Below are 57,671 nucleotides of genomic sequence, written 5' to 3' on the forward strand. Positions count from 1 at the left end.
GCCCGTTCGTCTATCGGTTAGGACGCCAGGTTTTCAACCTGGAAAGAGGGGTTCGATTCCCCTACGGGCTACCACTTCCCTGACTTACACCCCAAATTTTTCGCGGCAAAGATCCTGAATCTGTCCCCACAGCGATTTGAATTCCGGTGTATTTTCTGCAGCATAATGGAAATTCTTCATCAAACCGGTAAGCTGTGTAAAGACTTGACGGACTTCACCCTTATCCGCAAATTCCGCGGTCGATTGCGTGACATCGTAGACCAGTTTGAACGTCATCTTCTGACGCTCCAGCGGAACGGTGGCATCCACTTTGTCGAATGCGTCCTGCTGCAGATAGACCATGTCCACGAACAGGCCCTTTTGCTGGATCACGAAATCCTCGATCGTGACGCCCTCTTCACCAGTGACCTGCATCATCTGATCGACCTGCTCGCCTTTTTCGATCAGCGCCAGCAGATCGCCCACCTTGCCTGTCCAACCAGCCTCGGCGTTCTTGTCATACCAATCCGAGAGTTGTTCAGTATAGCGCGACCAACTGAGCAAGGGATCGACGGCGGGATAGAACCGTTTGTAGGCTCGTTCCGAGGACAGCCCAAGAAAGCACTTCACCGTTGACAGCGTGGACTGCGTCACTGGTTCGTCAAAATTGCCTCCCGCTGGTGACACAGTGCCGATCAACGTCAGGCTACCCAGGTCGCCATCGTTTGTTTTCAGCGCCCCAGCACGCTCGTACAGGCCCTTGATCGAACTCTCCAGGTAGGCAGGAAAACCCTCTTCACCCGGAATTTCCTCCAGCTTGCCGGAAGTCTCGCGCATGGCCTGCGCCCAGCGACTGGTACTGTCCGCGATCAGCAGAACATCATACCCCATCTGACGGTAGTATTCGCCCAGCGTGATTCCGGTGAAAATCGACGCCTCGCGAGCCGCAACGGGCATGGAAGAGGTGTTGCAAATGATGATCGTCCGATCCATCAGACTTCCGCCCGACATCGGATCGGTCATCTTGGGGAATTCGTGGATCGTTTCAACAACCTCGCCCGCGCGTTCACCACAGGCAACGACGATCACGATATCCACTTTGGAGTTCCGCGCGATAAGGTTTTGAAGCACAGTCTTACCCGCCCCGAACGGGCCGGGAATACAGGCCGTACCACCACGCGCGATGGGAAAGAACGTATCAATCAAGCGTTGCGAGGTCAGCACAGGTTCAGTCGGGTACAAGCGTTCGGACAGGGCACGTTTCAGAACCGTTTCAGGCAAGGGCCGCCGAACTGGCCACTTCTGACACAGCGTCAAAGTGTGCTCACCCCCCTGCTCGTCTTCAAGTCGGGCAACAATCTCATGGATTGACGCGGCCCCTTTCTGAACCCAAACGACCTTGTATTCGCCAACCCAATTGAAGGGCAGCATAATTTTATGGGTGAACCGGCCTTCCGGAACAGTTCCGATGCTGTCGCCTGCCGTGACTGTATCTCCAACCTTAACCGAGGGCGTGAAGGACCATTTCGCCTGATCGTCCAACGGTGCTACATCGGCCCCCCGCGGCAAGAAGGTTCCAAATTCGGAAGCAACTTTGGGCAAAGGCGATTGCAGGCCGTCAAAGACCTGACCCAACAGCCCCGGCCCCAGTTCTACAGACAGCAACTGACCCGATTGTTCCACCGGATCGCCAACGGCCACGCCGTCTGTGCTTTCATACACCTGTACATCAGCTGTGTCCCCGCGCACGCGCAGCACCTCGGCTTTGAGCCGTTCCTGACGCCCGCCCGGTCCAGCACGGGTCGGCAGGATGAACACCACCTCGTTTTTGACCAATTGGCCCGGAACTCCGGCGGCATCTTGGTTGGCCTGAATCTGCACCAGCCCTTCCTGGACCGAGACGACACGGGCGGTTGCGGTTTGAACTGGAGGTGTTTGGGCAGTCATGCGCTTACTCTCTCAAAATCGAATTCTGCGACATTGGCCATGGCCTGCTGGGCCAGTTTCTCAAATCTTGTGGCTGCGTCCTGAGCGTTGCTTTGCGCCCATCGATCAAAAATGTTCCAGATCAGGACGTATATTGCCACGGCCTCAAAATCGAAGAGGTGGCGGGCGGCGTACCGTTTCAGTTGCTTATGGCTGACCGACAACAACAGTCGCTCCAGCCCCAAAGGGTCCTCGGCTTCTAACAGCTGACGCGCGTCCTTGATCCACGGCATCGGCACCAAAAGTCGGAAATCCGGGTCCCCCCAGTTGGCTGGAATATGGCGGCTCCAACGTCCAATGCCGTACGCTCCCGAGAGCGGATTGCCTCCACGCGCGCGCAGGCGCAGTGCAGCAACTACAGTGCGCAAGTCCATCCGCTCAAGGAACAGTCTACGCAAGGTTGGTTGCGGAATTTTGCCCAACGCCTGATTGCATCGCTGTACTGCCTGCGCATCCGTGACATCCATGTCATATGCACTCCAGTTCAGCGCCTGCTCCAACGCTTTCAGAACACGCGCATCCTCAGATGCAAGCGCGGTCAGGCGACGATCCAACCGCAGCCGTGACAGCGGTGGCTGCTTGGCCACAAACAGCCGTTCAGATCCCGGCAGGCTGCTGATCAGCGCGATATAGGCGTCAGGGTCTGACATCTCAGCGGATCACACCTTCCAGCACGGCACGGAACCGCGGCTGAAGATGCTCCATCAGCAGTGAGGCGACCGCCTTGTCCGTCAGGTCCAGCACAACGCCCTGATCTTCGGCCCGAACGCGGATACCATCTTGGTTATCGTCCGATGCATGCAGCTCAACCTGTTCTCGCAACATGTCGGCCGTCAGCCCAAGAACATACTTGGTCAGCTTGCCAGACTGGATGTCATCCGCGTTCTGCTTAATGTCTTCCTGCGTTGCGACTTTGGCAGGCAGAATGACCTGGACCTTGCCATCCAGATTGACGCCATCAGCCTCTTGACCGACGACCTCCAAAATCATCTGTTTCAGCAATTTCGGGTCAGCCATTTCCTTGGTCACCAGACGTTCGACATCTTCACGAAACCGGTCGGTCAATCCACCTTTCATGGTCAGAACTGCATCACGCATGGCGGTATTCAACGCCTCTTCCCCCGCCGCGCGGTATTTGTCGGAATCGCTGCGCGCCTTTTTCTGATAGTCGTCCGCTTCGCGTTTCGCGTCAGCCAAGATTTTGGCGGCTTCGGCCTTGGCCTCTGTCCGCAGTTTTTCAGCGTCAGCCTGACCAGCCGCCACGCCATCATTTCGCAGCTTATCGATCAGGGCATCCACGCCGTGTGAAATCATGCCATCCTGCGCCATCAGCTGATCCCCGCGCTGATCACCAGAGCAAAGACAAAGGCAAAGACGCCGAACCCTTCGATGATCGCCGCCGGAGCCAGCGCAAGGCCAAAGATCTCGGGCTTTTCCTTGGTGGCGTTGATCGCTGCAGCACAGGCCCGACCCTGCCAGATCCCGCAATACATCAATGCGATGCCTGACAGGATACCTATCCCGAACAAGCCGCCCGCGTTTTCGGGTGTCACATCTCGGTTCAAGGTAAACATGATGACGATGCCGTAAATCACCATGGTCGACGGAAAGGCTGATACGCCAACAAAGCGCCCATAGCCGCCTTCAGTTTCTGTCATGGCGCCAATACTGGCCATGCCGGCGATGGAGCACCCGATCGCGCTGGAGGCCGCGCCCAACGCCATAGGCGCGTAAATGCCCAGCCAACCCAATGTCAAAACAAGCTCATTCATTCCTGAACCTCCTTGCGGGCGAACGGGCGAAAGACAACGCCTTCGTCCGGCAGACCCCATTTAAAGAATTCGATGTAATTGAGACGTAATCCGTGGACGACGCCGCTCATCATGGCGAGGGCGAAGTTGAGAATGTGGCCAGTGATCAGGATCAGCAGCGCAAAAAGAACGCCCAGCCCTTTGAGCGAATGCATGACTGAAACCGCCAGATCGTTGAAGGTGATCGCCAATGAGGCTGAGGCCAGACCTAACGCAAACAGGCGCATGTAGCTTAGCACGTCTCCGAACGCCCCCATGGCCCCGGCAAGGCTTTGCAGCCCTTCGATCAGGCGCCAAACCCAGTCGGTTGGTTTCTTGATGACCCGCTCGCTTGAGAACCAGACGATGGCCAGAACCCCGATCCCCATCAAGGCCGCACCCGGCACCGGAGAATTGCCCTTCATGTAGCTAAGCCACAAAATGAATCCTCCAATCAGCGCCGCGATCCAGCCCAGATTGGCAATGGCGTTTCGGTGCCCCCAAGCCGCGCGGGCGGCAAGCGCATTGGCCAGCACCAGATGCAATACGCCAACGACAATCGAAACCATCATCATCGCGCCGAAATTGTTCAGGTCGAGCAGTTTGAGCTTGGACCAGAACGACCCCTCAGTTGGCGATACGCCGAAATAGCTGCCGACCAATATGCCGTACAGGATCGTCGCCCCCGAGATGATCACGCCAAAGCGTCGCCAGGAACGCTCATGTGGTGTGCGATCAAGGCGTTTCCAAAACAACAAGAGCCCCGCCAAGATAATTGCCCCGTACCCGGCATCGGCCACGATCATCGCAAAGAAGATCGCGAACGAAACGGCGACGATGACGCTAGGGTCCCAATCCTTGTAACCCGGCACTTGATAAAACAGTGCCAAGTCTACAGCAGCACTGCGCTTTTCTGGTTGTTCTAACAAGGTGGGCGGGCTGTCTTCGGGGCCGGGTTCTTCGATCAGCACAGCGGCATCCTTGGCGTTTGCCATGTCCAGAACCGCATCTATACGATCCTCGGGCACCCAGCCCTGAAGGGCAAACATCGCCTCTTCGTCGCGCACCTTTTGGGTAGCATGGGCCAGCTCAGCCGCACTTTCGGCAACCGACAGGTTCCGGCGCATCAGTGTCAGGTATCGGGTCTGCGCGACGCGCTCAGCCTCAAGCGCTTCGATGGCGATCTCAGCCTCTTCCAGTTGCGCCTCAAGCTCGTGAATGGGCAGCGATCCTGTGTGCGTGCGCGGGACTGGAAGGATATCGTCATCCGGCTCATCCGGGTCGATCAGCACGGCATAGATGAACCTATGGTCCTGCTCGAGTATAGCCCAGGGCATATCCAGGGCTTCCAACGCATCGCGATGCTTGAGCGGCAGTTGATAGAACCACAATCGGTTCCCTGCTAATACATCGTCGGGTGGAAAATCCAGGTCACCCCAAGGGCGAACCTGCGCGATCCGGTTGGCCAGAAAATCCCTTTGGTCCGTCATGTCACGGGTCCGTTGCATCAGGTCCAGCACATCCTTGACGAACTGCTCCATGTCAAAACCGGGGTCGCGCTGGATTTGTCGGCGCGGTTCGGACACGTCATGCAGGAACCGCAGCGCCTTATAGGCGTCCCGCGCACCACGCTCGCTGATCTTTTCCGGTTCAGAGGGCGGCGGGACCAGCGGCAGGACGTGCATGCATCCCAATTCCTGCAGCGCCTCAAGCGTTTCGGTCTTTTGATTTGATCGCCCGACCAGTGACAGTTTCTTGAGGCGCGCGACACTCATGACACCGCCTCCTGCGCATGTTTGCGCTTTGAGATTTTCGACCGGACCACGGCCTGCATCTGTTCATCACTCAGATAAATGCGGATTTTCTTTATGTTCGCTTTGGCGCGCGGGATCAGAACCTTTTCGAACAGATTGACACGCTGGGTGATGGTGGCCACAGCCCTATTGAATATCTTCACCCGCTCTTCGGCCACTTTGACCCGTAGACGCGCCTCGATCATATCGTGCAGCAACCGGGCCGCCGCATCGACCCAATGAGGTTTGGCCAGATAGGAATACAGACGCACCGCGACCTCGATCCGGTCTAGCGCAGGCATCTTTACGCCCACGACGTTGACCTCTTTGACTTTGTAGTCTTTCAGCGCGACCAACCCGTCCAGATCAACGCCTTGCTGCGCCAGCATCGGCAGTTTTTCTCCAACCTTTTGCGCCAGTTCCTGCACCTCATCCTGAAGGCGCTGCACATCTTCGCGCGCCTTCGCGCGCTCGGCCATCAATTGCTGACGCTTAAGGTCCAGCGATGGCAAGAACCGCTCATAGCTTTTCAGCTGCGTCTGCTCGCGCGCGAGCGACGATTTATTCAGCTGCAACCGCGCCATCGGCATCCTTTGGGAAATACTTTTCGATCAGGGCCTGTTTCATCAGTAGCTGCTCAGGTGCGAAACACTCGGCCAGAGTTTTCCACCCCAAATCCAGCGCATCTTCCAGCGAGATTGAAACGTTGATGTCCATGAACCGGGTCTTGAACAGGTCACCAAACTTCAACAACTGATGGTCGTAATCCGAAAGGTCGAACGCCATTGCCTGTTTCTGCGCGGCGTCGCGACTTTCGGAATAGAACCGGATCATCGTGTTCATGATCTGCCCGTGATCCTCGCGCGTCGTCTTGCCGATCACGTTCTGCTTGAGCCGCGAGAGGCTGCCGAACGGGTCAATCACTCCCGAGTGCAAATAGATCTGCCCCTCGGTGATATAGCCCGTGTTGTCGGGCACCGGATGGGTCACGTCATTGCCGGGCATCGTCGTAACGGTGAGCACAGTGACCGATCCGCCCTTGGCATAGTCGCAGGCTTTTTCGTATCGGCGGGCCAGCTGGGAATAGAGGTCGCCCATATAGCCACGCTGCGACGGTACGCGCTCTTGGCTGATACCAACTTCCTTCATCGCGTCGGCATAAGCGGTCATATCAGTCAGTAGAACCAGCACGCGTTTGCCCTCTTCCACCGCGAATTTTTCGGCCACGGCCAGCGCCATATCGGGTACCAGCAGCCGTTCGACCAGCGGGTCCATCGCCTGGTTGACGAACATCACTGTCCGGGAAAATACGCCCGCATCCTCGAAGGACGTCCTGAAAGTAAAGTAGTCGTCAAAGATCAGCCCCAGCCCGCCAAACACCACGATATCCGCATCCGCCTGAATACCAATTCTGCTGAGGAACGCGTTGAACGGCTCACCCGAGACCGAAAAAATCGGGATTTTCTGACTTTCGACCAACGTGTTGAACACGTCGATCATCGGCACATCCGTTCGGATCATCTTGTTGGGAACGGCGCGTTCCGCAGGGTTCACGGTCGGCCCGCCAATATCCACGCGCGGTTCGGATGACAGGTCGGGTCCGCCATCGATTGAAACGCCCGCGCCATCAAAAACGCGGCCCAGAATGTTCTGCGAATACGGCGTCTGCATCGGGTGGCCCAGAAACGTCGCCGTCGCCTCGGTCGAGATGCCCTTGGTGCCGGAAAACACCTGCAGGGTGACAACATCTCGGTCAATGAAAATCGCCTGCGCAAGTGTCTTGTGGCCGTCCACGGTTTCGATCACGGCCAGATCGTTGAAACGCACCGCTGCGTCGGTCGATCCGCCCAGAGGCACCCTGACTTTGATCGTGTCTCCAACAATCTCAAGAACACGCGTGTACTTCAAAAGACTTCCGGACATTGCTCATCCTCGGTCGTTAAAGGTGTTTTTTGAAGTCAACGCCCCGAAATAACTTGGCGTTTTTTGCAATCATAAGCTCAGCTTACAACGAATTCATAAATTGGCAAACGAGGATGTCTTCGTTGCGACAAAGGAGACGAAAACCGCCCCTGGTGACCAAAACCGTTGGTATTCAAACGCGCTGGGAGGGCTCACCACCCCCTTCGCCCGAACAGGGATTGCAGCCGGCTTTGCCCGGCAAAAGGATCGACCTCTGATGGCGCAGTCAGGCCCGAGACAACGCGGCGCACCATTACCCAGCAGATTGCAGCAAATATCACACCGCCCAGCGCCTGCCCCAACAACACTCCCGGAGCGCCTGCGAAATAGGCTCCGGCCACTGCAAATGGCCACGTGCCCAGCGTATGTCGCCCCCAGTTAACCCACGTGGAGTAAATGGGATAGCCAAGGTTGTTGAAGCTGGCATTCGCAACAAAGATCACCCCGTTGAAGAAGGACGCAAGGGCCAGCGGCCCGCAAAACAGATAGATCAGCGCCCGCGTCTCGCCCTGGGCCTGAAACAAGTTGGCGATGGGGGCACGCAGTATGAACAACACCGCCGCCATCAGAACCACATAGACGGCAGTAAATTTCACGCCCGCCAGGAATGCGCCCTTCACCCTGTCATACTGCCCTGCCCCAAAGTTCTGCCCGACAATCGGGCCTATGGCCCCGGACAGTGCAAACACGACGGAAAAGGCGACAGGCATCAACCGCCCTATTACCGCCATGCCAGCCACGGCGTCTGTTCCAAACTGTGCAACCTCACGGATCACGATGGCGTTGCCGACCGGCGTGGCGACATTGGTCAGAACTGCCGGTATTGCAATCGCCCGAACCGGTTGGAGGTCATCCATCACTTGCCTCAGCGACGGTCGCGCAAATCCATGGTGCACGCGCACTGCGGGCCGGACCGCCGCTATCAGCATACAGATACGTGCAATAACCGAGGCAATCGCCGCCCCGTCCAGGCCAAGACCGACAGCGAAAATCAGGATCGGATCCAAAATCGCGTTGGCCAGCCCGCCGTAAATCGTGGCCTGCATGGACCGGCGCGCATCGCCATGCGCACGCAGCACGGCCATACCCGTCATTGCCACTGCCATAACCCACATGGTTGGCAGAATGATGCTGACATACCGTGCGGCCAGTTGCAGAACTTCGCCCTGCGCGCCCAGCAAGGACAGAAAAAACTTTATATTGATCATGACGATAGCAGACACAATCAACCCAATCAGAATCCCAAGAAGGGCAACGCTGGTCCCGAATTGCCGGGCTTTTTCGGGCCGCCCGGCCCCCAACTCGCGGGCGACTAGAGCCCCGGCTGCGATGGACAGCCCCACATTGATCGAGTTGGTGAAAAACAAAAGCGTGCCCGCATAGCCGACCGCTGCGGCCAAGGCGTCATTGCCCAGCATCGAGATGAACACCATGTCCACGAAATCCACGGCAAAGATTGCCATAAGACCAATGCTGGTGGTCAGCGACATTCGGGTCACATGCCGCATCAGACTGCCGGTCAAAAAGACAGCCATGCCCGTGGATTGTTGTGTCATTGGCTGGTCCGTCCCTTTGTCCTGGAAATCAATCTGCCCGCGATGGGCACCAGTCAGCAACCTCAAACTTGTGCCGTGCGCGCCGATTACAGCCCTACCTTTTTTGGCAATCCGCATTTTGCGCCGCTACGATGATGTTGCAGTACGAAAATCCTTACCGCTTTGGATATCGGCGTCCGCCGCTGCGTCCACTGGCGCCTCGCATCCAGCATTCTAAGTCAACGGATTTTGCCGGGAATGCCTGATCGACGGGAAGGTTGCCGTTCTCAACGAACAGGACAAACTCACCCATCCCGGCGCGTACTACCTTTTCGGCGCATACGTTCGCGCAGTGTATGTCGAGGGCGGGCACGCATGTGGCCGCCGTGCGAAACGGTCGATGGCGGTGAGGTACTCTGACCGCGGGTACCGCCACGCGGGGCACGAGCCTGCACTGGACGAGGTCTAAAGGTAGAAAAATCAGTACCAAAACTCGCGCAATACATTATAAGAAATGAATATACTGAATTTACGATATTCGATTAGCGCGAAGACCTGGGGAGGATTCAATGCTTCGACTTACAACCTGTTTGATCTCTTTGCTGACACTACCAGCGCTTGTTTGGGCAGACGCGGTCCCCAGCAAAGAGGCTGCCGAGGGCACCTTTGCAGACCGCCCTTATTCGCCCTACGCCAACCGATCGTTCCCCGAACGGCCGCTTTGGGGTGATACACACCTACACACCGGATTGTCGCTGGATGCGGGCGCGTTCGGGAACACTTTGTTGCCCGACGAAGCATGGCGGTTTGCAAAGGGGGAACAGGTTATTTCGTCGACCGGCCAACCCGTCCGGCTGGCGCGCCCCTTGGACTGGATGGTATTGACGGATCACACAGACCTCATGGGGTTTGCACCCGATCTGCAGGCTGGAAAACCCGGTGTTTTATCAGACCCCAAAGGTCTGGAATGGTACGAGGGGTACAAAGCAGGTGGTGAAGACGCGGCCAAAGCGGCCTTTGACATCATCACCAACTTTTCGCAGATGACCCTGCCCGAGATTTTGCTGGAATCCTACAGCCCCGGCGCGGATGCTTTTGCGTTCACATGGGAACAGATCGTGCTGGCCGCCGAGCGCCATAATGACCCTGGCAACTTTACCGCATTCATCGGGTTCGAATGGACCTCGGTCCCAAAGGGGTTCAACCTGCACCGCAACGTCATGCTGCGCGACGGCCCAATTCGCGCACTGCAGGTCGTGCCACCTGTGACCCAACCTCCTTATGGCGACACGGACCCCAAGGCGCTGTACACGTGGCTTGAGGAATACGAAGCAAAAACTGGCGGTCGCGCAGTAGCGTTCGCCCATAACGGAAACCTCTCCAACGGCTGGATGTTCCCGACCGAGGACACCTATCACGGCGGCAAGGTCGACGAAGAATATGTTCAGAAGCGCGCCAAATGGGAGCCACACTACGAGGTCACCCAAATCAAGGGCGACGGCGAAGCGCACCCCTACCTCAGCCCGAATGATCCCTTCGCGGATTACGAGAACTGGGATGTCGGCAATCTAGACATCACTGAGCTCAAGACCGATGACATGCTGGCGGGTGAATATGCGCGCGAGGCACTGAAACGTGGTTTGGCGTTAGAGGAAAAATTCGGCGTTAATCCCTATAAGTTCGGCATGGGGGGCGCGACAGACAGCCATACATCGCTGGCCACAGCGGAAGAGGACAATTATTTCGGCAAATCCGTGAGTGCCGAACCCTCACCCACCCGCGTCCTGCATCCGTTTGTTGAAAGCGATCTGGGCGCCTTCGAAGGGCACACGCTGGTCGCGTCCGGCTACACGGCGGTCTGGGCGACGGATAACACCCGGTCGGCCATTTTCGATGCGTTCAAACGGCGTGAGACCTATGCCACCACTGGTCCGCGGATCGGTTTGCGGTTCTTTGGCGGCTGGGACTTTCAGGATGACGACTTGCTGACGCGGCTTGTTGCGGATGTGGGCTATACCAAGGGAGTCCCAATGGGCGGTGACCTGCGCCCACGCGAGGGGGACGGCGCGCCTTCGTTTCTGATCGGCGCGCTGCGCGACCCGGTCGGTGCCAATCTGGACCGTGTTCAGGTCGTGAAAGGCTGGCTGGATGCAGAGGGCGAGTTGCAGGAAAAAGTGTTCAACGTTGCTTGGTCTGATGACCGCGCGCTGGACGCGGATGGCAACCTGCCCGAAGTCGGCAACACCGTTGATCTGGAAACCGCAAGCTGGAGCAACACGATCGGTGCGTCCGAGTTGGTAACCATCTGGACCGACCCGGAATTTGATCCCGGCCAGCGGGCCTTCTACTACGTTCGCGTGCTGGAAATTCCGACACCGCGCTGGGTTTTGTACGACAAACTGCGGTTTGGTTTGGACCTGCCAGAAGAAGCGCAACTGGTACATCAGGAGCGCGCATACTCCTCGCCGATCTGGTACACTCCTAGCGAGTAACCGAACAATACACTAAAGACATTGCCGGGCGGTCAACTCCGCCCGGCAATATTGCGACACGACATTGAGAACCCGCATGCAAATTCTAAAACAACCTTTAGTCCACTTCATTTTGATCGGGGTTGCCATTTTCGGTTGGTTTGCATGGATTTCCCCGCAACAGGACATCGTTGAAGAAACCGACACGATCACAGTTGATGGTAACGATGTCGCCCTTCTGAAAACACGTTTCCAAAACAGCTGGAACCGCCCACCGACGGAAGACGAGTTACAGGCCCTGATTGACGGGGCGATCCGCGAAGAAGTTCTTGTGCGTGAAGCACGCAAGCTGGGCCTGGATCAAGGTGATCAGGTCATCCGTGCTCGCCTGGCGCAGAAGATGGATTTTCTGACTGACGCAATCGCGGCTTCGATCGAACCCGAGCCCGAAGTGTTGCAGACCTTTCTGAACGAAAACCCGGAACGGTTTACCAAACCGGCACAGATTGCTTTTGATCAGATCTACCTGAACGAGAACGCTGAGCTGGATGCCATCGAAAGCGCGATTGAGGCTGCAAACACTCAGCAGGACTGGAGCAGAATCGGATCGACAACTTTGCTTCCAAAGTCGATGCCTCTGACAGTAGTGCGCGTGGTGGACGCAAACTTTGGCACTGGCTTTTCGGCGGCCCTGAGATCGTTGGAGCCAGGCAACTGGTCCGGCCCAGTCCGATCCGCATATGGCATCCACGTCGTTCGCGTTACAGACAAACAAGACCCCATATTGCCAAAGCTGGAAGATATCCGCGATACCGTTTTACTGGAATGGCGCCGCGAAGCCGGGTCGGACCTGGCGCAGGCGCAATATGAAAGCCTGGCATCGAATTACCAGGTCGAAACACCCGACATGGACAAGGCGGTCGAATGAAGCGGCTCTTTTGCCTGTTATTCTCGGGCTGGCTGATGTTCGCTGCACAAGCGGGACATGCACATGCACTTGACCCCGGTTATTTGGACCTGCGGCAATTGGCGAGCAACACCTGGCAAGTGCTATGGCGCAAGCCTGATGTGAATGGCCGCCCCATGGGTATCGATGCCATATTGCCCGCTCACTGTGCCCAAAACCGAGGACCCGAGCCACGGTCCGACGGAACGGCTTGGATCGCGACCTGGGTTCTTGAATGCGAGGACGATATCGCCGGTCACACCATCACCATTGAAGGGCTGGAGCAACAACGAAACGACGTTCTGCTGCGCATCCAACCCATCTCGTCGGAACCATCCACTTTGCGGTTCACGCCCGAGACGCCTGCTTTGATCATACCAGAACAGCCAACGACCTGGTCGGTTCTGAGCAGTTACTTCCGCCTTGGGTTCGAACATATTCTGGAAGGTTGGGATCACCTTCTGTTTGTTTTTGCCTTGTTTGTGCTGGTGCGCGATCCATGGCGGTTGGTCGGGGCGGTGACCGCCTTTACCGTCGCGCATTCCATTACGCTGGCGCTTGCCACTCTGGGCGTGCTGAACGTGCCCGGCCCTCCGGTCGAAGCCGTGATCGCCTTGTCAATCGTGTTCCTCGCTCTGGAAATCCTCAACCGAAAAGATGGTGAGCTGCGCCTGTCCGAACAATATCCCTGGATCGTCTGCTTTTGCTTCGGGCTGTTGCACGGGCTGGGATTTGCCGGCGCGCTGGCCGATATTGGAGTTCCAACTGAGGATATCTTCGCCGCACTGCTGGCCTTCAACATCGGGGTCGAGGCCGGGCAACTTTTGTTTATTGCCGGACTGTCGGCCCTGATCTTGGTGTGGCGCCTTACGCTGCCCACAATTTCCCAAAGGGCTGGCGTAGTCGCCGTACCCGTCACAGGATATGCCATCGGCTGCGTGTCGATGTACTGGTTGGTTGAACGCGTCAGCGGGTTTTGATTGGCGTGTCCGCTATTTCGCGGCCTCTTGCAGCTGCAGTAAACACGCCTGAACCCGGTCCGCTTCGACCTGCGCCAAGCCTTCGTTTGTTAGTTTCTGGTGCTGGCGCGCCTCGATCAACACCTGCTGGGCGCCCTCGGGATCACCGGCCTTAAAAAATCAGCTTGGCGATCAAAATCAACGGGTACGGTTTGTAGTTCCCTGCACCACTGTCCCACCAGGCCTCGGCCGTCTGACGCACCCCACTGATGTTGTTAAAGGTCGGCGCATCATAAACAGTCGCCTATTTGCGCCCGGAAAATCGCAATTTCTGGTCCTGTTACCGGCGTCACCTACTGAGTTTGTCACAATCAAGGACGACACCAAAGATTAGGTCAAGTGCAACGACAAGGGCAGGCCGACGGGCGCATTTGGCCGGAACCTACGCGACGGAATGGTGGTAACCAAAGCCGATACGCTCTTAACTCGGACGAAATCCGGAGAGAAACGGGAGGGGGCCGGTACGACCGGTTCGAAAATCGATTGATCATCAAAGCGCTGAAAATCATCGCAGGCACGCTTATTCTGGGTGTCGTCGCAATTGTGGGCTATCTGCTGATCGCCCCGCCTGACCTCTTGAAGGTTGGGACGAACTATTCGGCCAAGATCGTCTGTTCCAACGTCTTCATAGCCGGGCGCGACCCGGAAGAGGTTTTGACCGTCGATGTTCAGGCCCCGGGGCATCCACTGCTTAGGCAGATCTCGATCGACGTGGACGCCGAAGCCCAAACCGTGACGGCACGTATTTTCCGGTTCTTTGCCCCCGCGACCTCGCAATATCGCGAGGGGCTTGGCTGCACCAATGTCCATGACGCGACGCTCAGCGACGCGACCCTGACCGCGATTGAGCCCTTGCCCACTGGAATCTGGCCCGTCGGTAACGAAGTTCAACTGTCACAAGATCCTGAAGTTGCGCGTATCCTGGCAGATAGCACCCTTCTGGGCGAAGGATACCGCGCCGTGGTTGTCGTGCGGGGTGGGCGTATCGTTGGCGAGACCTATGCGGAGGGGTTTGACGAAAACACGCCTTTGCTTGGGTGGTCGATGACCAAGACGGTTACTGCGGGCTTGATCGGTACCCTGATCAAATCCGGCCAGATGTCGCTGGAGGATACGCTGACCGACAGTTATCCGGACTGGGCACAGGACGGACGCAAAAACATCACCCTTAAGGACATGCTGGCCATGTCCAGCGGTCTGCAATGGAATGAGGAATATGGCGACGTCTCGGACGTGACCAAGATGCTGTATCTTAATGATGACATGGCAGGTTTTGTCTCGGGCCGTCCGGCGGAAAGTGAGGTTGGGGCGGACTTCAACTACTCATCGGGGACGACCACAGCCTTGTCGCGCGTCTGGCAGAACAAGCTGACCGATGGCAGCCTAACCTATCCGCAAGAGGCTCTGTTCGAACCATTGGGCATGACATCCGTCGTGCTCGAGACCGACGCGGCGGACACATTTGTCGGGTCCAGCTATATGTATGCCACTGCGCGTGACTGGGCGCGTTTTGGGCAACTGCTATTGCAGAAAGGCGAATGGAACGACCAACAAATCCTGCCCGAGGGCTTTACGGACTGGATGTTTGAGCCGGTTGCCGCATCTGACGGGATGTATGCCAAAGGTCATCTGTGGCTGGACTCTCCGGGAGGGTTGCCGCCCTATGAGGACGCCGTCTGGCTTCAGGGGCATGACGGGCAGTTCATCGGTGTATTCCCATCCCAAGACATGGTCGTTGTGCGGTTGGGTTTGACGCCCTCCCGGCACGGATATTCCTCGTTACCGCTGGCCGAGGCGCTCATCTCTGCCTTGCAGAATTGATAAGAACGGCCCGCTGGTCCGGCCTTTGCTCTATTCCAGAATTTGCGTTGCAATACCGGTGCTTGCCAGCTCATCTTCTACAAGGGCCTAGATCTGATCCGGCGGCGTGTTCAGAGAATAAAGCATCAAAGCAGGATCGACGCCCAATTCGATCAGTTGCTGCATTGCTTCGCCTTGCCCCTTTTGGATGCTTTCAACGGCAAAGACCACGGGGATCAGGCGTGGTTGGTCTTAGTAATGCTGATGAAGTCCGACAATGCCTTGCAATGACACGATACGCGCGACCCCATCGGCCAGAACATATGGACAGGCGGACGTGCAGACCGCGCCCGGCTGTACAGCCGATGACAACCCGGTCTCGCGAATCTGCGCGCCGATCAACAAAGCTTCGGACACGTGGCCGCCCGGGCTGAGCAGCGCGACCATGTCGGGTTGTTCTTGCATCTCGGACAAATAAGTTTCGAACCTTTCGGCATCGCCCGTTTCGATCTGACCACTCATCAGAAGGACACGCCGCAGATCACCGGCTTACTCCAGCTCAGCCAGATCTTCGAAGCTTTGACGCGCGCGCTCGACCTCTTGCCCCAGCGCCTGACCGCTAAGTGCAATGTCATGCGCTTGCTCAAGCGCTGCCTGGTAGTCGCGCACGGTGTTTTCCAAGTGCTGTTCGACCGCTGCGGCACCAGCCAGTGCAGTGGCGTTAAGCCAGCTGGACATGGCTATAATTGCAACGGATCCAACGATCGTCGACAACGTCAGGCCAACGAACCGCTGGCCGTGCAAATCGACGGAAGTAACCGCAGCATATGGCTCCAGAACAAAAAGATGCCGACGGACACCGCGATCGAGTATGCGACCGCTGCGAAAAAGATTACCGCGCCATTGTCTTCCAACAGTAACGAAACACCAAGGTAAGTGTAGATTCCCTAAGCGATCGCCAAAACACCCAAAGCGGCTGGCGTGAACGTGTCCAACCAGGCCAGATGCGCCTCAAGCTCTTTGGCCGTCCGCAGCCCCCTCGCCTCCTCCGCGGTCAGGCGGTCCCTTTTCTCTGTCATGTCACCCCACGCTCCCAATCGATAAACTTGGATAATCACTAGATAATAACGCATGCGACCATTTGATTTGGTCCCATGCGTAACTTCAAGTTGAGCGGGTTGGGGCGAAGTGTTGTGATCGTTCCAAGATTACCGCGACGGGTTCAAAACACCGGCGAGCCCAGCATGACAGAACTGCAACAGGTTCCCGATTGCGCCCTCGGCGTCGCGTTTTTGGTCAGGGCCGGAAAGTGCCCCAATCCGCCACTCCGACGTGCACAACGCCAGCATGGACGACACTGAAAAGACCAACGCCCCGGCAACGTTCGCCGGGTCGGCCTTGGGATATTTTGTGCACAGCTTGTGAACGACCAGCGAAGCGACGGGATCAAAATGGGTTTTGGCCAGCGCATGCCAGCGCGCATCAGCGGAAACAATCGCCACAATGCGCGCGTACGCCAGCCACTGCGGGTCATTACTGAATGCGCGGGTCAACAGCGGCCGCATGAAGGCTGACATCAGGTCCGCGGCGTCCCAATCGCCGCGATCCTCCAATCGGCTGATGGCTTCACGACGCTCTTGCGATAGCTCGCTGGCGCGGCGTGCCACGATGCGTTCAAAAAGCTCATCCTTTGGACCACCGTGAAAGTTCACGTTGGCCTTCTGAACCTGCGCCCGTTCGGCGATGTCGCGAATCGAGGCACCGTCGAATCCCTGCTCGGCAAAGACAAGTTCCGCAGCGTCAAGAATACGTTCTCGTGCCGCAATGGATCGCTGCGAGGGCGCCCTTTTTCTTTCTTTTACAGCGTGTTGTGCCATTTCAAAAACTAATTTGCCTTATTTCGAACGATCGTTCAAGATAAATAATGTCGCAGGAGGAGAGACGGATGGAACAGGTGCAAGTCGGAGCGGGCCAGCCGGTCACGGTGAAGGCCCGCCCGGAAGAGTGTTTTGCTCTGATCGGAGCTGGGCCCATGGGTCTGGCGATGGCCAAGACACTTGTCGAGCAGGGAGTGCCATTTCAAGGATTTGAATTGGCTGATGATGTGGGTGGTCTGTGGAACATCGATGCCCCTCGGTCTACGATGTACGAGACCGCCCACCTCATATCGTCTAAGAAAATGACCGAATTCACCGACTTCCCTATGCAGGAAGAAACGGCGGAGTATCCATCACATCGCGAGCTCAAGACGTATTTCCACGACTTCGCGAACGCATTTGACCTGTACCAGCACTATCATTTTGGTGCCGAGGTCCTGAGTACCACACCGCTGGACGCAGGCGGATGGGAGGTGAAGTGGCGCGACAAGGCAGGCACTGAGCACTGCCAGATCTTTGCGGGTGTTCTGATCGCCAACGGCACCTTGTCCGAACCCAATCTACCCAAGTTTGAGGGAGAATTTACCGGCGAGTTGATCCACGCTTCGGATTACCGTTATCCGACGCGATTCACAGGTAAGAGGGTTCTGGTTATCGGGGCCGGAAACTCGGGCTGCGACATCGCGGTTGACGCCATTCACCACGGGCAGTCTTGTGACATCTCGATGCGCCGGGGGTACTATTTTGTACCCAAATACGTCTTCGGTGTTCCGGCTGACACGATGGGCGGGAAGATCAAATTGCCCATGTGGCTGAAACGTAAAGTGGACGGGGCAATTCTGAAATGGTTCGTGGGTGATCCGCAGAAATATGGCTTTCCCAAACCGGATTACGCCCTCTACGAGTCCCATCCCGTCGTCAATTCGCTGATCCTATTCCACGCCGGGCATGGCGATTTGAAGGTGCGCCCTGACGTTGAACGTTTCGACGGCAAGACCGTCCATTTCCGTGATGGCACCAGTGCTGAATACGACATGATTCTGGCCGCGACCGGTTATAAACTGCACTACCCGTTTATCGACAAGTCGCACTTGAACTGGCAGGGCGACGCCCCGCACCTGTACTTGAACTGCATGCACCCAACCCGCGATGACCTTTTCGTCCTGGGTATGATCGAAGCATCCGGTCTGGGGTGGCAGGGACGGCATGAACAGGCCGAGATGGTGGCGCGCTATATCGCAGGGCTAAGATCCGGAAACTCTGCCGCAAAGGCCATTCACGCGACCAAATCCGAAAAATTCGAACGCGCGACTGGCGGCATGAACTATATCGACCTGCCCCGGATGGCCTATTATGTCGACAAAGCGACCTACCGCGGTGAAGTGACCCGACAGATCGCGGCGTTAAAAGCGGCCCAGTCATGAACGGGATCGACGATGTCGCGCTGAACTTCGATGCAGGCAACCTAAAGCTGCTGAACGTCATCCTTGCCGTCGTGATGTTCTCAATCGCGCTGGATCTTAGGATGGATGACTTTCGCCGGATCCTGCGCGGACCGAAACCGTTGCTTGTTGGGCTGGCGTCCCAGTTTTTGGTTCTACCCGCACTCACGTTTCTGATGCTGCTGGTGGTCAATCCACTACCGTCGGTCGCGATGGGGCTGATCCTTGTAGCGGCCTGCCCGGGAGGGAACATCTCGAATTTCATGACGCACCGTGCTGGCGGAAACGTGGCGCTTTCGGTGTCGATGACAGCTTTCGCAACCGTCGGCGCGATCATCATCACGCCCGCTAATGTTGCGTTGTGGGGGAATCTTTACGCCCCAACACGAGAAATCCTGCAAAGGACAGAAATCGACCCGGTCGCAGTGGCCATTACGGTCGGCTTCATGCTGATCCTACCGCTGATCCTTGGCATGCTGGTCAATGCGCGCTTCACAGCCGTCGCCGATAAAATCCGCCGCCCGATGCAGTGGCTCTCGATGGCGATCTTCATCACATTCATCATGGTTGCGCTCGCCGCGAACTGGGCAATTTTCCAGCATTTTGCGACCATGATCATCGGGATTGTTATTCTGCATAACGCGCTGGCTTTTATGGGCGGGTATCTGACCGCGACGGCAGCTAATCTGTCGGAACGCGACCGCCGGTCTGTCACAATCGAAACTGGGATTCAGAACTCGGGCCTTGGCCTCATCCTGATTTTCGCCTTTTTCGGAGGGCTTGGCGGCATGGCGGTGGCCGCCGCTCTTTGGGGCATCTGGCACGCAATCTCGGGGTTGGCTCTGGCCGCCTTCTTCGCAAGACGAGAGGTGCCCGAATGCGCCACATCCTGATCACCGGAGCTGCGGGCTCGGTGGGCACTGCCCTGCTGCATCGGTTGGGCGATCGTGCCGACATCACGATCACCGCAACCGATATTCAAGAACCCGCCAACTTGCCGAAAAATGCACGGTTCGTACGAATGGATGTCACCGGCAACGCGCCTCTCAACGTCATTCTGGCCGAAGAACCGGACACCATCGTTCATCTGGCGTCCATCGTGACCCCCGGTCCCAACTCGACCAGAGACCATGAATATCAGGTTGATGTCGAAGGTACCCGAAATGTGCTGAATGCGGCGATTGCCGCCGGGGTCAAGCGTCTGGTGGTTACCTCTTCGGGGGCCGCTTATGGGTATCATGCCGATAACCCGGTTCCCTTGCGCGAAACGGATACGATACGAGGCAATAAGGAGTTTGCCTATTCCTGGCACAAGCGGCTGGTCGAAGAAATGCTGGCCGAAGCCAGACAAAGCGCGCCCGACCTCGAACAGGTTGTTCTGCGCGTGGGCACAGTATTGGGGCCCAAGGTCGAAAACCAGATAACGGCTCTGTTCCACAAGCCCAGTCTGCTGGGCTTGAAAGGCTCCGACAGCCCTTTCGTGTTCATTTGGGACGAAGACTTGGCCGATATACTGGTTCGTGCGGCCACGGACGGGCCTGCCGGCGTTTTCAACGTTGCGGGTGACGGCGCGCTGACCATCTCACAGATCGCGTCACAAATGGGCAAATCGGTGCGTTGGCTGTCCCCTGCGGTGGTCAAGATCGCCCTGTCCATTGCCCGCCCGCTGGGTCTGTCGCGCTATGGGCCAGAACAAGTGCGTTTCCTTCTATACCGTCCCGTGTTGAACAATGCCGCGCTGAAAGGCGAATTCGGCTATCACCCCAAATTCACAAGTGCCGAGGCGTTTGATCGCTGGTGGGAGGCTGCCCAATGAAACCAACCGCTGTCATCACCGGAGGCGCTGGCGGTTTGGGCCGTGCGCTGTCCGCCGCGCTGAGGGCCGACGGCTGGCACACGGCGTTGATCGATTTACCGGGGCCAGAGCTTGACGCGCTTGCCAATCAGGATGACGTCAGCATCTATGCCTGTGATCTGACCGACGCTGATCAATGCAAAGACACCTGCACCCGGATCATTGCGGCAAGGGACTCCATAGATCTGGTGATCTACAATGCAGGCGTCTCGCAGATTTCCGCGTTTTCGGACAGCGATATGCGCTCGCACCGAAACTTGTTCGAAATCAACTATTTCGCTGCGGTTTCTTGCGCTCAGGATTTTCTGGACGCGGTCAGGAAGGCCAAGGGTACGCACCTCGCGATCTCTTCCGTTGCAGGTTTTGCACCCCTCATTCATCGAACCGCCTATGCAGCCAGCAAACACGCGATGGAGGGGTTCTTTAAGTCCCTTCGCGCCGAGGAATCCGCCCACGGGGTTCGTGTTTCCATCGCCGCGCCATCCTTTGTGGCGACCAATATCGGGCGACCGGAGGCCGCAGACGCTGGGTTCGTTCGTCCCGGCTCTGCCTCGGATGGTATCGACTACATGGAGCCGGAAGCGGCGGCGCAAGTAATCTTGCAAGGTTACCGGCGACGTAAAGACTACATCCCTGTCGGGCGGATCGCACAGATCGCCAATCTGCTGAACCGTCTGGCACCAAAGCTCTATTTCCGTCAGATGATGCGGACGGTAGGTAAGCGACGAACGCCCTGACCTGTCAACTGACCGAAGCCTCTAACACGGATTTTAGCTTTTGTGCATCAATCGGCTTTTGCAGCAAAAGGTAGCCTGCCGTTTTGCAAGAGGTCGCCAATTCGGTCGAACGATCAGCGGAAATGATGCAACCGGGCAGTTGCCCGAATTCGCGTGTCAGTTCGGCAATGGCTTCGGTACCGGCCTTTCCGCCGTCCAGTTGAAAATCGGCGACAATGACATCCGGTAAAATCCCGATCTCGTGCAGCAGGTTTGCCGCCTCATCTTTGCTGGCCGCTTCCAATACCTGAACGCCCCAGTTTTCCATCGTCATGCACAGCGCCCCGCGCAGGTTGTCATCGTTTTCAATCAGCAAGGCAACCGTCCTGTGCAGCACGTCCGAGCGCGATTGTATCGACGGCTCACCACTATTCAGCGCATCGCGTGCCTGGCCTGCTGATGGAACCGTGATTGAAAAAACGGTTCCGCGCCCCAGTTCGGACTGCAAATTTATCGGATGTTTCAGCAAACCACAGGCGCGTTCCACAATGGCAAGGCCCAAACCCATCCCTTCGGCCGCACTGGCGTCTGAATGAATACGTTTAAATTCTTGAAAAACAACGTCTCTTTGGTCAGGTGCGATCCCAATGCCGGTATCCCAGACCTGAATCGATATGGTTTTCCCCAGTCGTCTTACACCGACCAGAACCCTGCCCGTTTCCGTGTACCGGATCGCGTTCGACAAAAGGTTTTGCAGAATACGCCGCAAGTAACTGGCATCGCTTCTGACAACCGCATCGGTACCCACAAATCCCAATCCAAGCCCTTTTGCTTGCGCCATAGGCCGAAAGGCGTCCTCCATCTGGGAAAAAAGCTCTCCGACCGGGACGGAAGACAAGTGAACCGATGCCCGCCCGGAATCCAGTTTCGAGATATCCAGCAGCGCCTCAAGAATGTGTTCGACACTGTTAAGAGCGCTCTCTGCTTTCACCGCGACTGCGCGTGCGTCAGCCTTGTCCAATCCGCTGCCCAGTGTCGAGATGTAGAGTTTTGCAGCCGACAGAGGTTGCAGCAGATCATGGCTGGCCGCCGCAACAAAGCGCGATTTTGATGCGTTCGCGCGTTCTGCCTCGTTCAGCGCGTCCGCAAGCTCCATTGTTCGCGATGCAACACGCTGTTCCAACAGTTCCTTTGCTTCGACAAGAGCTTGCGCGGATTTTCTGTCTTCCGTCACATCAGTGAAAGAAATCACAAATCCCTGATCCGGCATTTCCTGCGCAAAGACTGACAAAATCTTGGCACGACCGCTGTGCATCTGGAATTGTAGCGGCGGACGTTCGGTCGAGCGGTTGACCCAGGCCAGAAGGTCAGCGTCGCTCACGCCGCTCTCAAAACTGATTGTCGCGCTTAACCGGTGAAACAACGTCTGGAACGGTGCCCCCTTCTGAAATTGCGCATTGGGAATGGCCAGAAGTTCGCTGGCGCGGTTGTTCCACCCGACCAGACGCAGCTTGCTGTCAAAGATACAGACCCCCTGATCGATATGTTCCAGTGTCGCGCGGATCAGGCGCGCTTTGTCATCAAGGATACGGTCCCGTTCCTGCCGCTCGAACCGCATGATGTCGGTCACATCCGTCTGCAGGATCACCGTGCCGCCATCCGGCGTCCGGTGTTCGGATACCTGCATCCAGCGGTTGCCGCTAAGGCGGATGTTAAAGACAACGTGATCTTCAGCATGGCGCGCCATGCGCCGCTGTACCCACTCCTTTGGGGAAACGACCCCGGGCAAGGACAGGAACCTGGACTGGCTGACCAACCCGACATAATCGGTGAACCGCAACCCCGGTGTCAGCTTGGTCTGAATGTCGGGCATATGCAGGCCAAAGCGGCTATTGCACAGGACCATTTCTTCATCCCGATTGAACAGCGCAAACCCTTCCTGTACCGCCTCGATCGCATTGGCGAGGTTTGCGCGGGCGGCTTCGGTTTCCTGATTGGCCTGCGCCAAGCGCGCGTTCGAGTCGTTGAGCAAGTCCAACGCCCGCTCAAGGTCATCTGTTCGGGCCCGCACTTCCTGTTCAAGCATGGCAGCCCGCTGAAACTGTGCGTAAGCCGCGCCCGAGGCGTCAGTGGATTCCTCGACCCGCCGCATCAGGGCCGCGACGATCTTCAGCAGCTTTTCATTCTGCCGATCAAGCGGATCATTGGGGTCGGTCAGGGATTCAATCATCGCCTACCCGTCTTCCGGAGGGTAAATCGCGACGCCGGTCAGCGTCTGATTCACATGGATCGAATTGAATTGCTCGCCATAGGTCGAAAACCCGACGACATGGTTCTCGGCCAGCAGGCGCGAAATTTCGCCCGTCTTTTGCTTTTCCTGTGCCTCCAGCCGGCGCAGGATGCAATCGCAGCCCAGGATCGTGTCCGGACGGGTGGTCTGTGTCAGCGCAGCGATTTCTTCCTCGAGATGCGAAACCATGTCGCGAGGTTCGGCCAGCGTCAGCACCAGCCCCTCATCAATCGCGGAAAAGAACACAAGATCACCATTGCCCGCGACGCGCTGAATGGCCCGCACATGATGCTGGCCGCCGATCTGCACAACCAGCGGGTGGGCCGCGAAGGTAAAGGTCGTCAGCTGTTCAGGGTCTTTTCCAAGTAGACGGGCATATTCGCGCGCGGCTGGCTCGGCGTTGATTTCCTGCACGATACGGTTTGCCGGATCGGCCTTGGTGACAACCATACGCCGCGCCGTTGGCACCAGGTGATCCGTCTTGAACACTTTGATCGGGCAGCGCGTGCGAACCTGCGTCAGGATCGCCGCGTTCTGCATGGCCTGACCGTCCATCAACACATAGGTCGCGCCGAAATGGGTTCCGTCCCCTGCGGACCCGCCGAACAAGGGCACCGGCCCCAGTCCAAAGGCGAGTTCCGACGTCAGCGCATCCTCTTTCGTCGACAACCCGTCGATCATCAAAAAGGAAAACTCGTGTTTCCAATCCGGTGCGGACGCCGCCATTTCGTTACGGTTGCGGATCATCTGGTCGATGATGTCCTGCGCCGAGAAATTCCCAAGGTCGGGCACCAGCAGAGTGCGCACCTCGAAATGCGAATACGGTAATCCGATGGCGACAATCTGATCTTCGCCATAGCCGCAATCTGCAAGCTCGCCCGCTGTGGTGCATCCGATTACCGGCGCTGGCGCAAAAGCATCGACTGCCTCGGAAATAACCGCCGCCGCATCCGCGCCGGAGCTCACGAACAGAATAACCAAGGACAAAAGATCATCGCCCAAGGATCCGGCGAGTTTTTCAATCGCCTGATCCGTTTCGCGATGTACAAAGCCCGTTTTGACGATACCTGGCGCACGGGCAGCAGCTGTCGCCCACCCGACTGCTTGGTTCATCCTGCCCTCCTCCCTGAAGCGCAACGTTTTCATATGATATGGCGCGAGGGCTTATTCTTGCAAGACGCTGGCAAGAGAAGCCTTCTTGGCAAGCAGAACGGCCTGCGTACGACTTTGCACCCCGAGTTTACGCATGATTGCAGTTACATGCGCCTTGACCGTGGTCTCGGCAATGGACAGATCAAACGCAATCTGCTTGTTCAGTTTGCCTTCACAAATAAGCTGCAGAATGCGCGATTGCTGATTGGTCAATGTGGCAAGCCGATTGGCGGCGTCGCTGTGTTCGGTATCTGCATCGTCGTCAATCAGTGCAAAACCGTCTGGCACGAAGACGTCCCCGGAATGAACTGTCTCGAAAGCTGTACGAAACACGTCTCGCTGGCTGTGCTTGGGGACATAGCCTGAGGCACCCGCACGGATCACCTGACTGATCACGCGGTTCTCTGAAATCGACGACACCACGATGACCGGTGCATCGGTGGCCGCTTTGACGCGCACCAAACCTTCAAGCCCGTCCACATCCGGCAGGTTGAGGTCCAGTATAACCGCATCTGGTCGCAACCCACCGGCAATCAGAGCAATCGCGTTTTCCAATCGATCTGCGGTGTGGATTTCACCGATACGAGTGACACTTTGCAGCGTCATCGACAAAGCATCACAAAACAATGGATGGTCATCGACGATCAGGACCTTGTCAAAATCAATCTGTCCGGCGGTTTTTGCAAACATGAAACTTGGCCTTCGCAATCTGTTTGTCCCAATCCTAGCAACCGTCGGGTGCCGCGCCTACTGGCGAAACGTCGTATAGCCGGAACCAAAGTTTGGCTATGCCTCGGGGCTTTGGGGCAAAATCGATTGACGTAAGATCGCTGTCACTTTGGCTCCGATCTGGGGGGCTTCACTTTCTCTGGGGCCAGCGATGTTCAATATCGTATTAGGGCTCGCCATGACCCATTGCTTTACTTGGCGCGCACACGCCTCAAGCCCCTGCCCTAGATCAACGACCAGATAAGGCTTTCCGATCTCTTGCGCAAAATCGATGGTCAACTGCGTTCCCGGACTGGTCGATCCATCCACAAACACCAGCAATGCGTCACAGGCCAAAACGTTCAGCTTTGTGCGTTCGGCGACATCCGCGGACTGTGTTTCATTCAAACCAGAGAAGCGATCCGGAATGCGGCCCGCCTCATTCAAGCAGCCTTTCGGAACCCAGCCGCCATAAGGAATGTCGTTTTCCAAAGCGAACTGGAAAGCCGCCATATCAACGCCTGTTTGTCCGCCGGTTATGATCTTCACAAGACGCTCCTTACCCTAAACCGGCGCCTTGCTAGCCCAACAGACCGATTTCATGCCCGTCAATGATAATCGCCAGATCCCAGTATTTTCTGATTTCTTCCTCAGCGGCCTGGGCCGCAGCGGCCTCTTCGGGCACGCGCTCGACCCGAAAGCCGAACCGTTCAAGACCGCAATAATCAACGCGGCTGAGAATGACGGGAAAAACCTCCCGCTCCATCGCGGCGGCGGCCAACAGCCTGGCGATTCGATACGGTATCTCTGGCGGTTCATGCACCCGCACGCCGATATGCACCGGACCACCGGGTTCGCGGTCCCACAGCATAAGCGACGGTGCCAGCCGCATGTTCGGAAAGACAACCTTGCCAAGCGGCTTGGCGCCGTGATCCTCATTGATCAGATCGTCCAGCGGCACGGGCCGATTTGGCGACGCTCGGCTGAGGATTTCGAACCATAGATCACTGGTCATATCCGGCCCCCAATTCGGTCAACAATTCGGCGGCCTTGACTGCCCCCGTTTTGGGCAGCTCAAAATCATTTAAAGCGGATCGGTATAATTCGGCTCCGTCATGATCCAACCAATCTGCGACCGTGCGTTCAAGCTTCATGAATTCGCGCTCGGTGATGGCGGCGCACAAGTCACGGTCGGCCATGGCTGTGGCGCGCCGTTCCTGATCGTCCAGATAGGGTGCTGACTGCGGAATAAATATCGCCGGGATGCGATGGTACAGCATCTCAAGGACCGAGTTGTAACCGGCTGCAGATATAACCACATCCGCGGCAAGACAAAGCTTGGTCGCCTCTAACGTCTGAACCACGTGGGTGTTTTTCCAACCAAATGTGGCAGGCTGAACCGTGCTTCCGGGCCACGTTACAACAAGGTGCAGGCAATCTTTGCGCGCCTCAAGCATGCCCGAGATCGCCTGCAATTGTGCAGACCTGTCCGAGGCAACCCCACCCCCTAACATGCTGACAACCAGTTGCTTGAAGTCGCGCCCGAAACGTTCCGCCAGCCGGGCCCTGAGCTGTTCTTTTTCCGCGGCGGATTGTTCCACCTGACGCACGATTGGCCCGACATAATGGACATGGTCACCATAGCTGTAGGCGTCGTTCAACTCGTCAAATGCCTCGGAAGGCACGATGACACGGTCAAACACGCTTTCGCGGCGCAGCATGGTCTGCCTGGACCGGCCTTCGGGCCACAACCCGCGCCGGATCCAAGCCGCCGACAACTTGCGTTCACGGATAACACGATAGACGGAGTCAAACACGTAGCCGCCGTCAAAAACCAGCGTGTCGTTTTCCTGAAGCACCCCACCAAGACGCCGATAAGTCAGCACGTCATTGCCATCTGAATTGGTCTTTGTATCGGTGCGCTGAACCAGAGGGATACAGCCGATACCCTCACGGCGAACAAGCGGGACACAGCTGGGAAAGGCCGCGAACATTTTTGTCATGGTGTCCGGCATTTCACGGGCAATGATACTGCACCGCTGCGCGTGGCCCAGCCCCACCCCGTTTGTCGGGAAAAACAGGGTTTTAGGCTTGTCCTGTTCCGTCTGACGCCGTTTCGGTTTCAGACCTGCAGCCGTTTCCAGACGAGAAATATCAACTGTGTGCAACCATTGCGATTTCGAGGCCTGTTCGACAATTTGCGGCACGTTCCCGATCACATTGCCGATCAGATACCCATCCAATGCGAAAGGAGTCTTGGGGCCCAGCAATGCAGGTGCGCCCGAGGACATCAGAACCTCATCGTCGGTACAGTCAATGGCAACGCCGCCCGTTGCAATCAGCTCAACCGCAAAAGCGGCCATGCGAACTCCGGCAATTCCATTACCGAACATCGCCAGAATATCCGTCGAAATTGCCAAAGTCAGCGGCGACAGTCCGGTATACAAGTAGGTCGGCAAATCGTGAAACGGCGACGCCTTGATCGCCTCGTTCTGTGCGCCGCTAACAATGAGTTTCAGGTTATAGCCACTCTGGCTGCTCATCCGGGAAAAACAAGACAGCGTCTCGGGGTTGTCCAACTCCATCGAACCCAGAACAACGGTCACGTTCGGCACCACCCGTTTGGACCGCCGCGATACTGGCCGAACATCCGCCACCAAAGGGCTGGAGGTAGATGGCAACACCGGTCGCGGTTGAAAATCTGTCAGGTCGATCACCTTGGCTTCGCGCCCAAGCGCATAGGCCAGCCGGGCCTTGGCCGCGATATAGCTTTGCTGAGTCATAAAGCGGCCCGTCGCAACAACCGGGACACTCGGGTCGAGCTGTTTGTTGCGCAACGACGCAAGAAGAAAATCATCGATCTCTTCTGCACCCAGTACGAATACACTCTGCGCCTTGTTCTCACCCGGGTCGACAAGGAACTTGGCTGCCTCGTAGATCCTGCCACGCCCTGCATCCTCGGGCAGATAATCGGCATCAATGCAAACATTGAAGCCACGTGCGGCAAGCTGCTCAGCAAAGATCAACTGCGTGTCAAACGACCGCAATGAGCGTGTGCCCACTTCGACATAGATCATTTGTTCACCCCGCTATCGGCGGACAAAACCCCCGACAGCATCGCCTTGAATTTCCCTGCAGAGTAGTTCTGCAGCGCCGATTGCGATCTGGCCACCTGATCATGATACTTCTGCGGTTGGGCGATCAGGTCGGCAATGATTGCGTCCACCTGTGATGGCTGGCAAGCCAAGACAGCATTTCCGAACGTAGCGCCAGTATCAGTGTTGGTTAGAACCACCTTACCCGCGGCAACCGCTTCGGCCACAACGCGACCAAAACTTTCCTGCCAGGTCGGCGCGGTGAAATATACAAAAAAGTCAATCATTCCAAAGAACTCTTGCACAGTTATGGCATCAAAGGGAAGCAAGGTCCAATGCGCGCGAAGAACACGGGCATTCAACAAAGCATCCGCCCCTAGAATTACATTGCACTGCGAATGGCTTGGAAAACAGCTGTCCAAATCAGCAACAACCGGGAACTTCTCGAATCCGGGTCGTGAATGACGCCCACGGCGGTCCTGTGGTGTTTCACATGGGGCGCTCATCTCAGTCTCGCAAATGTTGAACCAGTCAGAGCTCAAAACCTCCCACTGTCGCGCCACACGAGAGGTTGCCAACCAGTCGACTACGCCGCTTCGATTAAACGGTGATATCGGCGCGAGTGTTTTCCTCAGCGAAATTGTCGAGGCTTCGATCTGACTTAGACAGCTTGAAACATCAAACCCTTCCGCCCCGCCCGGACGCAGAAAATTCTCATGCGTGATCACGTACAGCTCGCGCGCAATGATCCTTGTGCCAAGCGTGTCCTGAAATTTCAAAAAAGACGGGTTGTGCAAAAACACGAAATCCGCGCTGATCCGGGGTGCATCCCAAATGATCGGAATGTTCAGCTCGTCCAGCACCTGCCGCAAAACCGGTGAAACGTGTTGGTTGGTGCCAAACGTCCTGGACGTGATCGCGTGCACGACCACCTGCCCGCATTCGGCGGCCACCGGCAATTCGGCCGCCACAGCCGCAGAAGTCCCGCCAGAGAACCGCGGCTCGATGACATAGGCGATCGTTGGTGTGTTCGATCGCCCGACGGCAAGCATTTCTGACATCCGACTCAGTGTTGCCGCGAGGCATCGAATGCCTCGTTAGCCGCACGGTTCTCGCTGCTGGCCGGTGCACTGGTGGCATAGCTGAAATCCAGATTGCCAACAGATGCGACCTCGTGAAAGCTCCGCAGCTCCAGCGACAGTTCATCTTCGCCGGTCAATAGCTCCGGGTTTTTGTCGAGGTAGGAATACAGTGCCTGAATGTCATTGGTGGACAGCATTTGGTCGATGGCCAGCAGATGCTCAAGCGTAATTTCGGCACGCGCGTTTTGGGTCGTCGATAAGAATAGCAGAGCAGTTACGATGCCGATAAGTCGTCTATCCGTCATTTTGGATACCTCGTCGGAAACAATTAACAGTACAAAATCTTGAATCAGCCTTTTCAGTATAGCTTAAAAATACAGTCATTGGGTCGTCGCTTTCTTAAGTTTGCTCAGGACCTGACTTTTCAGTTGATTGACGCGGTTAGGGGCTTGGGTTCTGGCCGTGCTGCGTGTGTTGGTTCGCTTGACACTGGCGACGCCAGAACCTTTTCCTGCCAACCATAACTCTACGATTCCACTAGGAGTTTTGTTGTTGGACCCTGTGAAATCCCGCAGCAATGCACCTGAGTCTCTGGCAAGGGTGGCGGCTCTTTCCTCGTCCTGCTTGTGATAGAAGCGAACGTTTGACTGGGTGATCATAAACCCCACGCGGGCTTGCCCGTTAAGCTCATGTCCGGTCGAAGTCAGGTTGGACACAACAGAATCCACAACGCTCTGCGGAACATTGGTCGGCGCATAGATCCGGAAGGTCACGGACATGTTTGCCGGGGCAGGCTCTGGTTCCGGGGGTGTGATTGCATCATTCAGCAGAGCCGGTGTCCGAGGCAAGACCGGTGATTCCAGCGGGCTTGGTGTCACCGAAAGGACCGGTGCCCGTAAAGCCAATGATGTCTCGTAAGCGGCCGGTGTGATCAATGGGGCCGGCGCGTCGATTGGCTTTGGTGCGATTGGCAATGCCGCAAATTCGACAGGCTCGGGCTGGGGTTCATATGGCAACGGTTGCGCAATCTCGGCAGCAAGACTTGTGCCCTCTGGCCGCACGGCAATGTCCGAACCATTTACTTCGCTTGTCTGAAGACCCTGTTCCGGCTGAGAACCAACCTCAGGCTCGGTCAAGAGGACATCCAAAGATACTTGCGTCACGGTATAGTCCAGTACAACGGGCTGGATCGGAACTACAGGCGGACGCATTGTTTTTGGGGTTGCAGCTACGTTTACGCCTTTCAAAAACTCTTCGGGCTTTACCACAGTCACAGTTGTTTCAAGCAAAGCGACAGAAGTGCTGAAAATTTCCGGCGTGGATTGAAGCCGGACAAAACCAAGATTCAACTCTTCCCGAGGTCGATAGCTTAGCAGGGTTATCGGCAGTGGTGGCTGGACAAGGGTCGGCACGAAAGACCGAACACTAGGTGCCAAGAGCGACAATTCTGGTTTGATACCGCCCGGTTGCTCGGACAAATCTGATAAGGGTAGCGACAACGAGGCCAAATCCTGTGACGCGGTTGTGTCACCGTCAGGCAAAATCGATTCAGATGGTATATCGAACACGGTTTCAGAAGTTACCGTCGGGCCCGCCGCATCACCTGTAATGTCGGACGGCGGCACCGATCGCTCGGCGAGTTCCGCGTCTGGTTGCATGATCGCGCCTGTTGCCGCGGTCTCTTGGCTCACCAAACCTGCATTTTCGGTTGGACCGGGGGCGTTCAACCCAGACAAAATCAAAAAAACCGACGACGACGCAACAACACCGATGCCGCATCCTGCCGCGACCAGTCCCAACCGCATCTTGAGACGCTTACGATTCTGATCGTCTGTTCTTTCCTGAAGGGTTCCGCGCAATCGATCCGCGAACCCTTCCTCGGGAAGCTTTTGACCTGATTTCGGGTCGGCTAGATCCTCTGGCGTGTTGTCGGGATGGATGCCCGGCGCGGGCCTGCCATCGGGCGGCACAGTGTGTGCTTCTCCTCGAGCATCGCGTGTCACGTTTTCAGTCGCGCGACTGTCATCATTGAAGGGTTGACTGTCAAATCGCCCTGCCGTCGCTTTTTGAACCGACTCACCAGATTGGTGAGAGCTGGTAGCTTGGGCAGACTTACCAAAGGCTCCCGACAGCCCCGCCGCTGCGTTTAGCGCGTTCGCTGGTTGCGCACCATCGGTTGAGTTCGTGGCTTTGGGTTGGTCTGGATCAGATGACTGTGAAGCAGCGGCTTTTGCCTTGCGAGTGGCGATGTTTATTTCTCGCTGTTTCCGAGCATTTTCAAGCATCTCCTGCCAGTCAGGAGATTGCACAAAGTCATAAACACCCGACACTGTATTAGCGTCATTTTTGGCAACTTCAGGGCGAGTTTTTGGATCGCTGGCCTTTGTCATCAATACCCCCGAACTGGCCGCCAGAACACGCTCTTTGCTGTCGCAACTCGGGCAAACCAAATACACTCGTGAACATCAAAAAATTCAAAAAAATGTACGAAGCAGTATAAAAAATTGACCGCTGGAACACAAGTAATCCGGTGTTCGTCGTGCAACTATTGCCGGTCTCGCAAGGGCAGAATGTGCCGTCGTTCGCCCCTTCTGTGCCCTGGCACCATTTGCGTCGGTGACGCGAATTCAGTAAAATTGGGTCCGTCAAATCATTGGTGATCAAGCTGATCAGGGCTGTTTCCGCAGATCAAAAATCTTGCCGTCGAACGGTTACAGGGACACAGGCGCGCAGCGCCACGCTGGGACGGTCAGCACACCGTTTCAGTCAGCCATTCGGAATCTGGTTAAACCCGCTTTACTGTCTCAGACCTCTAAATCCAGGACCAGAATTCCGTCGATGCCGCCCACGGCGTTTTCGACCAACTGCGCGCCCAGCGCTTTGTGCCTCTCGTTGCTTTGATAGCTTGCCAATGCGGCCCAATCATCGAAATCAATCACAAACCCATGCTTGTAACCGCGTTCGATCTGTTCAGGGCTTTCGCTGCGACCACCGGTAAACCCGCCTGCACCCGGCAGGGCGTCGGTTAGGTCCGACAGGCCCCTGTAAATCTTCCAGATGGTTTCGTCGGTCACGTCGGACCGGAATTTTGTCAGAACGATATGGCGGATCATAGTTAGTTGCCTTGATCGTGATTGTAGGAGCGCAAGCGTCCGAAGAATTCGAGCGTCACCATAACTAAGGCGTTTGCAACCAGAATGTACCTAAGACTTCGAGCCTGCCCTAGATGGCCAAATACTCCTCGCGGAGGCCGGTGTCTTGAAGCACCTCGTTCGCCGTCCCATCAAATACGATGGTGCCGGTGTCCAGAATGATCGCGCGATCGGCTAACTCCAATGCTCGGACGGCGTTCTGTTCGACGATGATCGTGGTCATGCCCTGTTGCTTGACATGAGCCAGTGTTTTTTCAATCTCGTCGACAATGACCGGGGCCAGACCTTCGTAAGGCTCATCCAGAAGCAGGACCTTGATATCCCGTGCAAGGGCTCTGGCGATTGACAGCATTTGTTGTTCGCCACCCGATAACGTAATCCCCTCTTGTTTCCTGCGTTCGCCCAAACGCGGGAACAGTTCATACAACCGCTCCAGGGACCATCCAACTGGCGGCGCAATCTGGGCAAGCTGCAGGTTTTCCTCAACGGTCAGCCCTGGGATAATTCGTCTGTCTTCCGGTACAAGGCCAAGACCAACAGACGCCGCTTCGTAGCTTGTCATATTGTGTAGTGGCTGATGATCCAGCCAGATTTCACCGTGCCTTACTTCCGGATCGCCTACCCGCGCAATCGACCGGAGTGTCGAGGTTTTGCCAGCGCCGTTCCGTCCAAGCAGGGCCAGAATCTCGCCTTCGTGCACATTAAAGCTGACGCCCTGCACGATATAGCTTTCCCCGTAGTATGAATGCATGTCCCATACAGACAGGAACGCAGGCGCGGTGCTTGCCCTATTGGCGTTTTTCGAAAAGTCGGGTTTCTCGTTCATAGCTTTTCCTTACGCCGCCTCGCCCAGATAGGCTTCACGAACCTTGGGATGTCCACGGATTTTTTCTGGAGTATCTTCGACCAGCGGCGTCCCTTGCGCCAGCACTGTGATGCGTTCCGCAAGGCTGAAGACCACATGCATGTCATGCTCGATAATGGCGATGGTTATGTCGCGCTCATCCTTGATCTGTTTTAGCAAATCAATGGTGTTGTTGGTGTCCGCCCGCGCCATGCCCGCCGTAGGTTCGTCCAGCAACAACAGCCGCGGATTTTGACTGAGGCACATGCCAATCTCAAGTCGCCGCTTGTCGCCCCGGGACAGCGACGCCGCGTGCATTTCGCGTTTGTCGGCCATGTTCATTTCTTCCAGCATGACTTCGGCCTGTTCGACGACCTCACGTTCGCGAGCGATGGTCTCATAGGCATGCATCCGGAATGCCCCATCCCGCATCGCGAAGATCGGGATCAGCATGTTCTCCATCACGGTCAGCTCGCCAAAGATCTCAGGCGTTTGGAACACGCGGCTAATGCCCATCTGGTTGATCTGGAACGGCTCGAGTCCCAGAACCGAGTTGTTGTTGAACAACACCGACCCGGTGTCTGGCATCAGCTTACCCACCAGACAGTTCAGCAGCGTCGATTTTCCCGCGCCATTAGGGCCGATGATCGCATGAACCGAGTTCTCTTCGATATTGAGGTTCACATCTGTCAGCGCCTTAAGGCCACCGAAGCGTTTGCTGACGTCTTTGACTCTTAGAATTGCCATTTCTCGCCCCTTATTCCGCCGGTTCTGTTTTGCCCGACGGCGCATCGTCGGTGTCTTTTTTCTTGCGCTTAAAGCGCTTGAGCAAACGTTGTCCACCCTCAACAAGACCACCCGGCAGATAGATGACAACCAGCATGAACAGGATGCCCAGCGTCAGGTGCCAGCCTTTGCCGATGAACGGGTGGATCACGAACACCACGGCGTCCTCCAACCCGTCAGGCAGGAATGCGAACCAGCTATGCAGGACGTTGTCGTTGATCTTCGAGAAGATGTTCTCGAAATACTTGATGAAACCTGCGCCCAGAACCGGCCCGATCAACGTGCCCGTACCACCGAGGATCGTCATCAGAACCACCTCGCCCGAAGCGGTCCATTGCATCCGCTCGGCACCTGCCAGCGGGTCCATTGCGGCCATCAGACCACCGGCCAGACCGGCGTACATGCCAGAAATCACAAAGGCCGCGAGCGTATATGGCTTGGAGTTCAGACCCGTATAGTTCATCCGCTGCTGGTTCGATTTTACTGCCCGCAGCATCATGCCAAAGGGCGACCGGAAAATACGGATAGACAGGTAAAACACGACCATCATTATGATTGCGCACAAGTAGTAACCCGCGTTGAAGTCAAAGCTCCACGCGCCCACATCCATCGTGTACGTCGCGCGCATTGGCAATCCAAACAGATGCGGTAAATCCGGCGCGTTAGCGCCCTGCAGGATCTGCGGATCGTCCGCATAAACCTGCAGGCCGGTTTCCCCGTTCGTCAGGTTAAACTTGGGGTTTGACAGAACCGAGTAGGCCAGCGCAAAGCTCATTTGTGCAAAGGCCAGCGTCAGGATCGAGAAATAGATCCCCGACCGCCGCAGGCTGATGAACCCGATAAGTAGCGAGAACAGGCCCGCGACGACGACACTCAGCGCGATGGCTGGAATGACGTTGTAGCTGAGCAGTTTGAACATCCAAACTGCCGAGTATGATCCTACGCCCAGAAAGGCCGCGTGACCGAAGGACAAGTACCCGGTCAGGCCAAACAGAATGTTGAACCCGATGGCAAAGATCCCGAAAATCACGAACCTCTGCATCAAATCCGGGTAACCCGCGTTGAACTGCGCCATGGCGCTGCCCTCTGGAAACGGGTTCAGGATGAAAGGCGCCAGCAAGGTCAGGAGTGCGACGACGATCAGCAGGCTGGTGTCTTTTTTATTCAGTCCCAACATTGATTATTCCTCCATCACGCCCTTGCGCCCCATCAGCCCGCGCGGACGCGTCAGCAGCACGATGATGGCGACAAGGTAGATGATGATCTGATTGATGCCTGGGATCGTTGTGGTGGCCCAGGTGGTCGAGGCAAAGCTTTCCAGAATGCCCAGCAAAAAGCCTGCCAGAACGGCGCCTGGCAATGACCCCATTCCGCCAACAACAACCACGACGAAGCTAAGGACCAGAAAGTCCATTCCCATGTGGTAGTTCGGCGGGTTGAGCGGCCCGTACATCACACCGGCCAGTCCGGCGACACCGGCAGCAATGCCAAACATAATGGTAAACCGGCGGTCAATATTGATGCCCAGCAGGCCCACCGTTTCCCGGTCAGCCATCCCAGCACGGACAACCATCCCGAAGGTGGTGAACTGCAGGAAGGAAAACACTGCGCCAATAATGCCTACGGCAAAGCCAAAATAAACCAATCGCCAGATCGGGTAGATGATTGCATTGGGATCAAAACCAACCATGGTGCCCAGATCGACAGATCCGCTCAGCACATCGGGCGGCGGGGTCTGGATCGGGTTGGCGCCAAAGAAATACTTGACGATTTCCTGCAGAACGATCGCAAGACCAAAGGTCACCAGGATCTGGTCTGCATGCGGGCGCTTATAGAAGTGTTTGATCAGCCCGCGTTCCATCACATAGCCAACCAGCAGCATGATCGGGATCGCAAACAGGATGGCCAACGGGACGGACCAGTCGATGATCGTTGCGCCGACTTCGGGGCCGAACCAGGCCTCGATATAAGGGGTTTCGACCTTCAGCGGATTACCCAAAAAGTCTTTTTGGGTTTCATCGAGGGTCACGAAACTCAGGTTCAGCAGCTTTTGCAAAGTAACGGCGCAGAACGCGCCAATCATGAACAAAGCCCCGTGGGCAAAATTCACGACGCCGAGCGTCCCGAAGATCAGGGTAAGACCCAGCGCGATCAGCGCATAAGCCGAGCCCTTGTCCAGACCGTTAAGTATTTGCAGTAGGATGGCGTCCATTGGGCCCACCTCAGGGTTGGTCAGTGTGGATTGAGTGGTTGGGACCAGGCCCACAGGCCTGGCCGTAAGTCGTCTGACCGCCGAGAACGACGGTCAGACATTCGCCAAAAGGCTTACGCGCCCGGATTGCACTTGCCCAGTTCGCCACCGGCGAACATCGGGTGCTCGGGATCGTACTCGACCTGCGCACGCGGCGTGATCTCGACGATTTCAAGCGTGTCATACGCGTTGGTCGGGTTCTCGTTGCCACGTACAACCAGCACGTCCTTGAAGCACTGGTGATCGGCACCGCGATACCAGGTGGGACCATTGCCCAGCCCGTCGAACTCAAAGTCTTCCAGAGCTTCGGCAACACCACAGGGATTGAAGGTGCCCGCACGCTCACATGCATCCGCATAAAGCAGCACTTGTGCATAACAGGTCTGAGCAGAGTTGGACGGCGGCTTGCCGTATTTCTCACCAAAGGACTTCACGAAGGCCTTGGTGCCCTCATCCTGCAGCTGCCAGTTCCAGTTCATCGAACCCAGCACGCCCTTGATGTTCTCGCCCGCACCAGCGGCCATCAGCTCGGAATACAGCGGCACGACGATCTTGAAGTCCTTGCCGTTTGCAACCTTGTCGAGCAGACCGAACTGGATCGCGTTGGTCAGCGAGTTCACCATGTTGCCGCCATAGTGGTTCAGAACCAGCACGTCCGCGCCAGAGTTCAGAACCGGTGCGATGTAGGACGAGAAGTCGGTCGACGCCAGCGGTGTTTTGACCGTGTTGACCGTTTCCCATCCCAGGGCTTCGGTCGAGGCAACGATCGACTCTTCCTGGGTCCAGCCCCAGTTGTAGTCGGCCGTCAGGTGATAGGCACGACGCTCCTTGCCCATCTCAGCCGCTAGAACCGGCGCCAGCGCGGCACCCGACATGTATGCATTGAAGAAGTGACGGAAACCGTTGGCCTTCTTGTCCTTGCCCGTAGTGTCGTTTGCGTGCGTCAGGCCGGCCATGAAGATCACGCCCGCCTCTTGGCACAGGCCCTGAACCGCAACGGCCACGCCCGAGGACGAACCACCGTTGATCATGATCGCGCCGTCTTTTTCGATCATCGACTTGGCCGATGCGCGGGCTGCATCCGATTTGGTCTGGGTGTCGCCGGTGACGAACCCGACCTTCTTGCCCAGGATACCGTTCCCCTGCAGAGCCTTCGACGAGAAAGTGTTCAAGCAACCTCCGTCGCCCTCGCCGTTCAGATGTTCGACCGCCAGCTGTTGCGCCAGCAATTCGTCATTGCCTTCGTCGGCATAAGGTCCGGTTTGCGGAACATTGAAGCCCAGAGTGACAGACGCCCCTGTCGGCTCATTGGTAAAGGCAGCGGCCGACGAAGCCGTAAAGATCGTAGGCAGGGCCAGACCGGTACCTGCAACGGCACCGGACTTTAGCACGCCGCGGCGCGTGACATTATTCTTAGTCATGTATTCCTCCCATTTCCATTTTTCGTCCTTTGGCTCCTCTTCCAGCAGACGAAAGCGCACTTTTGTGCATTCCAATAATGGAAATCAGACAGAAAATTTCTCAATAAATTACTGATCTTGAAATAAAATTTTGTAAATTTGTTCACGAAACTCGGGATTTTTTGTAAAGAAAGTAACAGTCAGCTATGCCCAGGCATTGTCGCGCAAATCACGGTGGAGGCTTATTTTGTGCCTCCAGCATGGTAGCCGGAGCGCTTTAGCAGTTGGGTTCAAGCTGAGCATGAGACCAGGAACTGGTCCCCCCTACGGAACTGCATCAAAGCAACGCGGCTCGCTGTCTGTTTCGATTAATCCTGATGTAAACCGGGCGCTCAGGCCAATCGGCAATGGGATTGGGTTGCGCGAATCCGGACTGCAGTGAATTTGCCGTCACCCGAAACGTGAAAATTCGAGCGCGCCGATATTTGGGTAAGGTCTTGCGGCGGAAAGCACATTTGAATTGAGGCGGGTATGAGTGGCGGTGCCGTCAGACAAATTCGAACTAGTCTCAGCTAAGCCAATATAGGTGCCCTTTATGCCATACCAAGTTCGCGCCACTCGGCAAGAGCGACGGTGCGTGTCAGCTTGAAGGTGTCTCGGCTGGCGACCGATCTTTCCTGGTTGAAGTGGTTGTAGACGGAGGAATGAACGGAGGCGAATTTCTGCAAACTTCGCATGCGCCTGAAACGTTGCATAGCGCGCTCTCTTCGTTGGAAAGGCAGGTGCGAATTCTCAACGCGGTTGTTGAGCCAACTGCCCGTCTGTTGTTTTTCGAGAGCACCCAAATCTCTGAGCGCTGCTTTGTAGGATGCAAACCGGTCGGTCACGACCTCCGCGGCGCAACCGTGCCGTTTCATCAATTTCTTAAGGAATTTCAGTGCTGCAGCTTTGTTTCGGCGTTTGGTGACAACGGCTTCCAGCACCTCGCCCTCGTGATCAACAGCCCGCCACAGATAGTGTCGCTTGCCATTCACCTTCACAAAGACCTCGTCGACGTGCCATTTCCATTTCGAGTGTGCTCGCAATTGCTGAACTCGCTTTTGTCTGATCTCGGAGGCAAACATCGGGCCGAACCTGTTCCACCAATATCGGACGGTTTCGTGGCTCACGTCGATGCCTCGCTCGTGCAGCAGATCTTCGACATTCCGAAGCGAGAGCGGGAAACGGATGTAAAGCATCACGGCCAAGCGGATGATCTCGGGACTGGTTTTTAAGTATTTGAAAGAGGCAGGTCTGGTCAGGGGCAAAAGCTACGCAACACCCCTACCCCGCTCAAGCAAAGTTCTTCTGACAAGACCCTCGAAGGGAGTCATTATACTCCGGCGAAGAGTATTTGTTTTTTGCGATCTGCATCCCTTTGACACAAAACGAAATCGTTCTCATGCAAAAAGCCCTGAGGGGAGGACGCAACTAAAAAATGCCCAAAATCATCTCGCCCTGCGACTAGCGCAACCAAAGTTTTCACCCTGTTTTGCTGTTTCATTGAGGGCTTTATGAAACGCAACGCCGCACCAATGCGTCTATCGTCTGTGTTATTGGGCCCTGATGCGTGAAAGAGATGCCCGTGATGCATTGATGCCTGCCCTGCACGCAATTCGGCAGCAACTGCATCTTTTTCGTTTACATCGACTGCGATTTCTTGCCCACGTGACAAGAGATTGTTTTCGCTGAAGGTGTCCACGTGAGGCACGATACGGCTTTTATGGCTGCCAGGAACAAACCTCATACACCCGCTTTGCTCAGTCGCTTCCGAAATTGCAACCCAACAGGTTACCTCTTCAGCATCATCCAAACCCCAATAGGTCAAGTCTTGATGCCACGAGACTATCTTCGATGATCGCGCTTCTTTTACGAAAAGTGCACCGCTCCAAACCATGAGGTCCGGCCCCAACACTGTTGAAGCAGCCTCAATCAGCTTCGGATGGCGAAGAAGTGCATCGAATGATGGTATCAGCCTGTCCGGATAAGAATATAGAAGCTTGAGTTTCTCTGGGTCGTCTCTGAGAATGCGCTCTGCTTTTTCAAAATCATCGCGCAGCGTTTGGACCTCGTAAGCTGTCAGGATATCCAGCGGAGCTACGAAACCGTCTCTTTCATAAGTCTTTGCAATATCACGCATTCGTCTATCCATCGTCATTTTCCGGAAACGTTAACTGCACTTTCATTGATTGGCTTCGATCAGACGCGACCTCAAAGGCAGTTACAGCCTCGCCAACTTCGAAGGAATGCGTCACCAACTGGTCGACGTTTATTAGTCCGCTTCGCATCATCTCGACCGCGACTGAGAACTCGGAATGGAAACGGAAAGACCCACGAAGCCCTATCTCTTTTGCAGTCAACGCCTGCATCGGCACAGTCATATCTCCACCCAGACCAAGCTGAACCAATGTTCCACCCGGTCGCAAGCATGCGACGCCAGAAGCCAGAGCCGATTGAGCCCCAGAACACTCCAGTTGGACATCAACCTGGCCCTTGTCGTTTTCAAACTGCTCCAGTTTTTGCGGATCGGCGTAGGTGTTGATGACATCGTCTGCCCCGCATTCACGCGCCAGAGCGAGGGTCTGGTCCGAGATATCCGTCGCCACTATTCTGGCCGCACCAGAACGACGTACCGCCAAGATCGTGAGGCAGCCAATCGGACCGCATCCCGTGATAAGTACCGTTTTGCCTAAGAGGTTCCCGGCTTGTTTAATCGCGTGCAAACAGACAGCCAGAGGTTCGGCCATAGCGGCCTGCGCAGGGCTCAACCCATCTGCCGGAACACATTGACTGGCTTTCGCCACGAGTTTGCTTTGAAAAGCGCCTTGGATATGCGGGAACGGCATCGCGCTGCCATAGAACTTCATATCAAGACAGTGGTTTTGCTGCCCGTTCAGACAATAAATGCAGGCCTGGCAAGGGCGGGATGGAGAAACTGCAACCAGTTGGCCTAAGTGCAGCCCCTGCACACTTGACCCGACTGTCACGATTTCTCCGGCGACTTCATGTCCTAGCACCATCGGCTGACGCAACTTGATCGCACCGAAACCACCGTGGTTATAATAATGCAGGTCAGAGCCGCAAATCCCACCCGCGCGCATGGCAATCAAGACTTCGTCTGGCCCCACGTCGTGTACGTCCCGGTTTTCCAACCTCAGATCTTTTGCGGCATGGATAACAACAGCAACATTGGCCGAAGACATTGCACAGACTCCCTATACATATTGCCAAAAGATACGGATAGTCGGTGCTGACAACCAAGGGGTATTTGGATGATGCTTGAAATGTTCAACCTAGAGGGAACACGCGCACTAGTAACAGGCTCTAGCCAAGGCATTGGATTTGCGTTGGCCCGTGGCTTGGCTGCCGCCGGTTCGCAAGTCGTTTTGAACGGGCGCGACACCGCGAAACTAGCGGCAGCAGCATCCGAGTTGAGCGAAACAGGCGCCTCGGTACGTGAACTTTCGTTCGATGCAACCGATCATGAAGGTGTCCGATCTGCCGTGGACAACTTTGAAGACAATGTCGGCCCCATAGACATCCTGATAAACAACGCCGGAATGCAACACAGGACGGAGCTACAGTATTTCCCCGCTGATGCCTTCGAGCACCTACTACAGACAAATGTAGCGTCCGTCTTTCATGTCGGTCAGGCTGTGGCACGGCACATGATTGAAAGAAAGTCAGGCAAGATCATTAACATTGCGTCGGTTCAATCCGCATTGGCAAGACCGGGTATTGCGCCTTACACGGCGACAAAAGGTGCCGTGACCAACCTTACAAAAGGAATGGCGACTGATTGGGCTAAGTATGGCCTAAACTGCAATGCCATTGCGCCTGGATATTTCGATACACCTTTGAACGCCGCATTGGTTGCTGACCCTGAGTTTAGTGCATGGCTCGAGAAACGCACCCCGGCCGGTCGCTGGGGCAATGTGGAAGAACTTGTCGGCGCCGCCATATTCCTTGCCTCCCCTGCATCCAGTTTCGTCAATGGACATACTCTCTACGTTGATGGCGGAATAACGGCGTCACTTTGATTTATGTCTTTCAACCGTCTGCTAGGTACGACTGACGCAGGCTTTGTTTAAAGCGCCGACGCCAAAGCAATCACCACAACAACCATCAATGAAGCCGCCATCGCAAAGTTGATCCTTTGATGTGATCTCTCACTTAAATCAAGGCTGCCTAGCTTTGCGCCAGCACCCAGCCAGATCATGTGCACTGGCACCCAAACCATATTGAATATTACGATTTTTATGACGACCTCCCAAACGGGCGCATCGGGCAAAAAGGCAAACCCTGAAAACAATGCAGTGCCGACCACGTAAGCCTTGGGATTAATGAACTGAAGTGTCAGCCCGTTCGCAAAACCAAGTGGCGAGACCGCGGGGGAAAACCCGACCTTTGAGCCAGCTCTTGCAATACGCCAGGCAAGAAATCCCAAATACCCAACAGAGGCAAATAGCAGCAAAGTTCTAAGTACCGGTATAGCCAAAGCTACTGCAGCGACTCCAGAGACAACAAACATCATGTTGATGAACCCGCCCAGCATCAAACCGGCCACAAAAGCTAGCCCAGCTCGAAAACCAAATGCTGATCCAATACCCGCAGTTGTCAAAACACCTGGGCCAGGCGTAATCAGCAGAAAGAAAACCGCAACGGCAAACTCAAACACTATTCAGATTGGCCTTCTACAGATCTCTGCATTCCGGCACAGCTGTGATCACCGATCCGTCCTCAAGGTGTTGCAGGAGATTGTCGACAGTTAGGTCACCCATAGCTGCACGTGTCTCAATAGTCGCGCTACCAGCGTGAGGGAGCAGAACGACATTGGACAACTCGCGCAATGCTTTTGGAACGCGCGGTTCGTCTTCAAAAACATCAAGCCCTGCCCACCCGAGCTCACCGTTTTGCAATGCATTGATTAGGGCAGTTTCGTCGACAACTGAACCTCGACTAACGTTTATAAGAGTGCCCCCTGCCCCCAACGCGCGCAACACCTCAGCGTTGACCAGCCTATTGGTCGACGGGCCGCCGGGCGTGATGCATATGAGGACATCCACATGTTCTGCCATTTCAACCAAACTGTCGAAATATCGGTACGGGACATCCTTTTGATTGCGGGTATTATAAGAGATTTCGGGGGCCCACGGCTCCAACTTATCAACGATCGCCTGACCAATGCGACCAAGACCAAGAATGCCTATTCTTTGATTGTCCGCTGATCGTGTCAAAGGGGCATTACCTTCAACTTCCCACCGTCCGGACCGAACGTAATCGTCGTCACGTATGAGCTCTCGATAACATGACAGCAACAGCAGAACGGCGGTGGTTGCGACTTCTTTGTTCAAAACATTGGGCGTGTGCGTCACAACAATCCCGCGCTCAGCTGCTGCATTTGCGTCGACGGCGTCGTAGCCGACCCCATAGACACTGATCATCTTCAGATTATCGAGTGATGTCATCAGGTTATGCGGAACACCATCGTGCCCGTTCGTAACGATATGCGTAACATTTTCCGCGTTGAAATCGTCCAATTGATGAATGTCGAACGCTGCGGACAGGCGCTCTCGCATCCGTTCTGTGATCCCTCCGATTTGCAATAAGTCAGTCATCTTGACCGACCTTTTGCCGCTGAACACCAAGCCCATCGATGCGAAGCTCCATGACGTCGCCTTTTTTTAGGTAAACTGGTTTCGGTTTGATCCCCATTCCGACACCGGGCGGTGTTCCAGTTGAAATGACGTCACCGGGGTGCAATGTGAAAAGTTGACTTAGATGCTCAATGATCTCGGCAACCGAAAAAATCATTGTAGCAGTATTCCCGGTTTGCATGCGCTGACCGTTTACATCCAGTGACATACCAAGACTTTGAGGATCAGGCACTTCATCCCGGGTCACTAGCCACGGACCAGTAGGGCCAAATGTGTCGCACGACTTGCCCTTGGTCCATTGACCGGTCAGTTGAGTTTGAAAATGCCTTTCCGACACATCGTTTACGATGCAATAGCCCGCAACATGTTCGAGCGCATCGGCCTTGGAAACGTATTTGGCCGTCTTACCGATGACGACCCCCAGTTCGCATTCCCAATCGGTGCAGGTAGATCCGCGCGGCATGACAACATCGTCATATGCCCCTATGACCGCTGAGTTAGCCTTGAAAAAAAGTATCGGATGCTCGGGAATATCTGCGCCGGTTTCTGCAGCATGGTCCGAGTAGTTCAAACCGATGCAAAGAAATTTTCCGATTTCGCCGACACACGGTGCGATACGAGGATCACCCTCCACAATTGGCAGGTTGTTCGGATCCAACGAACGCAAATTATCTAGCGTTCCATCATCCAGCATATCCCCCGTAATATCGTTGATATGAGCTGACAGATCCCGCAATTGACCCTCAGAGTCGACCAACGCAGGCTTTTCCGAGCCCTCGGCTCCGTAACGAACAAGTTTCATTTCTGTTCCTTTTAGTGGTTATCGCGTGGCATGAAGCCTCGTGCGATATCGCGGTAGTTTTCTGCACCCTTGAGCGTCATACCGCGATCCAACCGATCTACTTTTTCGCGGAATATCTCCTGCCACGGGGATTGGTTGGGCGGCATTGAATACCCACCCTTTGCCTCCAGATCGCGAGCGCGTTCATGCAGCTCTTCGAGCGAAACCAGCATATCCGCTGTGCCTTTGCCAAGATCGATGCGCAGTCGGTCACCATTTCTCACTAAGGCCAACCCACCACCCTCTGCAGCTTCGGGTGAGGCATTCAGGATAGACGGACTTCCTGATGTACCGGATTGCCGTCCATCACCGATGCAAGGAAGAGCTTCGATGCCCTGTTTCAACAAATATGCGGGCGGCCGCATGTTCACGACCTCTGCAGCACCCGGGTATCCTTTTGGTCCCGCTCCGCGCATAATCAGAATACAGTTTGCGTCGATGTTTTCTGCGGGATCATCGATCCGATGGTGAAAGTCCTCAGGCCCATCAAACACAATCGCCCTGCCCTCAAACGCATTTGGATCATCCGGGTTCGACAGGTAGGTCTCTCGAAATGCCTTTGAGATCACAGATGTCTTCATAATCGCACTCTCGAACAGGTTGCCCGAGAGATTGATGAACCCCGCCTGTTGCTTAACCGGGCTACTGACAGGCTTGATTACGTCGCTATTCTGAGACCGGCGCGTCGAGCAGTTATTGCCCATCGTCTTACCGTTCACCGTTATCGCATCGGGATGCGGCAGCAATCCAGCATCAAGAAGCTCACCGACAACGGCGGGTACACCTCCGGCCTGTTGGTAATCTTCGCCCAGATACTCACCCGCTGGCTGCATGTTAACCAACAGAGGAACGTCGTGGCCAAGTTTCTGCCAGTCATCGTTGGTCAACGGAACACCAAGGTGCCGAGCGATCGCATTCAGGTGGATCGGCGCGTTCGTCGATCCGCCAATCGCAGAGTTGATAACAATCGCATTCTCAAAAGCTTGACGTGTCATCACATCGCTGGGGCGTAGATCCTCCCAGACCATGTCCACAATGCGTTTACCCGTTTCATAACTGATTTGACCGCGCTCTCTATACGGGGCTGGAATGGCTGCTGATCCGGGCAATTGCATACCCAAGGCCTCAGCAAGCGAATTCATGGTCGTTGCTGTTCCCATCGTATTGCAATAGCCCACCGAAGGTGCTGCGGCGGCTGCGATTTCCATGAACTCATCGGTGTCGATTTCGTCAGCCGCAAGGTCTTCGCGCGCTTTCCATATAACCGTGCCCGATCCAGCGCGTTCACCTTTCCACCAACCGTTGAGCATGGGGCCGACCGACAGGGCGATCGCCGGGATGTTGACAGTCGCAGCGGCCATAAGAAGTGCGGGCGTGGTCTTGTCGCAACCAATGTTGAGAACAACGCCATCAATCGGATACCCAAATAGACTCTCAACCAAGGACAGATAAGCCAGGTTGCGGTCGAGTGAGGCCGTTGGCCGTTTACCGGTCTCTTGTATCGGATGGACCGGTATTTCGATGCACGTTCCCCCGGCGGCGATGATTCCATCGCGAACACGTTTGGACAATTCGATATGATGCCGATTACAGGGGCTCAAATCACTGCCGGTCTGGGCAATGCCAATGATCGGTTTGCCTGATTGCAGTTCCTCACGGGTCAAACCGTAATTCAGGTATCTTTCCAGATACAATGCAGTCATCTCAAGGTTCTCAGAATTCATGAACCACTTGCGAGATCGCAAATCGTTTTTTGATACTTTTGTCATTGGCCTGACCAACCCCCGTCAATTATGTGCGTGTGTCCTGTGGTGAATGCACTTTCATCGCTCGCCAGATAGACGACCAATGCAGCAATCTCTTCTGCTTTCGCTACACGCCCCATAGGCTGTCGCGCCACAAATTGTGCAAGGGCCTCTTCTCTGCTGCCCAGTTGCTCGCCCAACGCATCTACGCGGTCACGCCAACTGGGACTGTCGACTGTTCCCGGACAAATGCAATTGCACCGGATTCCTTTTGTTATGAAGTCCACGGCCACCGATTTCGTCAGCCCAACAACAGCGGCTTTTGTCGTTCCATATACAAAACGATTTGGCGCACCGATTGTGGAACCCAGTGCGGAAGACATATTGATTATCGAGCCTCCTCCGCGCTCTAGCATTCCCGGTAATACAGCCTTTGTCGTGCGCACCATTGAGCGCACATTAAGGTCCATGGCGAAATCCCACTCTTCATCGGTTGCATCCAGAATAGTTCCGTGATGCACAAACCCGGCGCAGTTGAACAAAACGTCTGGCTTCGCTCGCGCGACCCCATGATGAATACTGTCATTATTCGTCACATCCATCTCGAAAATTTCGAGATTTTCGAGATTGTGACCGCGAATCAAATTTAAGTTTTCAGGGTTAATATCCGTTGCATAGACTTTCGCACCCTCTCTTGCCATTGCAATTGCGCTTGCAAGTCCGATCCCTTGTGCGGCGGCTGTGACCAGGACGTGTTTTCCCTTAAGTCTTTCTGACATATGAATATTCCGACCTCAGAAGTGGCGACTGGACAAGTGTTACTTCGTCCCACAGATCAACAGAGAAGCAAAGAAACCTTGGCGGATTTGCAACGACTTCTGGCATGTGGGCACAGAGCCGTTAGCGTATGACAGAGATTTTGGTTTGGCCATAACCATGCGTGGCGCACCTTCGGAAGGACAGTAAATGATGGGCAAGCAGTTCAAAGTGGCTCTGTTGGGAACCGGCCTGATGGGAGCTCCTATGGCGCGAAATATTTTGCGCGCCGAGTTTCCGCTCACTGTATGGAACCGCAGCTTGAAAAAGGCAAAACCGTTGACAGCAGAAGGCGCGACATTGGTGGAAACTGCCCCGCTGGCGGTTTCGGGTGCAGACGCAATAATAACCATGCTCTCGGATGGATACGCGACCGGCGCGCTACTTGCTGACGAGGCTTTCCGCGAGCAACTCAAAACGGGGATGATCTGGATTGATATGTCGAGCGCCAAACCCGAACACGCAAGAGAGCAATCCGCGCAGCTTTCCTCGATGGGGGTGCGGCATCTGGACGCCCCGGTTTCCGGTGGCACCAAAGGTGCCGAAGCTGGCACCCTTGCGATCATGGTCGGTGGCGATCAGGACGTTATGGAGCGCGTGCGACCGGTTCTGACAGCAATGGGCCAGCCTGTGCATGTTGGCCCAAGTGGTTCTGGTCAATTGTGCAAATTGGCCAATCAAACAATTGTCGCTGTGACAATATCGGCCGTCGCCGAGGCGACTCTACTGGCTCAGCAAGGCGGTGCAGACCCCACCGCGTTGAGGGCCGCACTGAAGGGGGGCTTTGCGGATAGTATTATCTTGCAACAACATGGCGAACGCATGTCTGATGGAAATTTTGCACCCGGAGGTTTGTCTAAGTTTCAATTAAAGGATTTGGACAACACGCTAGAAGAAGCACGCAGCCTTGGCGTTGAGCTACCTAGCACCCGATCTGTGCGCGACCGTTTCGAATATCTGATAGACGAAATGGATGGGGCCGAGCTGGATCATTCGGCTTTGTATCTGGAACTCAAAAAACGGAATGGAATGCTGTGACGCGGATCCTTGTTATGGGCGGTGGAGGAATGCTGGGCCAGAAACTGGCCCTACGCGTTTGGACCCAAGAAATTTTTGGAGCAGATGCTCAACTCTCACTGTTCGATCTTTCGTTCCCGCTAGACAGTGCGCCAGGCAATCAGATTGTGGGGAACTTGACTGCGGCAGGCATCGCCGAGTCGGTTGCAGCTCAACGCCCGGACGTCATATTCCATCTTGCAGCTATCGTTTCAGGCCAAGCTGAGACAGACTTTGCGTTGGGTTGGGATGTCAACCTTTTGGCGACCTGGGCACTGCTGAACGCACTCAGAGATGAACACGAGGCATCAGGAGGCGAGTACGCACCTCGTCTGGTTTTTGCCTCGTCCATAGCAGTTTTCGGGGCGCCGTTCCCCGAAAAGATAAGTGATGAGTTCCTCTCGGCACCTTTGACCAGTTATGGAGCACAAAAAGCGACGTCTGAATTGATGATCACGGATTTCAGCAGGAAAGGATATATCGATGGTGTTTCTTTGCGCTTACCCACTTTGTGTGTGCGCCCGGGCAAGGCCAACGCTGCCGCTTCCTCCTTCTTTTCAGGTATAATCCGAGAACCATTGAATGGGGATGAGGCGATCTTACCAGTTGCCGAAACTGTTCGCCACTGGCACGCCAGCCCTCGCGCCGCTGCGACTTTTTTGACCCATGCAGCAACTATGGACACGCAGCTTTTGAACGACAGACGCGCCTTGAACATGCCGGGCGTAAGTTGCACCGTCGCCGAACAAATCGAAGCGCTGCGCAATGTGGCCGGTCAAGATGCAGTGGGCTTAATTAGGCGAGAACCCGACGAGGCAATCGAAAGAATAGTCAAGAATTGGCCGCGCGACTTTCAAACAGATCGCGCCCTGGAGTTGGGGTTTAAGGCGGAATCAAGCTTCGACGAAATCATTCAGGTGTATTTGGAAGACGATTTTCGACTTTAGTCGCCCATCGTCTTTCCAGTTAGGTGGCGTTTCAGATGATCGTGAATTTTTTCTCGTGTTAACTGCTCATCCCCTGACAATGCTGCTTCAAGTATATCGGCATGGTGTCTTATGTTTTGAGAAATGAACTCAAAGTTCCGATCTGCCACCATCAACTGCTGTCTGAATTGCGCGTAAACTCGGCTATGCATTTGTTTTAAGGTTTCCGAGCCACAGGCAGAAATAAGCGTTTGGTGAAACTCCTTCTCCGAGGCAAACCATATCTCGATCAGGCCGCTCGGGTCGTCTGTGGAGTGTATGCGTTTTTCGATATGGCTAAGTTTGTGATGCGCGGCCGTCAATCTTGCTTCCCAATCCACTCCGCCATTGCGGATCGACATCGCAGTGCCTTCGGCCTCCAACAAAACACGGACGTGTGTCAGTTCGATAAGCTTCTGCGGCGAACGCATTGGCACACGGAAACCTTTTTGTTCCTGAAAGTCCACCAATCCAACAGCGGCTAAACGAAAAAGGACTTCCCGAACCGCACTCGCAGAACAGCCATACTCAATACGAAGTTCTTCGGCTCTCACCTTGGCTCCATGCTCGAATCCATTAGAGACTAGGCGCATTTTAAGATTTTGATAAATATCGATTTCTTCTTTCATCCCTGTGTGCGCCTTCAATTTTTGTCCAAGTAGCGTCGTAAGCAAATTTTCGAGTTTATGCAATAATCTCGAAATTTTTAGAAATTTCAAATTTTTCTTGTTGCATTCGATTCGTCGGCTTAACGTTTATCTGCGTGACAGCAGCGGAGGCGACAAGATCTCCCACTAAGCGCAATGCTCAACGTCTGGGAGGACACTATGAAAATAGTCAAGACAGCGGCCGTGGCGGCCGTAGCCACGACAATGGCAGCCGGTTTCGCGATGGCTGAAACAACGAAACTTAGAATTCAAACCCATTTTTCACCCGAAACTCTGTCTGGTCAGATGGCTGCAAAATACGTTGAAGACATTCAGGAGATGTCGAACGGCGAAATCGAAGTTGAAATGTTCTATTCCTCTTCGGTGGTCAAATCAGTTGAAACCTTCGATGCCGCAGCTACGGGAATTCTGGACTGCGACATGACGGGCGGCGGCTATCAGACGGGAAAAAATCCGGCCTTCCAGTTTGCGGGCGACCTGCTCGGCGGGTATCAGAACCCATATCAGCAAATGGCTTGGCTTCTTCATGGCGGCGGAAGAGAAGCTGTGAATGATCTATACAACGGCTATGACATGGAGTTCATCGGATGGTGGATTCCCGGGCCGGAGTCGCTTTCTTCGACCAAGCCGATTGCAAAAGTGGACGACTTCAAAGATTGGAAATTCCGCTCCCCTCCAGGCCTTGCGACCAAAGTGTTCGCGGAACTTGGTGCTTCTCCGATCGTTATGGACTTCAACGAAATCTTTACGGCTTTGGAAACCGGCATCATTGATGGCGCGGATGCCGCGAACCTGACTAACAACGTGGGACTGGGTCTGTACGAGATCGCAGGTCACACAAACTATCCCGGTTTTCACTCGATGCCTGCAGATCACCTAGCCTGTCGCAAAGACGTTTGGGAAGCGATGCCTGCGCACCACAAGAAGATCATGGAAGTCGCAATGGATAGCTTGGCATTGCACAATGCCACAATCAATGAAGTGCAGAACGCTCAGACTGCAAAAGACCTGAAAGCAAAAGGTGTTCAGTTGTACGAATGGTCGCCTGAAGACCTGGCAGCGTATCGCGCGGCCGTTCAGGTCGGTTGGACTGAGTTCGCGACGACCCCTGAGGCACAGGCGCTTTTGGAAAGCCACATCAACTTCCTGCGTGACCTGGGCGCAATGCAATAGTCAGACTTCGACCGAATTACGACGCACGGAGAGGCCGCATTAGCGGCCCCTCTGGATCGGCGTATGGATCCATAACTTCATGAAAATCAACAGAATAATAAGCCATGTACTGCAGTACGACATGCCGGAAGTTCTGGGCTACTCGCAACAGTATTATGACAAACGTACAACCCATCTGGTCGAGATTCGGACAGATGAAGGGGTAACCGGTTGGGGGGAGTGTTTTGGTCCCGGAAACGTAGCCATTGCCAACAAGTCCATCGTAGAAAAGGTAATCCAACCATTGGTTCTTGGCATGGACCCTTTGGACAAAGACGTGATCTGGCACAAGGTGTACAACCTTCTGCGAGACCATGGCCAAAGCGGAATGCCAATACAGGCTTTGTCCGGGGTAGACATCGCACTTTGGGACATCACCGGCAAAATCTCTGGCCTACCCCTTCATAAGCTTGTCGGCGGCGCGCATCGCACAAGCGTTCCTTGCTACGGCTACGGCATGATGCTTCGGGATGAACCGATTTCTAGTCTGGCCAGCCGTTTTGAGGAGGAAGCCGCGAAGATCAAGGAAATGGGATTTACCGCCACCAAAATGAAAACGGGCTTTGGCCCGAAGCCTGATGTGAAGTTGTGCGAAGCAGTTCGACGCGGAGTTGGTGACGACTTTCCTTTTATGGTCGATGCGAACCATGCCTATACGACTTCGGACGCATTTTTTGTCGGTCGGGCGCTGGAAGAGCTGGACGCATATTGGTTCGAAGAACCGGTCGCGCCAGAAGACATTGACGGGTACCGCGAACTGCGCACTTCGCTTAAAGTCAACATCTCGGGCGGAGAGGCGATATTCAATCGCTGGGCCTGGCGCAATCTTCTTGAAAATCGCGGCATTGATATAGCGCAGCCAGAAGTATGTGCTTTGGGCGGTGTTTCAGAGTATCTCAGGGTACTGGCCCTATGCCACGCACATTTCACTCCGGTCGTAAATCACGTCTGGGGCAGCGCCATCGCCGTCGCAACTAATCTACACCTACTGGCGGCCATGCCAGCAATTCCAGGCGGTTTGCATCCATGGGAGCCTATGCTGGAGTTCGACACAACGGACAACATGTTTCGGGACAATCTGCTGACCGTACCGCTGGAAATTCAAAATCAGGTCAAGGCCAACAACGGCCGTGTCATGATCCCGACTGGCCCCGGACTGGGGGTCGAGCCGGATCGAGACTTTATCGATCACTACAGGATCGAAGGATAGGGACGAGGGTTACGCGATGCACAAGAATTCAGGCGGACCAATTGAATGGCTTATACCGTTAGCCTTCGTCGCGACTGCCAGTTGGCTTGTTTGGCATCTCCCGGCATTCCTATTGGATTGGCTGCCTTACACCTCTGAATCCCTCAAAAGCCAGGTAACGGAAATATATCTGCGCAGCGACGTCACGCCCGAATTGCATGGCGTGTTCGGTGGGTATGTCGACATCATCGACGTGGCCGCGCTAGTACTTCTGCCGTTTCTTGCAGTGATTGGTACCAAGACCGTGCGCCCAGCGACGATGGAGTTCCAAGGCTCGACGATTATGGATCGTTTCGCCCTGTTCATAGGCCGAGTTACCATGATGATGATCGCAATCATGACTGTCGTCATGCTCTACGAAGTCTTCATGCGCTATATCTTGGAAAAGCCGACCGAGTGGGCCAACGAAATGACACTCTGGTTCGCCAGCTTTGTGTTTTTGATGTCTGGCTACTACGCCATGCAACAACGCAGTCACATTCGAATATTCCTGCTGTACGACGCAGTTCCACGTTGGCTTCAGCGTGTTTTTGATACGGTTTCGACAATCCTGATCGTACTGTTTGCCTTCTTTCTGGTCTACGGCAGCTACAAACAGGTGTTCGTCAACAAGCTCTATAAATGGGAGCTTTATGGCTCCGCCTTCAATCCTCCGATCCCGGCGACGTTGCAGCCGATGGTGCTGATCGTGATTACGCTCGTCGCAATGCAAGCAATTTTGAACTTGATCGCGGATTGGAACAAAGAACCGGAAATCCACACAGATGAACCGGACGAAGACGAAATTGAAATGATCAAACGAGCAGTGGGACAAGACTGATGGATATTGGAACAATCTCACTCATCCTGATGGTCGCCCTGATCGTGCTTCTGGCGATCGGGATGCCTTTGGGTCTGGCCTCGGCTTCCCTTGCGGTTCTGGTTCTTGTCCTGAAGTTCGAACCGACACTGCTTTTGAACCCATTTTCATTCGGCGACGGGGTTCTCACCGGTCGGCCAGGCACTGGGCCGCTCTATATCCTGGCGCAGAAGATATATGGGCTCTTAACGGACTACGTGCTCATATCAGTGCCATTGTTTATCTTCATGGCGTCGCTGCTAGAGCGATCCGGGATCGCGCGTGACATGTATTCGTCGCTGAATGTCTGGCTTTCCAGAACACGCGGCGGCATCGCGATCGTGACCTCGATCATGGCGGTGATCATGGCAGCCATGTCCGGCATAATTGGTGGCGAGGTTGTCCTGCTGGGACTTATCGCCCTGCCCCAGATGCTGCGCCTAGGGTACGATCAAAATCTCGCGATCGGCGTCATCTGCGCCTCGGGGTCGCTGGGCACCATGATCCCTCCCTCCATCGTTCTGATCATCTATGGCCTGATCACCGAAACCTCGATCAAGTCGCTGTTCACCGCGTCTTTCATTCCTGGCTTCATGCTGGCCTCGATGATCATCCTGTACATCATCATCCGCACGCAGTTAAATCCTCATCACGCTCCGCTGCCGGAACCGGATCCGAACGACCCCGAACCGGCCGAAAAACGCAAACTGTTTGGGGCCTTCATGAGCATCGTCGTCGCCGGGTTTTCCACCGTTCTGTTTATCCGGGCCGCGTTTTTCGAGCTCTCAGGCTCGAACGCTGCCAGCCAGGGCGAGCCCGCGAGGCTGGGAACGGCTGACTACCTGCCCTGGTTTGCCGGCATCACGATCGTTGCCCTTCTGCTGATCTTCTTCGTCTTTGGCAGAGAGCGCGCTAAAATCGGGTGGGAAATGGGCAAAGGCCTCGTCGCTCCGCTGGTCGTCATCGGCGTCGTGCTCGGCTCGATCTATGGCGGGATCACAGGCATCACCGAGGCTGCGGGCATGGGCGCCTTCGCCGTTCTCATTATCGCCATCCTGCGGGGCGAAGGATCGTTCGAGCTGGTTTGGGACAGCTTGATGCGAACCCTAAAATCCACAGGCACCATCATATGGGTTACGATCGGAGCCGCCGCGCTGGCGGGTGCCTATACCATTGCTGGCGGGCCCCAATACGTGGCCGACCTAATCGTCGGCCAGGAGCTGCCAACCATGCTGGTCATTCTGGTGATGATGCTGATCTTGCTGTTCATGGGCGCATTCATGGATTGGGTCGGAATCGTGCTGTTGATTATTCCGGTCTTTCTGCCGATCGTCCTGCGCCTTCCTATCGAAGAAATCGGAGTCTTTGGCCAGTTGGAGCCGAGTCATGTCGCCATCTGGTTCGGCGTCGTGTTCTGTATGAACATGCAGGTCAGCTTCCTCTCGCCCCCTTTTGGCCCGGCCGCGTTCTACCTCAAGTCGGTGGCCCCGCCACATATCAGTCTGACGGATATCTTCCGCGGCTTCCTGCCATTCATCGGGATCCAGTTGCTGGCGCTTTCCGTTCTTCTGATTTGGCCGGGCATCATCGCGCTGCTGTTGTGAGGTCGCACCCATGCTGACACAAGATCAGATTGGCAAGTTCCAGACGGACGGATACCTCGTGGTCGAGGATGTTATCCCTGCCGATGTCCTTGATCGGGTACAGATCGAATACTCGGATGTCCTGAGCCGGCTCTATGACGGTTGGTACGAAAGAGGGCTGGTCAAGGACGAACCGTCTGGAATGACCTTCTGGGACAAACTTCTGTCCGCCTATCAGGCCGGTTGCGACTATTTCCAGCCGCTGGACATCTCGTTGCCCGGCGATCGGATCATGGCGGACACACCTTTCCATATCGGGCCTGCAGTGTTCGACTTGCTAACGGCCCGGCCCATGCTTGACATTGTCGAGCAGTTGATCGGGCCAGAGTTGGTGAGCAATCCAATCCAGCACGTCCGGCTGAAGCCCCCCGTTCTCAAGCTGTCCAAGGATGAGGTGCGCGCGCACATCACAGCGACGGACTGGCATCAGGACCGGGCGGTTGCGTTGGAGGATGCGGATCAGACCGACATGGTCACGGTGTGGATTGCCGTCAACGATGCAACGGTCGAAAACGGCTGCCTGCAAGTGCTGCCAAAGGCACATGACCAATCCATCCTGCCGCATTGCGCGCGGACGCAGACTGGTATTGCCGACGGATTCATTGACGAAGGCCGGGCTGTGCCCCTTCCTGTCAAGGCGGGCGGGATCATCCTGTTTCACCCTCTGACGCCACATGCTTCGCTGGTCAATGAAACGGACCGGTTCCGCTGGTCGTTCGACATCCGCTTCAGTGCGGCAGGCCAGCCCACCGGTCGAGGCCATTTCCCCAGCTTCATCGCGAGGTCCAGATCGCGCCCCGAAACCGAACTGCGAGATTGGCGTGTCTGCAAATCTAATTGGGAAGCGGCGCGAGCAAGGCTGTCCGGACAACCGCACATAGATATTCACCGGTGGACATCGGACTCACCGTTCTGCGCCTAGCTGCTGCCGCCAGGAAAGCTGATTATGACTTTTGTACGTTTAGATCGAACGGATAGCGTGGTTGTTGCAACTCGGTCCCTGGAGGCCGGCAGTATGGTGGAGGATGTCATGACCAATACGCGCATCCCCTCGGGACACAAGGTCGCCACGCGGAATCTTGCACCCGGCGATCCTGTCAGAAAATACGCCCAGATTATCGGTTACGCCACCCAACCGATCGAACCTGGCGACCATGTGCACACCCACAATATCGAGTTCCGCAACACTAGTGTGGACTACGAGTTTGCGACGGATCACAGGCCCATGAAACCCGCCACCTCGGTCGATACGTTCATGGGCTACCACCGGGACAGTGGTCGGGTCGGCACGCGCAATTACATCGCGGTTCTGACCACAGTTAATTGTTCGGCGACTGCGGCCCGTATGATCGCCAACCACTTCACGCCGGACAAGTTGGCCGAGTTTCCGAACGTCGACGGCGTGGTGGCCTTTGTCCACGGAACGGGCTGCGGGATGGCCGATTCCGGCGACGGTTTCGAAGCTCTTCAACGGGTCATGTGGGGGTTTGCGAAACATCCCAACCACGCTGCCGTTCTGATGGTCGGCCTAGGCTGCGAGATGAACCAGATCGACTGGCTGCTGGACGCGTATGGGCTGAAGCAGAGTCCTACCTTCCAGACGATGAACATCCAGAACGTTGCCGGATTGCGCCGCACCGTCGAAATGGGCATCAGTAAGATCAACCAAATGCTGCCCATTGCCAATGAGGCGGGACGCAGTGAAGCCCCGGCGTCCGAACTTATGGTTGCGCTGCAATGCGGTGGATCGGACGCCTGGTCAGGTGTGACCGCCAACCCGGCGCTCGGGCATGCCTGCGACCTGTTGGTTGCCCAAGGCGGCACAGGGGTCCTTGCGGAAACGCCCGAAATCTACGGAGCCGAACATCTTTTGACCCGCAGCGCCCTTAGTCGCGCAACTGGGGAAAAACTGATCGGACTGATCGATTGGTGGCAGGACTATACCGCCCGCAATCACGGTTCGATGGACAACAACCCAAGCCCCGGCAACAAGCAAGGCGGTCTGACGACCATCCTTGAGAAGTCGTTGGGGGCAGCGGCGAAGGGCGGAACCACGCCTTTGACCGGTGTATTCAAATACGCCGAACCCATCACCGCCAAAGGCTTCACTTTCATGGATAGCCCCGGTTATGACCCGGCCTCCGTGACCGGGCAGATCGCGGCCGGCTGCAACCTAGTGTGCTTCACCACGGGGCGCGGTTCTGCCTTTGGGTCCAAACCGGCGCCTACGCTGAAAATCGCTACAAACTCTGAGTTGGCAGCGCGCATGCCAGAAGACATGGACGTGGATGCTGGCGACATTCTGACCAAAGGTGCCAGCGTCGAAGAGAAAGGACAGGAAATATACCGACGGCTGCTCCAAGTCGCCTCGGGCGCGCGAACCAAGTCCGAGGCGCAGGGCCTGGGCGACTACGAATTCGTTCCCTGGCAAATCGGAGCGGTGATGTGAAACGGATCCTTGTAGCCGGCGGTGGATTGATCGGTATCCGCCACGTGCGCGCCGTGATCGAGCACCCCGGCTGCGTGTTGGTCGGGTTGGCCGATCCAGATGGCTCGATCCAGATCGACGCGCCGCGTTTTGCCAGTATGGACAAGGTGAAGGGCCCGGTGGATGGCGTCATCATCGCGACGCCGACCCGCCTGCATGCCGAACATGGCATTCTGGCCGCATCCCGCGGTTGGCACATGCTGATCGAAAAGCCGGTTGCCGCATCGGTCGATGATGCCCAGCGCCTTAGGGCGGCCGTTCGCAAGGCCGATGTCTGCAGCCTTGTAGGCCACCATCGACGGTATCACACAACCTTGCAGCGCCTGAAAGAAGTGATCAAGCAAGGTACGATCGGACAAGTCATCAACGTCTCGTTGCTGTGGGCCATGCGTAAACCCGAGAGCTATTTTGAACAGAACTGGCGGACTTCCGATGGCAGTCCAGTCATGATCAATCTGGTGCATGATATCGATGTCTTGCGCTTTGTGATCGGGGAAATCTCGGATGTCGTCGCCCTGCCTGG

The 57,671-nt window shown here is 55.6% G+C and carries 53 protein-coding genes and 1 pseudogene (1 of these 54 running past the window's edge); 18 read left to right on the forward strand and 36 right to left on the reverse strand.

Annotated elements, in window-relative coordinates; translation table 11 throughout:
- Nucleotides 1-84: 84 nt before the first annotated feature.
- The 8 genes from AC2FFP_RS00005 to AC2FFP_RS00040 form a co-directional block, all read right to left on the reverse strand.
- Nucleotides 85-1,926, reverse strand: a complete 1,842-nt coding sequence (locus tag AC2FFP_RS00005) for a V-type ATP synthase subunit A (protein ID WP_496769698.1) — start codon at nt 1,924-1,926, stop codon at nt 85-87.
- The gene (locus AC2FFP_RS00010) at nt 1,923-2,615 is read right to left on the reverse strand and encodes a hypothetical protein (protein WP_496769701.1); all 693 of its coding nucleotides are present in this window, start codon (nt 2,613-2,615) and stop codon (nt 1,923-1,925) included. Before AC2FFP_RS00010 ends, AC2FFP_RS00005 begins: the two co-directional genes overlap by 4 nt.
- A 1-nt stretch (nt 2,616) precedes the next feature.
- Entirely contained in the window at nt 2,617-3,294 is a 678-nt protein-coding gene (locus AC2FFP_RS00015; RefSeq protein ID WP_496769703.1) for a hypothetical protein, read from the reverse strand.
- A complete protein-coding gene (locus tag AC2FFP_RS00020) occupies nt 3,294-3,737 on the reverse strand; it encodes an ATP synthase subunit C (RefSeq protein ID WP_050602715.1) in 444 nt (147 codons plus the stop codon). Before AC2FFP_RS00020 ends, AC2FFP_RS00015 begins: the two co-directional genes overlap by 1 nt.
- Nucleotides 3,734-5,530 carry a V-type ATP synthase subunit I gene (locus AC2FFP_RS00025; protein ID WP_496769705.1) on the reverse strand — a complete coding sequence of 599 codons (1,797 nt, stop codon included), beginning with the start codon at nt 5,528-5,530 and terminating at the stop codon, nt 3,734-3,736. The genes AC2FFP_RS00020 and AC2FFP_RS00025 overlap by 4 nt, the downstream gene beginning before the upstream one ends.
- Nucleotides 5,527-6,132 (reverse strand): V-type ATP synthase subunit D, encoded by a 606-nt coding sequence (locus AC2FFP_RS00030; protein ID WP_496880598.1) that lies wholly within the window; start codon nt 6,130-6,132, stop codon nt 5,527-5,529. The genes AC2FFP_RS00025 and AC2FFP_RS00030 overlap by 4 nt, the downstream gene beginning before the upstream one ends.
- The gene (locus AC2FFP_RS00035; RefSeq protein WP_496843483.1) at nt 6,110-7,471 is read right to left on the reverse strand and encodes a V-type ATP synthase subunit B; all 1,362 of its coding nucleotides are present in this window, start codon (nt 7,469-7,471) and stop codon (nt 6,110-6,112) included. Before AC2FFP_RS00035 ends, AC2FFP_RS00030 begins: the two co-directional genes overlap by 23 nt.
- Before the next feature lie 191 nt (nt 7,472-7,662).
- A complete protein-coding gene (locus tag AC2FFP_RS00040; protein WP_496880599.1) occupies nt 7,663-9,066 on the reverse strand; it encodes an MATE family efflux transporter in 1,404 nt (467 codons plus the stop codon).
- Nucleotides 9,067-9,614: 548 nt separating this feature from the next.
- On the opposite strand from AC2FFP_RS00040, the gene AC2FFP_RS00045 reads away from it, so the two are divergent.
- From AC2FFP_RS00045 to AC2FFP_RS00060, 4 genes are all read left to right on the forward strand, one after another.
- Nucleotides 9,615-11,537, forward strand: coding sequence for a DUF3604 domain-containing protein (locus AC2FFP_RS00045; RefSeq protein WP_496880600.1), 1,923 nt, complete (start codon nt 9,615-9,617; stop codon nt 11,535-11,537).
- 76 nt (nt 11,538-11,613) lie between these two features.
- The gene (locus AC2FFP_RS00050) at nt 11,614-12,444 is read left to right on the forward strand and encodes a peptidyl-prolyl cis-trans isomerase (RefSeq protein ID WP_496880601.1); all 831 of its coding nucleotides are present in this window, start codon (nt 11,614-11,616) and stop codon (nt 12,442-12,444) included.
- Nucleotides 12,441-13,442 carry a HupE/UreJ family protein gene (locus tag AC2FFP_RS00055; protein WP_108859003.1) on the forward strand — a complete coding sequence of 334 codons (1,002 nt, stop codon included), beginning with the start codon at nt 12,441-12,443 and terminating at the stop codon, nt 13,440-13,442. Before AC2FFP_RS00050 ends, AC2FFP_RS00055 begins: the two co-directional genes overlap by 4 nt.
- A gap of 378 nt (nt 13,443-13,820) precedes the next feature.
- Nucleotides 13,821-15,302 (forward strand): serine hydrolase domain-containing protein, encoded by a 1,482-nt coding sequence (locus tag AC2FFP_RS00060; RefSeq protein WP_496880602.1) that lies wholly within the window; start codon nt 13,821-13,823, stop codon nt 15,300-15,302.
- 87 nt (nt 15,303-15,389) lie between these two features.
- Here AC2FFP_RS00060 and AC2FFP_RS00065 read toward each other — a convergent pair whose 3' ends face one another.
- The 4 genes and pseudogenes from AC2FFP_RS00065 to AC2FFP_RS00080 all read right to left on the reverse strand — a co-directional run bounded on the left by AC2FFP_RS00065 (nt 15,390) and on the right by AC2FFP_RS00080 (nt 17,158).
- Nucleotides 15,390-15,512, reverse strand: a complete 123-nt coding sequence (locus AC2FFP_RS00065) for a hypothetical protein (RefSeq protein WP_496722036.1) — start codon at nt 15,510-15,512, stop codon at nt 15,390-15,392.
- A gap of 21 nt (nt 15,513-15,533) precedes the next feature.
- Nucleotides 15,534-15,803, reverse strand: a complete 270-nt coding sequence (locus AC2FFP_RS00070; protein ID WP_496722034.1) for a hypothetical protein — start codon at nt 15,801-15,803, stop codon at nt 15,534-15,536.
- A gap of 30 nt (nt 15,804-15,833) precedes the next feature.
- Nucleotides 15,834-16,360 (reverse strand): annotated as a pseudogene (locus tag AC2FFP_RS00075) (hypothetical protein); the annotation flags it as partial.
- A gap of 129 nt (nt 16,361-16,489) precedes the next feature.
- On the reverse strand, nt 16,490-17,158 hold the full coding sequence (locus tag AC2FFP_RS00080; RefSeq protein WP_496780479.1) for a TetR/AcrR family transcriptional regulator: 669 nt from the start codon (nt 17,156-17,158) through the stop codon (nt 16,490-16,492).
- A 68-nt stretch (nt 17,159-17,226) separates the two neighbouring features.
- Between AC2FFP_RS00080 and AC2FFP_RS00085 the strand changes: the two genes are divergently transcribed.
- The 4 genes from AC2FFP_RS00085 to AC2FFP_RS00100 are packed head-to-tail and all read left to right on the forward strand — an operon-like array spanning nt 17,227 to nt 21,192.
- Nucleotides 17,227-18,582, forward strand: a complete 1,356-nt coding sequence (locus AC2FFP_RS00085; RefSeq protein ID WP_496782952.1) for a flavin-containing monooxygenase — start codon at nt 17,227-17,229, stop codon at nt 18,580-18,582.
- Entirely contained in the window at nt 18,579-19,493 is a 915-nt protein-coding gene (locus tag AC2FFP_RS00090) for a bile acid:sodium symporter family protein (RefSeq protein WP_496769717.1), read from the forward strand. Before AC2FFP_RS00085 ends, AC2FFP_RS00090 begins: the two co-directional genes overlap by 4 nt.
- Complete coding sequence (locus AC2FFP_RS00095; protein WP_496769718.1) at nt 19,478-20,416, forward strand: SDR family oxidoreductase; 939 nt, start codon at nt 19,478-19,480, stop codon at nt 20,414-20,416. The genes AC2FFP_RS00090 and AC2FFP_RS00095 overlap by 16 nt, the downstream gene beginning before the upstream one ends.
- Nucleotides 20,413-21,192 carry an SDR family NAD(P)-dependent oxidoreductase gene (locus AC2FFP_RS00100; protein WP_496769720.1) on the forward strand — a complete coding sequence of 260 codons (780 nt, stop codon included), beginning with the start codon at nt 20,413-20,415 and terminating at the stop codon, nt 21,190-21,192. The genes AC2FFP_RS00095 and AC2FFP_RS00100 overlap by 4 nt, the downstream gene beginning before the upstream one ends.
- Nucleotides 21,193-21,196: 4 nt before the next feature.
- On the opposite strand, the gene AC2FFP_RS00105 is transcribed toward AC2FFP_RS00100, so the two are convergent.
- From AC2FFP_RS00105 to AC2FFP_RS00190, 18 genes are all read right to left on the reverse strand, one after another.
- Entirely contained in the window at nt 21,197-23,401 is a 2,205-nt protein-coding gene (locus tag AC2FFP_RS00105; protein ID WP_496769722.1) for a PAS-domain containing protein, read from the reverse strand.
- Nucleotides 23,402-23,404: 3 nt separating this feature from the next.
- Nucleotides 23,405-24,574 carry an FIST N-terminal domain-containing protein gene (locus AC2FFP_RS00110; RefSeq protein WP_496769724.1) on the reverse strand — a complete coding sequence of 390 codons (1,170 nt, stop codon included), beginning with the start codon at nt 24,572-24,574 and terminating at the stop codon, nt 23,405-23,407.
- Nucleotides 24,575-24,625: 51 nt separating this feature from the next.
- Nucleotides 24,626-25,303: a response regulator gene (locus AC2FFP_RS00115; RefSeq protein WP_282150869.1), complete on the reverse strand. Its 678-nt coding sequence runs from the start codon at nt 25,301-25,303 to the stop codon at nt 24,626-24,628.
- Nucleotides 25,304-25,399: 96 nt separating this feature from the next.
- Complete coding sequence (locus tag AC2FFP_RS00120; RefSeq protein ID WP_496769727.1) at nt 25,400-25,870, reverse strand: putative molybdenum carrier protein; 471 nt, start codon at nt 25,868-25,870, stop codon at nt 25,400-25,402.
- Nucleotides 25,871-25,901: 31 nt separating this feature from the next.
- Nucleotides 25,902-26,336, reverse strand: coding sequence for a hypothetical protein (locus tag AC2FFP_RS00125; RefSeq protein ID WP_496769729.1), 435 nt, complete (start codon nt 26,334-26,336; stop codon nt 25,902-25,904).
- Nucleotides 26,326-28,398, reverse strand: a complete 2,073-nt coding sequence (locus tag AC2FFP_RS00130) for a glycosyltransferase (protein WP_496769730.1) — start codon at nt 28,396-28,398, stop codon at nt 26,326-26,328. Before AC2FFP_RS00130 ends, AC2FFP_RS00125 begins: the two co-directional genes overlap by 11 nt.
- Nucleotides 28,395-29,468 (reverse strand): hypothetical protein, encoded by a 1,074-nt coding sequence (locus tag AC2FFP_RS00135; protein ID WP_496843490.1) that lies wholly within the window; start codon nt 29,466-29,468, stop codon nt 28,395-28,397. Before AC2FFP_RS00135 ends, AC2FFP_RS00130 begins: the two co-directional genes overlap by 4 nt.
- A gap of 14 nt (nt 29,469-29,482) precedes the next feature.
- Nucleotides 29,483-29,803 carry a hypothetical protein gene (locus tag AC2FFP_RS00140; RefSeq protein ID WP_282150864.1) on the reverse strand — a complete coding sequence of 107 codons (321 nt, stop codon included), beginning with the start codon at nt 29,801-29,803 and terminating at the stop codon, nt 29,483-29,485.
- A gap of 75 nt (nt 29,804-29,878) precedes the next feature.
- On the reverse strand, nt 29,879-31,888 hold the full coding sequence (locus AC2FFP_RS00145; protein WP_496880603.1) for a hypothetical protein: 2,010 nt from the start codon (nt 31,886-31,888) through the stop codon (nt 29,879-29,881).
- A 414-nt stretch (nt 31,889-32,302) separates the two neighbouring features.
- Nucleotides 32,303-32,611 (reverse strand): Dabb family protein, encoded by a 309-nt coding sequence (locus AC2FFP_RS00150; RefSeq protein WP_496769738.1) that lies wholly within the window; start codon nt 32,609-32,611, stop codon nt 32,303-32,305.
- Between the two features lie 109 nt (nt 32,612-32,720).
- Complete coding sequence (locus AC2FFP_RS00155; RefSeq protein WP_058274761.1) at nt 32,721-33,476, reverse strand: ABC transporter ATP-binding protein; 756 nt, start codon at nt 33,474-33,476, stop codon at nt 32,721-32,723.
- Between the two features lie 9 nt (nt 33,477-33,485).
- Entirely contained in the window at nt 33,486-34,241 is a 756-nt protein-coding gene (locus AC2FFP_RS00160; protein ID WP_058277369.1) for an ABC transporter ATP-binding protein, read from the reverse strand.
- A gap of 10 nt (nt 34,242-34,251) precedes the next feature.
- The gene (locus AC2FFP_RS00165) at nt 34,252-35,457 is read right to left on the reverse strand and encodes a branched-chain amino acid ABC transporter permease (protein WP_496694899.1); all 1,206 of its coding nucleotides are present in this window, start codon (nt 35,455-35,457) and stop codon (nt 34,252-34,254) included.
- Between the two features lie 3 nt (nt 35,458-35,460).
- Nucleotides 35,461-36,492 carry a branched-chain amino acid ABC transporter permease gene (locus tag AC2FFP_RS00170; RefSeq protein WP_109311932.1) on the reverse strand — a complete coding sequence of 344 codons (1,032 nt, stop codon included), beginning with the start codon at nt 36,490-36,492 and terminating at the stop codon, nt 35,461-35,463.
- Between the two features lie 113 nt (nt 36,493-36,605).
- Nucleotides 36,606-37,952 (reverse strand): substrate-binding protein, encoded by a 1,347-nt coding sequence (locus AC2FFP_RS00175; protein WP_108859119.1) that lies wholly within the window; start codon nt 37,950-37,952, stop codon nt 36,606-36,608.
- Nucleotides 37,953-38,524: 572 nt separating this feature from the next.
- On the reverse strand, nt 38,525-39,238 hold the full coding sequence (locus tag AC2FFP_RS00180; RefSeq protein ID WP_496769740.1) for an IS6 family transposase: 714 nt from the start codon (nt 39,236-39,238) through the stop codon (nt 38,525-38,527).
- A gap of 65 nt (nt 39,239-39,303) precedes the next feature.
- Nucleotides 39,304-40,110 carry a phytanoyl-CoA dioxygenase family protein gene (locus tag AC2FFP_RS00185; protein WP_496769742.1) on the reverse strand — a complete coding sequence of 269 codons (807 nt, stop codon included), beginning with the start codon at nt 40,108-40,110 and terminating at the stop codon, nt 39,304-39,306.
- 4 nt (nt 40,111-40,114) lie between these two features.
- Nucleotides 40,115-41,173, reverse strand: a complete 1,059-nt coding sequence (locus AC2FFP_RS00190) for an L-idonate 5-dehydrogenase (RefSeq protein ID WP_496769744.1) — start codon at nt 41,171-41,173, stop codon at nt 40,115-40,117.
- Between the two features lie 69 nt (nt 41,174-41,242).
- Here AC2FFP_RS00190 and AC2FFP_RS00195 point away from each other — a divergent pair, with 69 nt between their 5' ends.
- On the forward strand, nt 41,243-42,010 hold the full coding sequence (locus AC2FFP_RS00195; protein ID WP_496769746.1) for an SDR family oxidoreductase: 768 nt from the start codon (nt 41,243-41,245) through the stop codon (nt 42,008-42,010).
- A gap of 47 nt (nt 42,011-42,057) precedes the next feature.
- Here AC2FFP_RS00195 and AC2FFP_RS00200 read toward each other — a convergent pair whose 3' ends face one another.
- From AC2FFP_RS00200 to AC2FFP_RS00220, 5 genes are read right to left on the reverse strand one after another with little or no spacing between them, the layout of a single operon-like run.
- Nucleotides 42,058-42,648, reverse strand: coding sequence for a LysE family translocator (locus AC2FFP_RS00200; protein WP_496769748.1), 591 nt, complete (start codon nt 42,646-42,648; stop codon nt 42,058-42,060).
- Nucleotides 42,649-42,664: 16 nt separating this feature from the next.
- Complete coding sequence (locus tag AC2FFP_RS00205) at nt 42,665-43,588, reverse strand: 2-hydroxyacid dehydrogenase (RefSeq protein ID WP_496880604.1); 924 nt, start codon at nt 43,586-43,588, stop codon at nt 42,665-42,667.
- Nucleotides 43,581-44,429, reverse strand: a complete 849-nt coding sequence (locus AC2FFP_RS00210) for a fumarylacetoacetate hydrolase family protein (RefSeq protein ID WP_496721907.1) — start codon at nt 44,427-44,429, stop codon at nt 43,581-43,583. The genes AC2FFP_RS00205 and AC2FFP_RS00210 overlap by 8 nt, the downstream gene beginning before the upstream one ends.
- An 11-nt stretch (nt 44,430-44,440) precedes the next feature.
- Nucleotides 44,441-46,237 (reverse strand): IlvD/Edd family dehydratase, encoded by a 1,797-nt coding sequence (locus AC2FFP_RS00215; protein WP_496769754.1) that lies wholly within the window; start codon nt 46,235-46,237, stop codon nt 44,441-44,443.
- Entirely contained in the window at nt 46,234-46,992 is a 759-nt protein-coding gene (locus AC2FFP_RS00220) for an SDR family oxidoreductase (protein ID WP_496769756.1), read from the reverse strand. Before AC2FFP_RS00220 ends, AC2FFP_RS00215 begins: the two co-directional genes overlap by 4 nt.
- Nucleotides 46,993-47,182: 190 nt before the next feature.
- Between AC2FFP_RS00220 and AC2FFP_RS00225 the strand changes: the two genes are divergently transcribed.
- Both AC2FFP_RS00225 and denD read left to right on the forward strand, forming a co-directional pair.
- Nucleotides 47,183-48,067 carry an NAD(P)-dependent oxidoreductase gene (locus tag AC2FFP_RS00225; RefSeq protein ID WP_496880605.1) on the forward strand — a complete coding sequence of 295 codons (885 nt, stop codon included), beginning with the start codon at nt 47,183-47,185 and terminating at the stop codon, nt 48,065-48,067.
- A complete protein-coding gene (gene denD, locus AC2FFP_RS00230; RefSeq protein ID WP_496880606.1) occupies nt 48,064-49,032 on the forward strand; it encodes a D-erythronate dehydrogenase in 969 nt (322 codons plus the stop codon). The genes AC2FFP_RS00225 and denD overlap by 4 nt, the downstream gene beginning before the upstream one ends.
- On the opposite strand, the gene AC2FFP_RS00235 is transcribed toward denD, so the two are convergent.
- Nucleotides 49,029-49,679: a GntR family transcriptional regulator gene (locus AC2FFP_RS00235; RefSeq protein ID WP_496780462.1), complete on the reverse strand. Its 651-nt coding sequence runs from the start codon at nt 49,677-49,679 to the stop codon at nt 49,029-49,031. The genes denD and AC2FFP_RS00235 overlap by 4 nt on opposite strands.
- Nucleotides 49,680-49,877: 198 nt before the next feature.
- Here AC2FFP_RS00235 and AC2FFP_RS00240 point away from each other — a divergent pair, with 198 nt between their 5' ends.
- From AC2FFP_RS00240 to AC2FFP_RS00270, 7 genes are all read left to right on the forward strand, one after another.
- A complete protein-coding gene (locus tag AC2FFP_RS00240) occupies nt 49,878-50,891 on the forward strand; it encodes a TRAP transporter substrate-binding protein (protein ID WP_496769763.1) in 1,014 nt (337 codons plus the stop codon).
- Nucleotides 50,892-50,970: 79 nt separating this feature from the next.
- Nucleotides 50,971-52,140, forward strand: coding sequence for a mandelate racemase/muconate lactonizing enzyme family protein (locus tag AC2FFP_RS00245; RefSeq protein WP_496769764.1), 1,170 nt, complete (start codon nt 50,971-50,973; stop codon nt 52,138-52,140).
- A 16-nt stretch (nt 52,141-52,156) separates the two neighbouring features.
- Complete coding sequence (locus AC2FFP_RS00250) at nt 52,157-52,999, forward strand: TRAP transporter small permease subunit (protein WP_472723380.1); 843 nt, start codon at nt 52,157-52,159, stop codon at nt 52,997-52,999.
- Nucleotides 52,999-54,621, forward strand: a complete 1,623-nt coding sequence (locus tag AC2FFP_RS00255; protein WP_142634770.1) for a TRAP transporter large permease — start codon at nt 52,999-53,001, stop codon at nt 54,619-54,621. Before AC2FFP_RS00250 ends, AC2FFP_RS00255 begins: the two co-directional genes overlap by 1 nt.
- 10 nt (nt 54,622-54,631) lie before the next feature.
- A complete protein-coding gene (locus AC2FFP_RS00260; protein ID WP_496843497.1) occupies nt 54,632-55,582 on the forward strand; it encodes a phytanoyl-CoA dioxygenase family protein in 951 nt (316 codons plus the stop codon).
- A gap of 24 nt (nt 55,583-55,606) precedes the next feature.
- Entirely contained in the window at nt 55,607-57,109 is a 1,503-nt protein-coding gene (locus AC2FFP_RS00265; RefSeq protein ID WP_496843498.1) for a UxaA family hydrolase, read from the forward strand.
- On the forward strand, nt 57,106-57,671 hold the 5' portion of the coding sequence (locus AC2FFP_RS00270; RefSeq protein ID WP_496843499.1) for a Gfo/Idh/MocA family protein. 439 nt of this gene lie beyond the right edge of the window; the window shows 566 of its 1,005 coding nt (coding positions 1-566); its start codon is at nt 57,106-57,108; its stop codon lies off the right edge, out of view. Before AC2FFP_RS00265 ends, AC2FFP_RS00270 begins: the two co-directional genes overlap by 4 nt.

It is taken from the genome of Ruegeria sp. YTSC004, from assembly GCF_059609805.1.

What these genes read in the sequence shown, in the direction of transcription:
- AC2FFP_RS00005 (WP_496769698.1), bottom strand. Translation starts at nt 1,926, where the DNA reads ATGACTGCCCAAACACCTCCAGTTCAAACCGCAACCGCCCGTGTCGTC.
- AC2FFP_RS00010 (WP_496769701.1), bottom strand. Translation starts at nt 2,615, where the DNA reads ATGTCAGACCCTGACGCCTATATCGCGCTGATCAGCAGCCTGCCGGGA.
- AC2FFP_RS00015 (WP_496769703.1), bottom strand. Translation starts at nt 3,294, where the DNA reads ATGGCGCAGGATGGCATGATTTCACACGGCGTGGATGCCCTGATCGAT.
- AC2FFP_RS00020 (WP_050602715.1), bottom strand. Translation starts at nt 3,737, where the DNA reads ATGAATGAGCTTGTTTTGACATTGGGTTGGCTGGGCATTTACGCGCCT.
- AC2FFP_RS00025 (WP_496769705.1), bottom strand. Translation starts at nt 5,530, where the DNA reads ATGAGTGTCGCGCGCCTCAAGAAACTGTCACTGGTCGGGCGATCAAAT.
- AC2FFP_RS00030 (WP_496880598.1), bottom strand. Translation starts at nt 6,132, where the DNA reads ATGGCGCGGTTGCAGCTGAATAAATCGTCGCTCGCGCGCGAGCAGACG.
- AC2FFP_RS00035 (WP_496843483.1), bottom strand. Translation starts at nt 7,471, where the DNA reads ATGTCCGGAAGTCTTTTGAAGTACACGCGTGTTCTTGAGATTGTTGGA.
- AC2FFP_RS00040 (WP_496880599.1), bottom strand. Translation starts at nt 9,066, where the DNA reads ATGACACAACAATCCACGGGCATGGCTGTCTTTTTGACCGGCAGTCTG.
- AC2FFP_RS00045 (WP_496880600.1), top strand. Translation starts at nt 9,615, where the DNA reads ATGCTTCGACTTACAACCTGTTTGATCTCTTTGCTGACACTACCAGCG.
- AC2FFP_RS00050 (WP_496880601.1), top strand. Translation starts at nt 11,614, where the DNA reads ATGCAAATTCTAAAACAACCTTTAGTCCACTTCATTTTGATCGGGGTT.
- AC2FFP_RS00055 (WP_108859003.1), top strand. Translation starts at nt 12,441, where the DNA reads ATGAAGCGGCTCTTTTGCCTGTTATTCTCGGGCTGGCTGATGTTCGCT.
- AC2FFP_RS00070 (WP_496722034.1), bottom strand. Translation starts at nt 15,803, where the DNA reads ATGAGTGGTCAGATCGAAACGGGCGATGCCGAAAGGTTCGAAACTTAT.
- AC2FFP_RS00080 (WP_496780479.1), bottom strand. Translation starts at nt 17,158, where the DNA reads ATGGCACAACACGCTGTAAAAGAAAGAAAAAGGGCGCCCTCGCAGCGA.
- AC2FFP_RS00085 (WP_496782952.1), top strand. Translation starts at nt 17,227, where the DNA reads ATGGAACAGGTGCAAGTCGGAGCGGGCCAGCCGGTCACGGTGAAGGCC.
- AC2FFP_RS00090 (WP_496769717.1), top strand. Translation starts at nt 18,579, where the DNA reads ATGAACGGGATCGACGATGTCGCGCTGAACTTCGATGCAGGCAACCTA.
- AC2FFP_RS00095 (WP_496769718.1), top strand. Translation starts at nt 19,478, where the DNA reads ATGCGCCACATCCTGATCACCGGAGCTGCGGGCTCGGTGGGCACTGCC.
- AC2FFP_RS00100 (WP_496769720.1), top strand. Translation starts at nt 20,413, where the DNA reads ATGAAACCAACCGCTGTCATCACCGGAGGCGCTGGCGGTTTGGGCCGT.
- AC2FFP_RS00105 (WP_496769722.1), bottom strand. Translation starts at nt 23,401, where the DNA reads ATGATTGAATCCCTGACCGACCCCAATGATCCGCTTGATCGGCAGAAT.
- AC2FFP_RS00110 (WP_496769724.1), bottom strand. Translation starts at nt 24,574, where the DNA reads ATGAACCAAGCAGTCGGGTGGGCGACAGCTGCTGCCCGTGCGCCAGGT.
- AC2FFP_RS00115 (WP_282150869.1), bottom strand. Translation starts at nt 25,303, where the DNA reads ATGTTTGCAAAAACCGCCGGACAGATTGATTTTGACAAGGTCCTGATC.
- AC2FFP_RS00125 (WP_496769729.1), bottom strand. Translation starts at nt 26,336, where the DNA reads ATGACCAGTGATCTATGGTTCGAAATCCTCAGCCGAGCGTCGCCAAAT.
- AC2FFP_RS00130 (WP_496769730.1), bottom strand. Translation starts at nt 28,398, where the DNA reads ATGATCTATGTCGAAGTGGGCACACGCTCATTGCGGTCGTTTGACACG.
- AC2FFP_RS00135 (WP_496843490.1), bottom strand. Translation starts at nt 29,468, where the DNA reads ATGCTTGCCGTCGGGCGATCGAACACACCAACGATCGCCTATGTCATC.
- AC2FFP_RS00140 (WP_282150864.1), bottom strand. Translation starts at nt 29,803, where the DNA reads ATGACGGATAGACGACTTATCGGCATCGTAACTGCTCTGCTATTCTTA.
- AC2FFP_RS00145 (WP_496880603.1), bottom strand. Translation starts at nt 31,888, where the DNA reads ATGACAAAGGCCAGCGATCCAAAAACTCGCCCTGAAGTTGCCAAAAAT.
- AC2FFP_RS00150 (WP_496769738.1), bottom strand. Translation starts at nt 32,611, where the DNA reads ATGATCCGCCATATCGTTCTGACAAAATTCCGGTCCGACGTGACCGAC.
- AC2FFP_RS00155 (WP_058274761.1), bottom strand. Translation starts at nt 33,476, where the DNA reads ATGAACGAGAAACCCGACTTTTCGAAAAACGCCAATAGGGCAAGCACC.
- AC2FFP_RS00160 (WP_058277369.1), bottom strand. Translation starts at nt 34,241, where the DNA reads ATGGCAATTCTAAGAGTCAAAGACGTCAGCAAACGCTTCGGTGGCCTT.
- AC2FFP_RS00165 (WP_496694899.1), bottom strand. Translation starts at nt 35,457, where the DNA reads ATGTTGGGACTGAATAAAAAAGACACCAGCCTGCTGATCGTCGTCGCA.
- AC2FFP_RS00170 (WP_109311932.1), bottom strand. Translation starts at nt 36,492, where the DNA reads ATGGACGCCATCCTACTGCAAATACTTAACGGTCTGGACAAGGGCTCG.
- AC2FFP_RS00175 (WP_108859119.1), bottom strand. Translation starts at nt 37,952, where the DNA reads ATGACTAAGAATAATGTCACGCGCCGCGGCGTGCTAAAGTCCGGTGCC.
- AC2FFP_RS00185 (WP_496769742.1), bottom strand. Translation starts at nt 40,110, where the DNA reads ATGCGTGATATTGCAAAGACTTATGAAAGAGACGGTTTCGTAGCTCCG.
- AC2FFP_RS00190 (WP_496769744.1), bottom strand. Translation starts at nt 41,173, where the DNA reads ATGTCTTCGGCCAATGTTGCTGTTGTTATCCATGCCGCAAAAGATCTG.
- AC2FFP_RS00195 (WP_496769746.1), top strand. Translation starts at nt 41,243, where the DNA reads ATGATGCTTGAAATGTTCAACCTAGAGGGAACACGCGCACTAGTAACA.
- AC2FFP_RS00205 (WP_496880604.1), bottom strand. Translation starts at nt 43,588, where the DNA reads ATGACTGACTTATTGCAAATCGGAGGGATCACAGAACGGATGCGAGAG.
- AC2FFP_RS00210 (WP_496721907.1), bottom strand. Translation starts at nt 44,429, where the DNA reads ATGAAACTTGTTCGTTACGGAGCCGAGGGCTCGGAAAAGCCTGCGTTG.
- AC2FFP_RS00215 (WP_496769754.1), bottom strand. Translation starts at nt 46,237, where the DNA reads ATGACAAAAGTATCAAAAAACGATTTGCGATCTCGCAAGTGGTTCATG.
- AC2FFP_RS00220 (WP_496769756.1), bottom strand. Translation starts at nt 46,992, where the DNA reads ATGTCAGAAAGACTTAAGGGAAAACACGTCCTGGTCACAGCCGCCGCA.
- AC2FFP_RS00225 (WP_496880605.1), top strand. Translation starts at nt 47,183, where the DNA reads ATGGGCAAGCAGTTCAAAGTGGCTCTGTTGGGAACCGGCCTGATGGGA.
- AC2FFP_RS00235 (WP_496780462.1), bottom strand. Translation starts at nt 49,679, where the DNA reads ATGAAAGAAGAAATCGATATTTATCAAAATCTTAAAATGCGCCTAGTC.
- AC2FFP_RS00240 (WP_496769763.1), top strand. Translation starts at nt 49,878, where the DNA reads ATGAAAATAGTCAAGACAGCGGCCGTGGCGGCCGTAGCCACGACAATG.
- AC2FFP_RS00245 (WP_496769764.1), top strand. Translation starts at nt 50,971, where the DNA reads ATGAAAATCAACAGAATAATAAGCCATGTACTGCAGTACGACATGCCG.
- AC2FFP_RS00250 (WP_472723380.1), top strand. Translation starts at nt 52,157, where the DNA reads ATGCACAAGAATTCAGGCGGACCAATTGAATGGCTTATACCGTTAGCC.
- AC2FFP_RS00255 (WP_142634770.1), top strand. Translation starts at nt 52,999, where the DNA reads ATGGATATTGGAACAATCTCACTCATCCTGATGGTCGCCCTGATCGTG.
- AC2FFP_RS00260 (WP_496843497.1), top strand. Translation starts at nt 54,632, where the DNA reads ATGCTGACACAAGATCAGATTGGCAAGTTCCAGACGGACGGATACCTC.
- AC2FFP_RS00265 (WP_496843498.1), top strand. Translation starts at nt 55,607, where the DNA reads ATGACTTTTGTACGTTTAGATCGAACGGATAGCGTGGTTGTTGCAACT.